General features: G+C 69.5%; 43 protein-coding genes (1 of these 43 running past the window's edge). 26 read left to right on the top strand and 17 right to left on the bottom strand.

The features are described 5' to 3' along the window. Window positions 1–428 precede the first annotated feature (428 nt). The 4 genes from NK1_RS04655 (at window position 429) to NK1_RS04670 (ending at window position 3244) form a co-directional block, all read left to right on the top strand. The gene (locus NK1_RS04655) at window positions 429–1058 is read left to right on the top strand and encodes a TetR/AcrR family transcriptional regulator (protein ID WP_063007341.1); all 630 of its coding nucleotides are present in this window, start codon (window positions 429–431) and stop codon (window positions 1056–1058) included. Next, window positions 1055–1924, top strand: a complete 870-nt coding sequence (locus NK1_RS04660; protein WP_245660347.1) for a fructosamine kinase family protein — start codon at window positions 1055–1057, stop codon at window positions 1922–1924. The genes NK1_RS04655 and NK1_RS04660 overlap by 4 nt, the downstream gene beginning before the upstream one ends. A 195-nt stretch (window positions 1925–2119) precedes the next feature. Next, the gene (gene gloA2, locus NK1_RS04665; RefSeq protein WP_063007342.1) at window positions 2120–2506 is read left to right on the top strand and encodes an SMU1112c/YaeR family gloxylase I-like metalloprotein; all 387 of its coding nucleotides are present in this window, start codon (window positions 2120–2122) and stop codon (window positions 2504–2506) included. Window positions 2507–2752: 246 nt separating this feature from the next. Then, entirely contained in the window at window positions 2753–3244 is a 492-nt protein-coding gene (locus NK1_RS04670) for a peptidylprolyl isomerase (RefSeq protein ID WP_063007343.1), read from the top strand. 103 nt (window positions 3245–3347) lie between these two features. On the opposite strand, the gene NK1_RS04675 is transcribed toward NK1_RS04670, so the two are convergent. Then, complete coding sequence (locus NK1_RS04675; RefSeq protein ID WP_063007344.1) at window positions 3348–4067, bottom strand: SDR family oxidoreductase; 720 nt, start codon at window positions 4065–4067, stop codon at window positions 3348–3350. Window positions 4068–4168: 101 nt separating this feature from the next. On the opposite strand from NK1_RS04675, the gene NK1_RS35990 reads away from it, so the two are divergent. Next, window positions 4169–5041 carry a helix-turn-helix domain-containing protein gene (locus NK1_RS35990; RefSeq protein WP_063007345.1) on the top strand — a complete coding sequence of 291 codons (873 nt, stop codon included), beginning with the start codon at window positions 4169–4171 and terminating at the stop codon, window positions 5039–5041. On the opposite strand, the gene NK1_RS04685 is transcribed toward NK1_RS35990, so the two are convergent. Both NK1_RS04685 and NK1_RS04690 read right to left on the bottom strand, forming a co-directional pair. Continuing rightward, window positions 4979–5689 carry a metal-dependent hydrolase gene (locus NK1_RS04685; protein ID WP_063007346.1) on the bottom strand — a complete coding sequence of 237 codons (711 nt, stop codon included), beginning with the start codon at window positions 5687–5689 and terminating at the stop codon, window positions 4979–4981. The genes NK1_RS35990 and NK1_RS04685 overlap by 63 nt on opposite strands. Before the next feature lie 42 nt (window positions 5690–5731). Beyond that, the gene (locus NK1_RS04690) at window positions 5732–8002 is read right to left on the bottom strand and encodes a serine/threonine-protein kinase (RefSeq protein WP_063007347.1); all 2271 of its coding nucleotides are present in this window, start codon (window positions 8000–8002) and stop codon (window positions 5732–5734) included. 374 nt (window positions 8003–8376) lie between these two features. Between NK1_RS04690 and NK1_RS04695 the strand changes: the two genes are divergently transcribed. From NK1_RS04695 to NK1_RS04710, 4 genes are read left to right on the top strand one after another with little or no spacing between them, the layout of a single operon-like run. Further along, window positions 8377–9123: an SCO6745 family protein gene (locus NK1_RS04695; RefSeq protein WP_063007348.1), complete on the top strand. Its 747-nt coding sequence runs from the start codon at window positions 8377–8379 to the stop codon at window positions 9121–9123. A 40-nt stretch (window positions 9124–9163) separates the two neighbouring features. Further along, a complete protein-coding gene (locus tag NK1_RS04700; RefSeq protein WP_030516981.1) occupies window positions 9164–9436 on the top strand; it encodes a hypothetical protein in 273 nt (90 codons plus the stop codon). After that, window positions 9433–9840, top strand: coding sequence for a hypothetical protein (locus NK1_RS04705; RefSeq protein WP_036508401.1), 408 nt, complete (start codon window positions 9433–9435; stop codon window positions 9838–9840). Before NK1_RS04700 ends, NK1_RS04705 begins: the two co-directional genes overlap by 4 nt. A 49-nt stretch (window positions 9841–9889) precedes the next feature. Then, window positions 9890–10432, top strand: coding sequence for a hypothetical protein (locus tag NK1_RS04710; protein ID WP_036508398.1), 543 nt, complete (start codon window positions 9890–9892; stop codon window positions 10430–10432). A 4-nt stretch (window positions 10433–10436) separates the two neighbouring features. Here the strand turns inward: NK1_RS04710 and NK1_RS04715 are convergent, their stop codons facing one another. Continuing rightward, window positions 10437–11378: a LysR family transcriptional regulator gene (locus tag NK1_RS04715; protein WP_063007349.1), complete on the bottom strand. Its 942-nt coding sequence runs from the start codon at window positions 11376–11378 to the stop codon at window positions 10437–10439. A 102-nt stretch (window positions 11379–11480) separates the two neighbouring features. On the opposite strand from NK1_RS04715, the gene NK1_RS04720 reads away from it, so the two are divergent. The 3 genes from NK1_RS04720 to NK1_RS04730 are packed head-to-tail and all read left to right on the top strand — an operon-like array spanning window position 11481 to window position 13225. Continuing rightward, on the top strand, window positions 11481–12584 hold the full coding sequence (locus NK1_RS04720; protein WP_063007350.1) for a quinone oxidoreductase family protein: 1104 nt from the start codon (window positions 11481–11483) through the stop codon (window positions 12582–12584). A 27-nt stretch (window positions 12585–12611) separates the two neighbouring features. Continuing rightward, window positions 12612–12905: a hypothetical protein gene (locus NK1_RS04725; protein WP_051025322.1), complete on the top strand. Its 294-nt coding sequence runs from the start codon at window positions 12612–12614 to the stop codon at window positions 12903–12905. Beyond that, window positions 12902–13225: a ribbon-helix-helix domain-containing protein gene (locus tag NK1_RS04730; protein WP_143860283.1), complete on the top strand. Its 324-nt coding sequence runs from the start codon at window positions 12902–12904 to the stop codon at window positions 13223–13225. Before NK1_RS04725 ends, NK1_RS04730 begins: the two co-directional genes overlap by 4 nt. Window positions 13226–13242: 17 nt before the next feature. Here the strand turns inward: NK1_RS04730 and NK1_RS04735 are convergent, their stop codons facing one another. Both NK1_RS04735 and NK1_RS04740 read right to left on the bottom strand, forming a co-directional pair. Next, window positions 13243–14721 (bottom strand): MutS-related protein, encoded by a 1479-nt coding sequence (locus NK1_RS04735; RefSeq protein ID WP_063007351.1) that lies wholly within the window; start codon window positions 14719–14721, stop codon window positions 13243–13245. Then, window positions 14718–16238, bottom strand: a complete 1521-nt coding sequence (locus tag NK1_RS04740) for a MutS-related protein (protein WP_063007352.1) — start codon at window positions 16236–16238, stop codon at window positions 14718–14720. The genes NK1_RS04735 and NK1_RS04740 overlap by 4 nt, the downstream gene beginning before the upstream one ends. 175 nt (window positions 16239–16413) lie before the next feature. On the opposite strand from NK1_RS04740, the gene NK1_RS04745 reads away from it, so the two are divergent. The 3 genes from NK1_RS04745 (at window position 16414) to NK1_RS04755 (ending at window position 18590) form a co-directional block, all read left to right on the top strand. Further along, complete coding sequence (locus NK1_RS04745) at window positions 16414–16857, top strand: MarR family winged helix-turn-helix transcriptional regulator (protein WP_063007353.1); 444 nt, start codon at window positions 16414–16416, stop codon at window positions 16855–16857. 105 nt (window positions 16858–16962) lie between these two features. Continuing rightward, window positions 16963–17190, top strand: coding sequence for an isochorismatase family protein (locus tag NK1_RS04750; protein WP_063007354.1), 228 nt, complete (start codon window positions 16963–16965; stop codon window positions 17188–17190). Further along, window positions 17187–18590: an MFS transporter gene (locus NK1_RS04755; RefSeq protein WP_063007355.1), complete on the top strand. Its 1404-nt coding sequence runs from the start codon at window positions 17187–17189 to the stop codon at window positions 18588–18590. Before NK1_RS04750 ends, NK1_RS04755 begins: the two co-directional genes overlap by 4 nt. A gap of 1 nt (window position 18591) precedes the next feature. Here NK1_RS04755 and NK1_RS04760 read toward each other — a convergent pair whose 3' ends face one another. From NK1_RS04760 to NK1_RS04775, 5 genes are all read right to left on the bottom strand, one after another. Continuing rightward, window positions 18592–19548, bottom strand: coding sequence for an SRPBCC family protein (locus NK1_RS04760; protein ID WP_063007356.1), 957 nt, complete (start codon window positions 19546–19548; stop codon window positions 18592–18594). Beyond that, window positions 19541–19675, bottom strand: coding sequence for a hypothetical protein (locus tag NK1_RS35995; RefSeq protein ID WP_281189070.1), 135 nt, complete (start codon window positions 19673–19675; stop codon window positions 19541–19543). Before NK1_RS35995 ends, NK1_RS04760 begins: the two co-directional genes overlap by 8 nt. Before the next feature lie 24 nt (window positions 19676–19699). Then, the gene (locus NK1_RS04765; RefSeq protein ID WP_063007523.1) at window positions 19700–20911 is read right to left on the bottom strand and encodes a TerC/Alx family metal homeostasis membrane protein; all 1212 of its coding nucleotides are present in this window, start codon (window positions 20909–20911) and stop codon (window positions 19700–19702) included. Window positions 20912–21050: 139 nt separating this feature from the next. Then, entirely contained in the window at window positions 21051–23276 is a 2226-nt protein-coding gene (gene katG / locus NK1_RS04770) for a catalase/peroxidase HPI (protein ID WP_063007357.1), read from the bottom strand. A gap of 36 nt (window positions 23277–23312) precedes the next feature. After that, window positions 23313–23726: a Fur family transcriptional regulator gene (locus NK1_RS04775; protein WP_063007358.1), complete on the bottom strand. Its 414-nt coding sequence runs from the start codon at window positions 23724–23726 to the stop codon at window positions 23313–23315. An 870-nt stretch (window positions 23727–24596) separates the two neighbouring features. Between NK1_RS04775 and NK1_RS04780 the strand changes: the two genes are divergently transcribed. From NK1_RS04780 to NK1_RS04795, 4 genes are all read left to right on the top strand, one after another. Further along, entirely contained in the window at window positions 24597–42830 is an 18234-nt protein-coding gene (locus NK1_RS04780) for a non-ribosomal peptide synthetase (protein ID WP_063007359.1), read from the top strand. 520 nt (window positions 42831–43350) lie between these two features. Next, window positions 43351–45081, top strand: a complete 1731-nt coding sequence (locus NK1_RS04785; protein ID WP_063007360.1) for an FAD-dependent oxidoreductase — start codon at window positions 43351–43353, stop codon at window positions 45079–45081. 151 nt (window positions 45082–45232) lie between these two features. Next, window positions 45233–45934 carry a type 1 glutamine amidotransferase domain-containing protein gene (locus NK1_RS04790; RefSeq protein WP_218023051.1) on the top strand — a complete coding sequence of 234 codons (702 nt, stop codon included), beginning with the start codon at window positions 45233–45235 and terminating at the stop codon, window positions 45932–45934. After that, the gene (locus NK1_RS04795) at window positions 45931–46281 is read left to right on the top strand and encodes a UBP-type zinc finger domain-containing protein (protein WP_036505631.1); all 351 of its coding nucleotides are present in this window, start codon (window positions 45931–45933) and stop codon (window positions 46279–46281) included. Before NK1_RS04790 ends, NK1_RS04795 begins: the two co-directional genes overlap by 4 nt. A 41-nt stretch (window positions 46282–46322) precedes the next feature. Here the strand turns inward: NK1_RS04795 and NK1_RS04800 are convergent, their stop codons facing one another. Further along, a complete protein-coding gene (locus NK1_RS04800; RefSeq protein ID WP_245660348.1) occupies window positions 46323–46724 on the bottom strand; it encodes a cupin domain-containing protein in 402 nt (133 codons plus the stop codon). A 136-nt stretch (window positions 46725–46860) separates the two neighbouring features. Between NK1_RS04800 and NK1_RS04805 the strand changes: the two genes are divergently transcribed. Next, window positions 46861–47433, top strand: a complete 573-nt coding sequence (locus tag NK1_RS04805) for a TetR/AcrR family transcriptional regulator (protein WP_245660349.1) — start codon at window positions 46861–46863, stop codon at window positions 47431–47433. 10 nt (window positions 47434–47443) lie between these two features. Here the strand turns inward: NK1_RS04805 and NK1_RS04810 are convergent, their stop codons facing one another. Then, complete coding sequence (locus NK1_RS04810; protein WP_063007363.1) at window positions 47444–48346, bottom strand: LysR family transcriptional regulator; 903 nt, start codon at window positions 48344–48346, stop codon at window positions 47444–47446. 79 nt (window positions 48347–48425) lie between these two features. Between NK1_RS04810 and NK1_RS04815 the strand changes: the two genes are divergently transcribed. From NK1_RS04815 to NK1_RS04830, 4 genes are all read left to right on the top strand, one after another. Further along, window positions 48426–49082 (top strand): SDR family oxidoreductase, encoded by a 657-nt coding sequence (locus NK1_RS04815; protein ID WP_063007364.1) that lies wholly within the window; start codon window positions 48426–48428, stop codon window positions 49080–49082. Next, on the top strand, window positions 49079–49636 hold the full coding sequence (locus NK1_RS04820; protein ID WP_063007365.1) for an ester cyclase: 558 nt from the start codon (window positions 49079–49081) through the stop codon (window positions 49634–49636). Before NK1_RS04815 ends, NK1_RS04820 begins: the two co-directional genes overlap by 4 nt. 171 nt (window positions 49637–49807) lie before the next feature. Further along, the gene (locus tag NK1_RS04825; protein WP_063007366.1) at window positions 49808–51034 is read left to right on the top strand and encodes a cytochrome P450; all 1227 of its coding nucleotides are present in this window, start codon (window positions 49808–49810) and stop codon (window positions 51032–51034) included. 48 nt (window positions 51035–51082) lie between these two features. After that, window positions 51083–52246 (top strand): phosphotransferase family protein, encoded by a 1164-nt coding sequence (locus NK1_RS04830; RefSeq protein WP_063007367.1) that lies wholly within the window; start codon window positions 51083–51085, stop codon window positions 52244–52246. On the opposite strand, the gene NK1_RS04835 is transcribed toward NK1_RS04830, so the two are convergent. Further along, on the bottom strand, window positions 52225–53127 hold the full coding sequence (locus tag NK1_RS04835; protein WP_063007368.1) for an alpha/beta fold hydrolase: 903 nt from the start codon (window positions 53125–53127) through the stop codon (window positions 52225–52227). The two genes, NK1_RS04830 and NK1_RS04835, sit on opposite strands and share 22 nt — an antisense overlap. A gap of 81 nt (window positions 53128–53208) precedes the next feature. Here NK1_RS04835 and NK1_RS04840 point away from each other — a divergent pair, with 81 nt between their 5' ends. Next, the gene (locus tag NK1_RS04840; protein WP_063007369.1) at window positions 53209–53796 is read left to right on the top strand and encodes a TetR/AcrR family transcriptional regulator; all 588 of its coding nucleotides are present in this window, start codon (window positions 53209–53211) and stop codon (window positions 53794–53796) included. A 159-nt stretch (window positions 53797–53955) separates the two neighbouring features. After that, complete coding sequence (locus tag NK1_RS04845; protein ID WP_063007370.1) at window positions 53956–55056, top strand: GGDEF domain-containing protein; 1101 nt, start codon at window positions 53956–53958, stop codon at window positions 55054–55056. Between the two features lie 112 nt (window positions 55057–55168). Here NK1_RS04845 and NK1_RS04850 read toward each other — a convergent pair whose 3' ends face one another. The 3 genes from NK1_RS04850 to NK1_RS04860 all read right to left on the bottom strand — a co-directional run. Then, window positions 55169–55903, bottom strand: a complete 735-nt coding sequence (locus tag NK1_RS04850; RefSeq protein ID WP_245660350.1) for a DUF2071 domain-containing protein — start codon at window positions 55901–55903, stop codon at window positions 55169–55171. Window positions 55904–55931: 28 nt separating this feature from the next. Then, complete coding sequence (locus tag NK1_RS04855; RefSeq protein WP_063007372.1) at window positions 55932–56252, bottom strand: metalloregulator ArsR/SmtB family transcription factor; 321 nt, start codon at window positions 56250–56252, stop codon at window positions 55932–55934. Window positions 56253–56428: 176 nt separating this feature from the next. Further along, a protein-coding gene (locus tag NK1_RS04860) for a PucR family transcriptional regulator (RefSeq protein ID WP_063007373.1) crosses the window boundary here: on the bottom strand, window positions 56429–57671 show its 3' portion. It continues 287 nt past the right edge of the window; the window shows 1243 of its 1530 coding nt (coding positions 288–1530); the start codon falls outside the window, past its right edge; the stop codon is at window positions 56429–56431.

Here is a 57671-nt window from a genome sequence, read left to right on the forward strand (position 1 = left end):
GACGGAGTGGTTCAGGGACGAGAGAATCACAGACGAGGTCAGCTAACAGACAGTGAACGCTCGGAGTTCATTTATTCAGATCGCGTTCACCGTGCGTGGACCGCCGTGCGGATGGCGGCTGAAACCCTCAGTGCGAGTGCTGGTTTCTCGCGAGTCGCATCGTGGAACGAATCGCGGCCCACCTGCTGTTTGTGGCTGTTATCACAAATTATCAGTGCTTGAAGGCGAATTCGAACCGCGAAATTTCGTGCCAGTAATCAGAAACCGTCGCCGGTGCGTAGTCCGCACGTCGCACCCGGTGCGATCGCGATCGGACCGGGCAGGGGCAAATCCAGGCGTTGCCGGACCGTTGTTACGGCCGGGTGGCCTGCGCTGTCTGGTGACTCGAGCGACAATGTGCCCATGGCCGTCCTCGACGAAACCACGACATGGCGTCGCTGACCCGCCCCGGCTCGCGGTCTCGTGAGCGCGACGAACGGCGTGACGCGGTGGAGCGGCGGGTGCTCGCGGCCGTGGATCGGCTGCTGGATACGGGCGTCACCTACACCGAACTGCCGGTGGCCCGGATCGCCGCCGAGGCCGATATCGCCCGCTCCACCTTCTACCGCTACTTTCCCGACAAGAGCCAACTGCTGATCCGGATGGCCGAGCTCGCGACCGACGATCAATTTCGCACGGCCGAACTGTGGTGGGCCGCGGATCACCTCGACGGAGAGGCCGGGGTGGTCACCGCGATGCGGCTGATGATCGCCGGAAGCCGGGCACACCACCGCGTGTTGCGTGCCCTCACCGAGGTGGCGGGCTACGACCGCGATGTGGGTCGCTATTGGCAGGAGCGGGTCCAGCGCTTCACCGAACTCGTCCGCCTGCGGCTGGATCGCGAACGCGCGGCCGGCCGGATTCCCGCCGATTTGGAGGTCGAGGCTACTGCCATCGCCCTGACCTGCATGGTCGAGCGTGCCATCGACTTCACTTTCGGTGCCGGACATCCGGTGGACGACGAGCAGCTGGCCCGAGCGCTGGGACGCGCGATCTGGCAGACGGTCTACGCCTCGTGAGCGACCTCGCGGCGCATCTGGAGCCGTTGCTGGGCATGCCGGTGGTGGCCGAGCACATCGTCGGCCACGGGCACGCCTGGACCCTGTATCGGGTGCGGCTCGCGGACGGCCGGGATGCCTTCGTGAAAAGCGCTGTGGGCGAAACGGGTTCGACCGCGGACCACGCCTTGACTGCCGAGGCCGCGGGTCTGCGCTGGTTGCGCGAGGCCGACGCCGCCGATCTGATCCCACAGGTCCTGGGCGCCGACGACCGCACTCTGGTCTTGCCGTGGTTGAACTCGGTAGCGCCCAGCTGCGAGGCCGCGGAACGGTTCGGCGCAGCGCTTGCCGACCTGCACGCCCACACCGTCGACCGGTACGGCGCCCCGTGGGAGGGTTGTATCGCCACCGTGCCGCAGGACAACGCGATGGTCGCGGGGGAGTGGGGGCCCTGGTATGCCCGGTATCGACTGCAGCCCCTGCTGCCCGCCGCCGCATCCGTGCTGGGCCGCAACGGTATTCGGCTCATCGAGCGGGTGATCGACGAGATCGGCGAGCTGGCCGGCCCGCCGGAACCGCCGAGCCGCATTCACGGCGACCTGTGGTCGGGCAACGTGCTGTGGACCGAGCGCGGGGTCATGCTCATCGATCCGGCCGCCCACGGTGGGCATCGCGAGACCGACCTGGCCATGTTGCGACTGTTCGGCGCTCCGCATCTCGGCCATGTTCTGGGGGCATACCGGGAGCGCTTCCCCCTCGCGCCCGGCGCGGAACAGCGGATCGCACTGCATCAGCTGTATCCATTGCTGGTGCATGTCGTGCTGTTCGGCGGGGGATACCGGGAGCAGACCGTCGCTGCCGCGAAAGAGGCTCTGTCCGGAAGGTGAAAGTGTCTGGGCGACAGACTGTTTCCTGATGGGAGCCGATGTGGTCGGCCAGGTGCCGAGCGGAGGGCGAAAGCAGCGAACATACCGATATGGAAGTATGCGAATCTGTGCATGTGTGGCCACCATGTCGCCGCAGAGCCACCGACCAACTCGCCGGGGCAAAAACAGCCATGACGGAGTGACTACGGTCGAGCAATGGAGTTGCGGAGGATTCACCACGCGGCGATCATCGCGTCGGACTATCAGCGATCGAAAACGTTCTATTCCGAGGTGCTCGGCCTGCGGGTGGTGGCGGAGCACTACCGAGCCGAACGTCGTTCGTGGAAGCTGGATCTCGCACTGCCGGACGGCGCCCAACTGGAGCTCTTCTCGTTCCCGGATCCGCCGCCCCGGCCGTCGCGGCCCGAGGCGTGCGGCCTGCGTCATCTCGCCTTCGCCGTCGAAGACGTCGCCGCGGCCCTGGCGGAGCTGCGGGGGAGGGGAGTGGTCGTGGAAGAGGTCCGCGTCGACGAATTCACCGGTCGCCGTTTCGCTTTCTTCTTCGACCCGGACGACTTGCCGCTGGAGTTGTACGAGGCCTGAATCCATTCCGGCCGTTCTCGCGGCCGGAGGCGCCGGCTCTCGGGGCCATATCGGGCGGTATGGGCAACAAAACCCAATATGCGATGGAGATATGCGCATCTAACTATGTGAGTCCGATCCCGCGCGCCGCAAACTTCCAGCTCGAACAGCGAAAACCAAAAGATGCAGACGACGAAGAAGGTCTCTTCATACGTCCGAGATGAGGGGTTGTCCGCCGGGTGAGGGCGGCTGCCATACGATGACCGGATGACCACAGTGTTGCTCAACACATCAGCCGGGGACATCACCCTCGAATTGGACGAGACGAAGGCGCCGCAAACGGTCGCGAACTTCGTGGACTACGTCAAGTCCGGCCACTACGACGGGACGATCTTCCACCGTGTGATTCCGGGTTTCATGGTGCAGGGCGGCGGTCTGACCGCCGATATGCAGCAGAAGCCGACGCCCAATCGGGTGCAGAATGAGGCCAAGAACGGGCTGCGCAACGACAAGTACACCGTCGCGATGGCGCGTACGGCGGATCCGCATTCGGCCAGTGCCCAGTTCTTCATCAACACGGCGAACAACGACTTCCTGAACTATCCGGGTCAGGACGGCTGGGGTTATGCGGTCTTCGGGCGGGTCGTCGACGGTAATGCCGTCGTGGATTCGATCGAGGGTGTCCGCACGGGCTCCAAGGCCGGCCACCAGGATGTGCCGGTCGAGCCGATCACGATCGTCTCGGCTCAGCTGGCCTGACCGGCAGGGCGCGCGCCCCGCATATCCGTCGATTCAGCGCCGCATTGGTAGCGGTGCCGATGGCGGGTGGTGCGGGGCCGCCGCCATTTGTGGGGTGGTCTCGTCAGACCAGGCGGTGGCCGCCTTCGACGTGGAGCACTTCGCCGGTGAGGAAGTCGTTGTCGAGGACGGCGTGGAAGGCGGCCGCGATATCGGCGGGACGGCCGATGCGGCCGGCGGGCAGTCGGGCGGCCATCGCGGTGAGGCGGGCGTGTTTGTCGGGGCCGGCGAAATCGTCCCAGATCGGGGTGTCGACCCAGCCGGGTGAGACGGCGTTGACCCGGATCGGCGCAAGTTCCAGCGCCAGCGCACGGACCATCCCTTCGAGGGCGGCGTTGGCGGTGGCGACGACCGAGCCGCCGGGAGCGGGACGGTAGGCCGCGATGCCGGAGGTGACGGTGATGGAGTTGGTCACCCGGCCCGCCGCGTATTTGGCCACCAGCCACGGCCCGAGCACCTTGATATCGAGGACCGTCCGCGCGTCGTGTGCGGGGAGTTCGGTGAGCGGGCCGTATCCGTGGCGCATGTCGGCGGCGGTGACGACGACGTGATCGACCGTGCCGAGAGTGTCGAAAAGTGCTGCGATGGAGGCTTCGTCGGCGATGTCGACGCGCTGTGAGCGGACCTGATCGGGATATCCGAGCTGTGCTGTCGCGGCGGTGAGGCGCTCGGTGTCGCGGGCGGCGATGGTGATTCGATGGCCGGCGGGCAGGAGCCGTTGGGCCAGGGCGAGTCCCATGCCGGAGCTGCCGCCGATGACGAGGGTGTGGGTGGTGTCGGTCATGGATCCACCGTGCGGCGCGGCGGGGGCGGTGGGGAGACCGGCTGTGGCCTGGTCCTGGCGGGGCTACCCCGGCGTGGCTGGGAAGCGGGCACACTGGATGAGTGAATGATCGTCGGGCCCTGGGAGAGTTCCTGCGTGCGCGCCGCGCGCGGGTGCAGCCGTCGCAGGTGGGTCTGCCGCCGGGGACGCGGCGGCGGCAGACGGCGGGTCTGCGCCGCGAGGAGGTGGCGGCGCTGGCGGGTCTGAGCGTGGACTATTACATCCGGCTGGAACAGGGCCGCGACCGCAATCCGAGCCCGGAGGTGTTGGCGGCGTTGGCGTCGGCGTTGCTGCTCGATGCCGACGAGGCGGCGCATCTGCACCGGGTGGCGCGACTGGCGGCGGCGCGGTCGGCCGCGGCGGCGGCGCCGGTGGAGCCGGCAGGCCGGGGGATGGTGTCACTGCTCGAATCGGTGCGGCCCACACCGGCTTTCGTGCTCGATCAGGTGAGCAATCTGCTGGCGGCCAATCCGGAGGGGTTGCGGTTGCTGTGGGGTATCGAGGAGTGGGAGCCGCTGCGGCGGAATCTGATTCGGTATGTGTTCACGCATCCGGCGGCGCGGACGGTGTTCGAGGATTGGACCGGGATGGCGCGCGATTGTGTGGCGCATCTGCGGGTGGTGCAGGGGGCGGGTTCGCATCCGGTGGAGCTGGCCGCGCTGACCGATGAATTGTGCGCCGCGACCGCGGATTTCGAGGCGCTGTGGGCGCATTACGATGTGCGGGCCAAGCGCGGTACGCGGCGGATGTTCCGGCATCCGGCGGTGGGCCGGATGGAGTTGACGTCGGAGATTCTGACCGCGGCGGACGGGCAGCGGTTCGTCGCGTTCCAGGCCGAGCCGGGCAGCCCGGACCGCGACGCGGTGACGCTGTTAGGGCTGGTGGGTGATGACGTACCAGAGCGCGGCGAGGGTGCCGAGCACGAACAGTGGTGAGATCAGCCAGGTTTCGACCTTGTTGCCGGTGCGGTCGATGATCGGGATCCTCGTGCGGATGTCCAGTGGCCAGAACAGCCGGCAGCCGCGGTCGGTGAGGCAGTCGCCGATGAGGTGGGCGAGGGCGCCGAGGCCGACGGAGAACGGCAGCCAGGCTGGTTTGTCGGAGATCCACTGGTCCATGGCGAAGGTGCCGGCGACGGCGAGTACGGCGATGGTGGCGTAGGAGCGCAGTCCTTCGCCGGGCGGGCAGAGATTCAGGGCGCGCACGGCGAGGGCGAGCAGGAAGAAGACCAGGCCGAGGGTGAACCAGCGGCCGATCCAGTGTTCGCCGGCCCAGGTGCCGTAGGCGACGGCCGCGACGAAGGCCAGGGAGTGGGTGGCGTGGCGGTGGCCGCCGGAGACGGTGGAGATGATCTTGCAGGCGGTGTGCGTGATCGGTCCGAGCGCATGCGAGATGGTGCCGCTGGGGTGGTCGGCGTCGGGCAGCAGGGCGGCGCCGGCGGTGAGGAAGGTTCCCATGAGCAGGTCGACGGTGCCGAGATGGCCGATCTGCGCGGCGGGGAAGGTGAGAGTCGAAAGTGGTAGCGCGGCAGCGGCTCCCGCCCACGCGAGCGCACCACTGGTCGCATGTGAATGTCCTAGCACCGCCTCGAGATTAGCCGATCTTGATCGGTGGTCTCGAGCCGGTCAGGAGTGGGGGTAGGGGTCGAGGATGCGGTCGAGGGCGTTGAGGTCGGATTCGAGTGCGTAGAAGGTGCGCAGGGTGATGAGGAAGGCGAAAAGTCCTCCGACGCAGAGGCCGACGATGGGGCCGATGACGGTCTGTTGTTGGTCGGGGGTGAGGAAGACCAGTCCGGCGGGGACGCCGATGAGTGGTACGCAGGCGGCGACGCCGAGGTAGATGCGGCTGCGGTGGACCATGCGTCGCAGCATGGCGGCGTCGGCGGGGGTGGTGGCGCCGGCGGCGACCAGACCCGGGTAGTACCAGCGCAGGACGAAGTAGGTGACGGGGAAGTAGGTGTAGACGACGGCGACGCAGGCGGCGACGAGGTTGCAGGCGATGAGGCTGGTGGTGATGCCGGCGGAGGCGTCGCCGAGGGTGTGCAGTTTGACGAGGAAGACGCCCAGTGCGGCAAGCCATCCCGCGAAGGTGGCCACGGCGATGCGGTCGCCGCAGGCGAGGGTGTCGGCGCGGGCGCGGGCGAGGGTGTCGGCGTCGAATTGTCTGCCGCGGCGTAATCCGTTGGGTATCACGAACACCGAGCGGCACCAGTACATGAGGGCGGCGATGGCGATCGGGTAGGCGATGGCGATCATGACGATGCCCAGGCGCACCATCTGGTGGGCGGCGTCGGGGCCGAGGGCGTCGCGGATGAGGCGCAGGTTGTGGGAGCCGAGGTAGAGCCCGGCGAGCAGGTGGCCGAGCAGGCTGGAGAGGGTGACCACGGGCATGGGACGCATGCGCAGGCGGGCGCGCAGGCTGTGGGTGGGCGGGTCGACGAGGTCGCGGGCGGCGCGGTCCTGGCTGAGGTCGAGTTGCTGGGCGAGGTCGGCGCCGGTGGCGTAGCGGTCGGCGGGGTCGGGCGACAGGCAGGTGAGCAGGGCGTGGCGCAGCAGGGCGGGGGTGTCGGGCGGGAGGTCGGCTTCGAAGCGGGCGGCGATGGGTGTGCGGCGCCGGTCGATCATGGCTTGCAGGGATTCTTCGGTGTCGCCGGTGTCGTGGCCGTCGTCGAAGGGGAGGCGGCCGGTGAGCAGTTCCCACAGCACGACGGCGAGGGCGTAGAGGTCGGTGCGGGTATCCAGATCCGCAGCGGTCGTGGCCAATTCGGGGTGGCAGGCCTCGAGTTGTTCGGGGGCCATGTAGGGCAGGGAGCCGCCGAAGTAGGCGACGGGGTTGGCGCCGGGCAGGTGGCGGCTGAAGCTGATGTTGAAGTCGGCGAGTTTGGGTTGGCCGTCGGCGGTGAGCAGTACGTTGGCGGGTTTGAGGTCGCGGTGCAGGATGCCGCGGCGGTTGGCGTAGTCGAGGGCGGCGGCGAGGCGGCTGCCGAGCCAGGCGACGGTTTCGGGCCAGCTGAGCCGGGCGAGTTCGGTGCGGGTGGGGGAGGGCTGGGGTTCGAGGACGCCGCCGGTGGTGGTGGCGGCGTCGATGGCTTCGAGCAGGAGTTTCCCGTTGCGCTCGGTGGGTGGGGTGCGGCGCAGCATGCGCAGGACGCCGAGCAGGGTGCCGCCGGGCACGTACTGCATGTACATGAGTTTGAGGTGCTGGTCGGTGATCTGGCGTTGGTCGAAGACGCGCACGATGTGGTCGTGGTCGAGTTGGGCCAGTGTTTGTGGTTCGCTGCCGCGGTCGTGGGAGATCTTGACGGCGACGAGGCGTCCCATGGAGCGTTGGCGGGCGAGGAAGACGCGGGCGAATGCGCCTTGGCCGAGGGGCAGCAGCAGGTCGAAGTCGTCGACGGTGGCGCCGGGGTTGATGGTGTCGAGTGCGTCGAGGGCGGTGGGGTCGGCGAGCACGGTGGTGCGCAGTCCGGGTGCCGAGGGGGGGAGATCCTCGAATCCTTCGGTGATGCGGGCCATCTGGATGGGGTAGTCCTGTTCGTATTCGTCGAGGTCGACGGCGTGGTGGTCGCGGCGGCTGCGGGCGTTGATCTCTTCGTAGACGAGGTCGGGTGGCAGGGGTGCGGCGGCGAGTTCGGGGAATTGTGCGCGGTAGTCGGCCAGGCGTGGTGCGTCGGTGTCACGTTGCCAGCGTTGGTGCAGGTCGACCTTGATGAGTTCGATGAGCGCGGAGCGGCGCAGCGCGGGTTCGGCGGGCAGGTGGGCCGACAGATCGGGTGGTTCGCCGGAGGTTTGCCATTGTTGGGCGAAGCGGGCGACGAGCGACGTCAGCGCGGTCTGCGTGGCGGTGGCGCGGTCGGCACCGGGGTCGGGTGCGGTTGCGCCGAGGTTGTCGGTCATCCCTCGCTCGCTTCGAAATCGGTGGTACCCGGGCCCGGACCCGAGAATAGGTGAATCCTCCCATGAATTCCGGGGAACGTTCCGATGCCGTTACGTTATACGGGATTTCGCGCGTACCGTGCGGTGCTGGGAAGCCGGTCGCCGGCGGCGGCGGAATATCGCGAGCGTCGGGCCGGCGGGTTCGGTGGCCGGGGCGGTGGCGAGGCCGTCTCGCGGGCGGGCCGGATGGCGCTGGGTTAGCTCGGGGGTTGTTCGCGGGTGCGGCGGATTGCGGTCGGGTGCTGGCATTAGCGGATTGAAGCGAGATAGGCTCCGGGGGATTGTCGAAGGAGCCGAGCGGCCGGATCGGTCGCTCTCGTCGAAAGGGGTCCGCCGTGTCGGTGCCGGCCGCGGTGAAATCCGAGATCCAGACCATCGGAGGCGCGTTCATGTTCTCCCGCGAGGCCAAGGCCTTCGGTGCCACCACCGGCGTGGACGGTTTCATCGGACCGTATACCCGCGGCCGCGGCGGCGTGCTCGGCGAGGTGGATGCCGATGTGGTGACCGCGGCGTTCGGGTTCTTCGAGCCGGAAACCGTTCGGGCGGCGTGGAATTCGGTGGCGATGGCGCCCGCGGAGGCAGCGGCCGGTTATCTGGCGGCGTGTCAGGGTTTCGGCCGCCGCAAACTTGCCGGTTTCGACGGCTGCGACCGGCTGGCCGAAATGCTTCGGGTGGTCGCCGATTCCGCCGATGTCGCAGGGGTGAGCCTGTTCGCGGGCTGGCGCGCGTTGCCGCTCGCCGACGATGCGGCGGGCCGGGTGCTGCAGTTGATCCACTGTCTGCGTGAGCTGCGCGGTGGCCTGCATCTGATCGCGGTGCGGGCGAGTGGGCTGTCGCCGTTCGAAGCGGTGCTGATCGGCGGTTCGCCGCGGGCCGACGGGCCCACGCAGGCGCGGCTGTTCGGGTGGGGTGAGCGGGTCGACGCCACCGAGGTGAGCGCCGAGATGCGGGAACGCTGGGATGCGGCCGAGGCTTTGACCGACGAGCTGATCGCCCCGGCCTTCGCGGGGCTGGACGACACTGCGGGCAAGGAGCTGGTCGAGTTGCTGCGGCAGGCCCAGGCCACGGTTTTCGCGCGGTAGTCGCTGTCATCGGTCCGCCATACTGACGTACCCTGTTGGTATGGCGGAGACGAAGAAGGTGACGATCTCGGTCCCCAAGGATGATGTGTCGACCTTGGAGCGCTGGAAGGCGTCGGGGCGGATCGACAATCTGTCCGCCTATGTATCGGCCGCGCTGCGGGACCGGATGGATCGCGATATCTCGCTGGATGCCATCGAGTCCAGTTTCGGTGGCGTGCCGCCGCTCGAGTTGGTGAATCAGGCCCGGCGTGTGCAGGGCCTGCCGCCGCTGTCGGCGGAGGATCTGGATCGGCGAAGCGCCGGCGCCGCGTGAGCCCGGCCGCACTGGGCGGCGTGGTGTTCGACACCGCCGCCGTGGTGGGCTGGACGCGGCGGCTGCCGTACGTGCACGCGGTGGCGTGGGCCACGGCCGAGGCCGGTCATACCATCGTGGTGCCCGCGGCGGTGGCGGCGGCGGGACAGGCGCTGATCCGGCCGGATCGGCTCGATATTCTCGCGGTGTTGCTGGAGCTGCCGCACACCGTGGTGACCGGACTGGACACCGGCGCGGCGTCCCGGGTCGCGGCGCTGCTGGCCGGGCGCTCGGATGCCGATGGTCTGGTGGCCGCCGGACACGCCGCCAGTGAGGCGGTCTCCCGCAATTGGCCGTGTTTGACCGCTCGGCCCGATATGTTGCGACGCATCGACCATCAGGTGCTGGTCGATCCGCTGCCCTGACCGACCGCGGCCGCGGCTGCCGTGCGACGACGAGGAGAGGACCGCGACCATGTCAACGGCCCTGAGCCCCCGGATTTCCCGGCTGCGCCAGCTGATCGACCATCCCGCCACCGGCGCTGCCGAGCGCGATGCCGCTCAGCGCATGCTCGACCGCATCCTGGCCAAGCATCCGCAGGCGGCGGGGCCGCGTGGTGATCGTGACTACGGTCCCCGCTATCACCGGGTGGGCCGGCATGCCACGTTGGCGAGTATCGCCGAGATGATCAGTCAGGACATCGCTTTCGCGAAGATCTTCAGCATGCCGCAGCATCGTGCGGAGCTCGCCGAACGGTCGCCGATCCGCGATGCTCCCATCGAGATCTCCTATTCGGTCGCGACGCCGTATGTCGGCAAGATCATCGTCACCATCGAGGGCGTGCCGCGGGAGTGGGGCTGGGTCAGTGACTGCGGTATCGACAACCCGAGTCCGGCGTTGCAGGAGCTGGCCGATGAGCTGGCCGAGATCATGAACGCCTACAACCACGACGGCAGCGATATCGGCAAACGCTTCTTCGCCTGTGTTCGGGTGCCCGAGCGGACCCTGATCTGGTGACCCGCTAGCCCGGTGCCCTGCCGGTGCCGGCTGCGAAAGGTGTTGCGGCGCTGCGCAATGCGTCGATGACAGCGGCGGCCGCGGGGGTGAGCGCGGCGGGCGGGCGGATCAGCGACAGGCGGCGCAGTTCGGTGGCGGCGCGGTCGTGGGTGCCGGTGAGCACGCGCAGCGTGATCACCTCCGGCGGCAGTACCGGGAACAGCCCGGAGGGGACGGTGGTGACGCCGCAGCCGGCGGCGACGAGGGCGAGTTTGGCGAGCCAGTCGCGGGCGCGGTGGGCGATGTGGGGGCGGCCGGGCAGGCCGGGCCACACTCCCAGCAGGGGTTCGGTGGTGGCGGCGGGGCTCGCGATCCAGGGGGCGTCGAGGAGTTCGTCGACGGTGACGGTGGCGCGGCCGGCGAAGCGGCCGGTGGCGGGGGCGGCGACGAGCAGTTCGACGTCGGTGAGTTGTTCGACGATCAGCCGCGGCAGGTCGGTGTCGGGTGGACGGTGCGGCGGGCGGGAGGTGATCACGGCGAGATCCAGGCTGCCGGCGCGGATCGCGCGGACCAGCGCCGGAGTGGTCCCCTCGCGGGTGGACACCTCCAGGCCGGGATGGGTACGTCGCAGCGCGGCCAGTGCGGTGGGCACCAGCACCACGCCCGCGCTGATGAGGCTGCCCAGCCGCACTCGCTGGGTGACGTCGTCGCCGTCGAGGTCGCGTCGTGCCGCATCCAGGGCGTCGAGGACGACGCGTGCGTGGCGCAGCAGGGTGAGTCCGGCGGGAGTGAGGTGGACGCCGGTGCGGTGGCGTTCGAACAGGGGTTTGCCGGCCTCGCGTTCGAGGGCGGCGGCTTGGCGGGAGATCCCGGATTGGGTGTAGCCGAGGGCGGTGGCCGCGGCGGTGAACGAGCCTCGTTCGGCGACCTCGGCCAGCACCCGCAGCCCGGCCGGTGACAGGTCCATGACAGTACGGCATACCAGATATGCCGGACTCTCGCTGGTGGCATGGCCGGATCGCGACCTACGTTGGCGGGGAAGTGAATTCGAAATCAGGAGGAGTGGGCGATGCGTGCGGCGATGTTGGAGCAGTTCGGGCGGCCGTTGACGGTGACGACCGTGCCCGATCCGGTGGCCGGCCCGGGTGAGGTGCTGGTGGATGTGCTGGCCACCTGTGTATTGCCTTATGCGGCAGAGGTTTTCGGTGGTGTGCGCAAGTACCCGCTGGAGCCGCCGGTGATTCCCGGGATGGGCGGGGTGGGCCGGGTGGTGTCCGCCGGTCCGGATGCGACCCGGCTGCGGCCGGGTGATCTGGTGTGGTGTGATCCGACGGTGCGTTCCCGCGACGACGCGCGCACGCCCGACATCACCCTGCAGGGCTGGAGTTCGCGCGGGGCGGGCGGGCTGCGGTTGTCGCGGTATTTCCATCACGGTTCGTTCGCGGAGCGGATGGTCGTGCCGACCGAGAACGCGGTGCCGCTCGGTGACGTCGATGCCGGGGAGGTGGCCCGGTGGGCGGCGCTGGCGGTGCCGCTGGTGCCGTACGGGGGTCTGCTGGCGGCGGATCTGCGCGCGGGGGAGACGTTGCTGGTGAGCGGGGCGACCGGCAATTTCGGGGGTGCGGCGGTGGCGGTGGGGCTGGCGATGGGTGCGAGCCGGGTGGTGGCTCCCGGTCGCAACCGCACGGCTCTTGCCCGGTTGCGGGACCTGTTCGGTGAGCGGGTTCGCCCGGTCGAGCTGACCGGTGACGAGGAGGTGGATCGGCAGGCGATGCAGGCGGCGGGCGGGGGCCCGGTGGATGTCGTGCTCGATATTCTGCCGCCTGCGGCGGATTCGCGGGTGGCGCGGACCGCGGCGATGACGGTGCGGGAGTTCGGTCGCGTGGTGCTCATGGGCGGGGTGGGGATGCTGGGCGGTCCCGATCTGGCGCTGCCGTATCCGTGGCTGATGCGCAACGGTGTCACGGTGCGCGGGCAGTGGATGTGCCCGCGCACCGCGGTCGGCGGGCTGATCGAATTGGTGCGGTGCGGGTTGCTGGATCTGTCGGGTGAGACGGTCACGACCTTCGGGCTGGCGGAGATCGCGGCGGCGGTCGAGCATGCCGCGGCCCATCCCGCGGCGTTCGATCGCACGGTGGTGTTGCCGCAGCGGCGGTCACCACTGCCGGAGTAGGTAATACGCGGGTATTATGGTGGCTGCGTGGAGTACGCATGGTGGATCGGAATCCACTCGTTCCTGGATCGTGCCGAGGTGGCGCCCTGGGAGGTGATGGAGGTGCTGTATTCGTCGCGGCGCTGGCCGCGCCCGGCCCGCACCCCGGAAGGGCTGCCCGTCACCACCGTATGGGGCCGCACCGATGCGGGCCGTCCGCTGGTGGTGATGCTGCGGATGCGGCCGTCGCCGGAGTCGGCCGGCACCTGGGAGATCGTGATGGCCGCGCAGATGCGCCCGCAGCAGCTCGAGGAATACACCGCATGGGAGGCGAACCGATGACCGACAAGCACATCTTCGAACCGAAGCCCGGCGCCGACCCGCAGGCGGTGGTGGACGCGCTGGTGTTCGACGACACCGCCGCCGCACCCGCGCTGCCGCCCACGGGCGAAGAGATCGAACGCGGCATGGTCACCACCTCCCTGAAACTGCCGAAGGATCTGCGCGACCGGATCCGGGAGGCGGCCGCCGAGCACTGCATCACCCCCTCGATGCTGATTCGCCAATACATCGAGATGGGGTTGCTCGCCGAACAACCCGGCCGCATGATCCCGCTCTCGGATGCGATCCGGGTGCTGAGCAGTCTGCGTCCCTCGGCCTGAGGCGCGGGCGGCGCCCGTCAGTGTTCGTGGGCGTCGAATTCGGTGGCGGCCCACAGGTCGTAGCCGTGACCGCCGGGCTCGGGCGGGCCGGGCACGATGCGGTGGGTGCGGGTGCCGTCGGGGCGGCGTTCGGCGCGCAGGAACAGATCGCCCGGGTGTGCCTCGGCGTGGCGGGTGCGGGCGTAGTCGTGGAGGTGGGTGACGAACACGACCTTCACCCCGGCCTCGGTGAGCGCGCGCAGCAGCGGTCCGGCGAGACGGCCGGCGTCGCGTTCGCCGGTGGAGGCGAACGCCTCGTTGCACAGCAGCATCCCGTGTGGCCCGATCCGGTCGATCACGGCGTTCATCCGGACCAGTTCGTCGGCGAGTTTTCCGTAGGATAGGGTGTGGTCCTCGTCGCCGACGAAGTGGGTGAACACCCCGTCGCGGACGTCGGCGGCGAATTCCTCGGCGAGGACGAACATCCCGGCCTGCATCATCAGCTGCGCGGCGCCGAGGCTGCGCAGGAACGTGGATTTGCCGCCGTTGTTGGCGCCGGTGACGATCAGCAGCGATCGCCCGTCGGCAGCGAGGTCGCTGCCCGCGACGGGCGCGGGGGTAGCGCCCAGGGCCAGGGTGATGTCGCGCAGCCCACGGCAGTGCAGCCGCGTCGTGCCGGGTGGGTGGGGATGCGGCAGGCAGTAGGGGATGGCGGCGCGGTCGAGGCGGTCTCGCAGGATCAGGCAGCCCAGGTAGAAGGCGGTCTCGTCACGTAAGCGCAGGAAGAAGGCATGCAACTCGTCGGCGGCTCCGGCGACCACGTCCGCGAGTTCGGCCAGCGCGTGATCCTCGAGCTGCATCACCGGATCGGACGTGAGATCACCGTCGGCGATCGCGTCGAAAACGTGTGCGCCGCGCGACAATCCGAATCGTGGCCGGCGCGGCGGCGGTGGCCGGTGGACCACCACATCGGTGATCTTGTTGCCGGCGCCCAGGCCTGCTTCGAATTCGACTCCGTGGTCGAAGCGCAGCACGCTCAGCTCGTCGTGCACCGCCTGCAGGTAGGTGTCGTCGAACTGTTTCGTGGTCGCGATCAGGTCGGTCCAGCCCGCGGCGGTGACGCGGTCGCCGTCGCGTTCGAGCAGGACGCGCAGTCGGCGCAGCAGTTCGAGCTGTTCGGTGAACGGTGGCAGCGCGAGCACCAGGGTGCCGTTGGCTCGCCGCCCGGTGGCGGATGTCCAGCGCCGCACCGCGGTCGCGGTGGCGGCGATGTCGTGGACGGCGCGCACGAGGTGCGGATTCGCGCAGCAGTCGGTGAGCACGGCGTGGCGGTGGGAGATCACCGCCGGATCGGCCGGGGCGGCGGCGATCACGGCCCGGACCGCGTCGGCTGTCGCCGGATCGCTGTCGGCGATCGCGTCGAACAGCGCGGACAGGCCCAGATCCTCGACGGCGGTCTCGCCGAGCGCGGTGGGTGCGGGTGTGGTGTCGCCGGGGTAGAGCAGCCGGACCCTCATCGCGCCAGCCTCGCGGTCACCGCGTCGTAGCCGAGTCCGTAGCGGTCGGCGAGTTCGGTGGCGTAGGCGTGGCCGTCGGCGCGGCGGCGCACGATGCGGTAGCTGCGGTGTGCGCGGTCGTCCGGGTCGGTCAGTGCCACCATCGACACCACCTCGGGTCCGGCTTCGGCGAGGTCGTCGAAGAAGCTCACCCACACGCCCCAGGCGCCGCGCCGCACGATGTGGGCCAGGACCTCGCCGGCGATGCGCACGCCGTCGTGGGTGGTGGTCGTGGAGAAACTCTCGTTGAGCACGATCAGGGTGTCCGCGCTCGCGGTCCGCAGAATCTCGCGCATCGACCGCAGCTCCGTCAGCAGCCTTCCGTCCGGGTCGCCGGCGTGTTCGGCGCGTTCGAAGTGGGTGTGGATGCGATCGGGCAACGGCAGCCGCGCCGTGTGCGCGGGGACCGGGCCGCCGAGCGCGGCGAAGTACACCAGTTGCCCGATCGTGCGCGCGAAGGTCGTTTTGCCGCCCTGGTTGGGGCCGGTCACCACCGCCAGCCGTTGCGGGCCGTCGAGCCGGAAGTCGTTGCACACCACAGTGTTCGGTGAGCGCATGGCGAGGGCGAGGTCGTAGGCGCGGTCGGCGTGGATCGGTCCGCCCGGTGCGGCGATCTCGGGCAGGCACACACTGCGCCCGGTTCCGGCGGCGCGGTGGGCGAAGCGGCGGTAGCGCAGATAGAACTGCATGCCTCGGTCGAAGTCGGCCACCTCGGGGGCGATGACATCACGATGGCGGGTGACGAAGTCGGCCAGTCGCGCGAACGGCGCCGGGTACCGGGCGGCGACCCGGTCGAGGATCTGTTCCTCGGTCTGGTTCATATCCGGCCACTCCGGTCGCGGGCGCGGGTCGTGGCGGTGGGGTGCGCCGAAGCGGGCGAGTAGTTCTGTCACGGCGGCGGTGTAGTCGGGGGCGGGGCGGGCGGCGCTCACCTCGAGGGTGCGGTCGACGATCCGCAGCCGGTACCGCACCTGGGCCAGCGCGGCCTGCACGGCGTCGACGTCGCCTGCCAGTGCGCGCAGATCCGGACTCGCGCAATAGGTGTCGAGGTAGGTGCGCCACCGCAGCAGGGCTCGCGATCGCAGTGGCAGTCGTGCGATCGTGGTGTGCAGCGCGGTCACCGCCGTCACGTAGTCGGCGGCGGCGTCGAGGTGCAGGCGGTGGCGCTGATGGGGGTGATGCAGCTCGCCCGCGACGCGCAGCCGGCGTCGCACCCGCCACATGGCGATCACGAAATCCTCTGCGGCGGAATAGGTTTCCTCGTCGTCGAGGTCGGTGAACACTTCCTGGCGGAATCGTATGGTGTCGGGGTCGCGGACCGGGCGGTGCAGCAGGGCGGCGAGGTCGTGGTCATCGGTCTCGCCGATGATGGCGGCGATCAGCGGTGCGATCTCCAGATCGGTCAGCGCGTCCGCGCCGACCTCGACGGACGCGACTTGCTCGGCCGGTACCGGCCACAACACGCTGACGATCTGCATTCCCCACCCACTTCCCACACCGCCCGGATCGGATGAACGACCCGGTAGGGGGCTTTTCGGTCAGGCTAGCCACATTACTTACCGGCCGTCAAGTAATCGCGACCGAACGAGGCGGGAGCGGGCCAATTTGTACAGCCAACTACACAGTTAGCTTAGTAAATGATACGGTGGAGTCATGTCCGGAAAGCCTGCGCCCACGGCTGCGGCGGTGGCGAGCGATCTGCGTGTCGCCGTCAGCCGGCTGCTGCGGCAGCTGCGTGCTCAGGCCGAGGGCAGCGACCTCACCAAATCCCAGAGCTCGGTCCTCATCCGCCTCGAACAGGGCGGGCCCGCCACGGCCACCCAGCTGGCCCACGCGGCGGGAATGCGCCCGCAATCGATGGCGAAAATCGTTCGCGCACTGGAAGATGCGGGTCTCATCGCGGGCACACCCGATCCGGCCGACGGCCGCAAAACCGTCCTGGACCTGACCGACGCCGCCCGCGACGAATTCCGCACCGGCCGCCGCGCGAAAGAGGACTGGCTCACCCGCGTCATCGAGGCCGAATTCACCGACGCCGAAGTTCGGCAACTCGCCGACGCGATCGATTTGCTCGACCGCATCGGCCGCGCCGGCTGACCGAGCGCCCACAACCGAAATCCGCGACCCGGCCACCGGGCCCGCGCGTCCCCGCGCGCGCCGCATCCGGTGTTTCGAAACTCGCACGCCACAAAGGAATTCGTCATGCCCGTCACCACCTTGGACCCGGCCACCGCTCTCATCGTGATCGATTTGCAGCAGGGCATCGTCGGGCGCCCGCTGGCACATCCGGTGGAACCGGTCATCGCGCGCGCGGCCACTCTCGCGCGAGCCTTCCGCGACCGTGACCTGCCGGTGGTGCTGGTCAACGTCGCCGGTACCCCGCCGGGGCGCACCGACGACGTGCTACACACATTGGCGGCGCGCTCGTGACAGCCGCCCCCGCCGATACCGCGCCCGCCCGCAGCGACCCGTTCACCGCCCGCTTCGTGGGGCCGCTGTTACTGGGTTCGACCCTCAACCCGATCAACACCTCCACCATCGCCACCGCCCTCGTGGGCATCGGCGTCGACTTCCACCGGGGCCCCGGCACCACCGCCGTGCTCATCTCGGTGCTGTACCTGTGCAGCGCCGTCGCCCAGCCCACCATGGGCAAACTCGCCACTCTGTTCGGGCCGCGGCGCGTATTCACCGGCGGGCTGATCATTCTGATCGCCGCCGGCGTGATCGGCGCCGCCGCGCCGGCTTTCGGATTCCTGGTGGTGTCGCGGGCGCTCATCGGAATCGGCACCTCGGCGGCGTTTCCCACCGCGATGGCGCTGGTGCGGCGGCGCGCCGACGACGCCGGGACGGGGGTGCCGGCGCGGGTGCTGGGTAATTTCTCGATCGCCGCGCAGGTGACCTCCGTGGTGGGGCTGCCGCTGGGTGGACTGCTGGCGGGGGTGTTCGGTTGGCGCGCAATCTTTTTCGTCAACATTCCGCTCGCTCTGGTCGCGCTGGTGGCGACGCTGACCGGTGTGCCGAAGGATGAGCCGCGCCGCCGCGATCAGGGGTCGCTGCCGGCCGCGATCGACATCGTCGGCATCGGCCTGTTCGGCGGTGCGGTGATCGGCATGCTGAGGTTTCTGTCGGATCTGCGCTCACCGCTGTGGTGGCTGTTGCCGGTGACGCTGGGGCTGGCCGCCGCGCTGGTGGCGTGGGAGTGGCGGGCCCGCAGCCCGCTCATCGATGTGCGGATGCTGACCCGCAACGGCGGGCTGCTGCGCACCTATCTGCGGCAGGCGGTGGTGTCGCTGGGCACCTACACCGCCCTCTACGGGACCAGCCAATGGATGGAACAGGCCGCGCACTACAGCGCCTCCCAGGTGGGGTTGATCCTGCTGCCGCTCTCGGCGATCAGCATCGTCATCGCGCGCCTGGTGTCCGATCGCGGCTGGGTGCGTGTGCCGCTGGCCGCCAGCGGTGCGGCGTTGATCGCGACCGGTCTGGTGATGGTCGTGATCACCCACGACTCGCCGGTGATCGTGCTGATCGCGATGTCGCTGCTGTTCGGAGTGGCCAGCGGCGCCAGCGGGTTCGCCAACCAGGCCGCGCTGTACGTGCAGGCGCCGGCGCGGCAGGTCGCGGTGGCGTCGGGGCTGTATCGCACCTTCGCCTATATGGGGGCGATCTTCTCCTCCAGCCTGATCGCGCTGAGCTTCGGTTCGGCCACCACCGACGCGGGATTGCACGCCATCGCGTGGGTGATCGTCGGCCTCGGTGTCGCCGTCGCGCTGATGACGTTGCTGGACACCACGATTCCGGTCCGCACCGGCCGAGGGGCGGCGCGGTGACTCAGCTGTAGGTGGCGGTCAGTTCGGTGACCCGCTGCTGGGGCCACGGGCATCGGATCTCGCCCTGGGTGGCGGCGAAGAACAGTTCGAACTGCACCTGCCAGGCGGCCAGCAATGCGGCGCGGTGCGCGGCGAGGCGGTGGGGCAGGGTGTGGGTGAAGTCGACGCGGGTGCCCAGTCGTGGATCGGCGACGATCTCCCACCGCGCCCGTCCCGCCGGCTGCCCGGCCACCGACACCTCGTATTCCAGCAGCCGCGGCGCATCGCATGCGGTGACCGGTCCCGGTTCGATCTGCGGGTTGGTCGCGCGCGCCGGTGGCATCGCACCGACGCGCGGCGACTGGTCCTCGGCCAGGATCGCCCAGATCGTGTCCGCGGGCCGCCACACCAGATCACGCGAAAACCGCAGCACCACATCGGATTCGGGATCCGCGCCCGGTTCGGCGCTGCCGCGGGCCAGCCCGAACTTCTCGATGTAGGCTTCGGCTCGCGCCAGCCATCCGGTCGCCGGGTCCTCGCTCACCGCGGTCTCGTCGAGGGCGGCGTCCAGGTTCGTCAGGCAGCCGTCCCATCCGGCGGCGGTGCGGGCGGCGCCCAGGCGGCCGGTCGGGCCGTCGCCGAGCGCGTGGGTGAACACCAGCCGGCAGCCGTCGCCGTCGGCGATCAGTTCGAATCGCAGCACGTCGCGGTTCCAGCGGAACATGAACACCTTCGGCGGATCGACCTCGAGGACTTCTCCGTCCCAGGTGCCGTCGACGGGCGCTTCGTCGTCGAAGACGAACCGCATCGGCGCGCCGGGGCGCAGTTCGGTCTGCACGGCGGCGGGAAACCACGCCGTCATCTGCTGCGGATCGCTGATGGCCCGCCACACGCGTTCGCGGGGGTGGGCGAAGCGGCGCTCGAATCGCAATGTCGGGGTGCCGTCGATCGTGGTCAGTTCGGCGGACGGGTCACTCATTGTCATCACTCCTCGCGGTCTCGGCATCGGTGGGTGTGGTGTTGTCGTCGGCGGCGGCCAGGACGTCGAGGTGGCGGGTGAGCGCGTCGAGGCTGGTGTCCCACAGCTGCCGGTAGGGGCCAGCCACAGGTCGATCTCGGTGAGCGGCTGTTCACATGCGCAGCGGCAGGCCGGCGCGGATGCGCTCCATGCGGTCCTCGTGCACGACGTGCGCGCGGGCGAGCAGGGTGGTCAGGTCGTCGGCGCGGAAGCGGTGCACATATTTGCCCGGCAGGGCGGCCATCGCTCGTTCCGAGTCCAGCATGCGCGCATAGGTGCGTTCGCGGACGGCCTGGTCGGCCTCATAACCCAAATCGAGGTAGCGGGTGGCGTAGCGGCGCGCTCCGGCGACGGCGGTCTGCGCGCGCCCGGCCGGGCTCCACAGCGAAACCATGACCGTCACAACGAGAATCGCGACGATCACCACCAGCGACCACCCGGTGGGGATCTCGGCCACCGGCACCGGGTCGCCGTCGTTGACGAACGGCACACTGTTGTGATGCAGGGCGTGCAGGATCAGCTTCACGCCGATGAAGCCGAGCACGGCGGCCAGCCCGAAACCGAGGTAGATCAGCCGGTCCAGCAGCCCCTCGAGCAGGAAGAACAGCTGCCGCAAACCCAGCAGCGAGAACGCCGTGGCGGTGAACACCAGGAACACGTTCTGGGTCAGGCCGAAGATCGCGGGAATCGAGTCGAGGGCGAACAGCACGTCGGTGCCGCCGATCGCGATCATCGCCGACATCATCGGGGTCAACCGGCGTCGCCCGTCGACGATCGTGGTCATCGCGTCACCGTCGTAGAAGTCGGTGGTGCGCAACAGTTTCCGGGTCGCGCGCACCACGAGCCCGTCACCGGAGTGGGTGTCCTCGCTCTCGGGACGCAGCATGTTTCCCGCGGTCACCAGAAGCACTCCGCCGAACAGATAGAACACCCACGCGAAACGGTTGATCAGCGTCGCCCCGAGGAAGATGAACCCGGTGCGCGCCACCAGCGAGATCACGATCCCCACCAGCAGCACCTTCTGCTGGGCGGCCGCGGGCACCCGGAAGGCGGTGAAGATCACCAGGAAGACGAACAGGTTGTCCACCGACAACGCCTTCTCGGTGATGTAACCGGCGAAGTATTCGACCCCCATCTCCGATCCGCCCAGCCCCCACACCACGAACCCGAACGCCACCGCCACCCCGATGTAGGCCGCCGACCACACCGCCGACTCGCGCAGGGTCGGCGAATGCGCGCCGCGCACGTGGAAGACGAAGTCGAACACCAGCAGCACGACGATCAGCGCCAGCGCACCGGCCCATGCCAGCAGCGGAACGGTCACGGTGGCCTCCTGTGCCCGAGGGGTCTCGGGTGACTGTAGCGTCCGCGCCGGCGCACTCGCGGCGATCGACATGCTCCCCCGCACGTGCGGATGCCCCGCGCACCGGCGGTGGTGTGCGGGGCATCCGGGCGTTACGGGATCAGGCCAGGTCGAACCGGTCGGCGTTCATCACCTTGTTCCAGGCGGCGATGAAGTCGTCGACGAACGTGGCTTTGGCGTCGTCGGCGGCATACACCTCGGCCAGCGCCCGCAGTTGCGAGTTCGAGCCGAACACCAGATCGACGCGGCTGCCGGTCCAGCGCTGTTCGCCGGTGGCGCGGTCGGTGCCGATGTAGGTGCCGTCGTCGGCGGGCGACGGCTTCCACTCGGTGCTCATGTCGAGCAGGTTGACGAAGAAGTCGTTGCTCAGCACACCGGGATTGTCGGTGAGCACACCCAGCGGCGACTGTTTGTGGTTGGCGCCGAGTACGCGCAGACCGCCCACGAGCACGGTCATCTCCGGCGCGGTCAGCCGCAGCAGGTTCGCCTTGTCGACCAGCAGATACTCCGCCGGCAGGCGGGTGCCCTTGCCGAGGTAGTTGCGGAAACCGTCGGCCTTGGGCTCGAGTGCGGAGAACGACTCCACGTCGGTCTGTTCCTGAGTGGCGTCGCTGCGGCCGGGGGTGAACGGGACGGTCGCCCCGAAACCGGCGTCGCGGGCGGCCTTCTCGATCGCCGCGACACCGCCGAGCACCACCACGTCGGCGAACGAGACGCGCACGCTGCCGGTCTGTTCGGTGTTGAACGCCTCCTGGATCGCTTCCAGGGTGCGGATCACCTGGGCCAGTTCGTCGGGATCGTTGACCTCCCAGCCGTTCTGCGGTTGCAGCCGCAACCGGCCGCCGTTGGCGCCGCCGCGTTTGTCGCTGCCGCGGAACGAGGCCGCCGCCGCCCACGCCGTGGACACCAGCTGCGCCACCGTCAGGCCCGATTCCAGGATGCGCGCCTTGAGGGTGGTGATCTCGGCGTCACCGATCAGGTCGTGATCGACGGCCGGGATCGGGTCCTGCCACAGCAGGGTCTCCTCGGGCACCAGCGGACCCAGATACCGGGCTTTGGGTCCCATGTCGCGGTGGATCAGCTTGTACCAGGCCTTGGCGAACTCCTGCGCCAGTTCCTCGGGATGGTCGAGCCAGCGCCGCGTGATCGGCCCGTAGATGGGGTCCAGGCGCAGCGACAGGTCGGTGGTCAGCATCGCGGGGGCCTGCGTCTTGGACGGGTCGTGGGCGTCGGGCACCGTGCCCGCGCCGGCGCCGTCCTTGGGCACCCACTGCCACGCCCCGGCGGGGCTCTTTGTCTGCTCCCATTCGTAGCCGTAGAGGGTTTCGAGGAAGCTGTTGTCCCACTGGGTCGGGGTCGGGGTCCACGTCACCTCGATACCGCTGGTGATCGCGTCCTTGCCGACACCGGTGCCGAACGAGCTCTTCCAGCCCAGGCCCAGTTGTTCCAGCGGCGCGGCCTCGGGTTCGGGGCCGACGAGGTCGGCGGGACCGGCGCCGTGGGTCTTGCCGAAGGTGTGCCCGCCGACGATCAGCGCCGCGGTCTCCACGTCGTTCATCGCCATCCGGTGGAATGTCTCGCGGATGTCGATCGCGGCGGCCAGCGGATCCGGATTGCCGTTGGGCCCTTCGGGATTGACGTAGATCAGGCCCATCTGCACGGCCGCGAGCGGGTTCTCCAGATCGCGCTGCCCGGAGTAGCGGTCGTCGCCGAGCCATTCCAGCTCCGGACCCCAGTACACCTCCTCGGGCTCCCACTCGTCGACGCGGCCGCCGCCGAAGCCGAAGGTCTGGAAACCCATGTGCTCGAGGGCGACGTTGCCGGTGTAGACGATCAGGTCGGCCCACGACAGTTTGCGGCCGTACTTCTGTTTCACCGGCCACAGCAGCCGCCGCGCCTTGTCGAGGCTGGCGTTGTCGGGCCAGCTGTTGAGCGGGGCGAAGCGCTGCATACCGGATCCGGCGCCGCCGCGGCCGTCCTCGATGCGGTAGGTGCCGGCCGCATGCCAGGCCATGCGGATGAACAGGGGACCGTAGTGGCCGAAGTCGGCCGGCCACCAGTCCTGCGAGGTCGTCATCACCTCGATGATGTCGGCCTTGACCGCCGCCAGATCCAGGGTGGCGAATTCGGCGGCATAGTCGTAGTCCGCGCCGAACGGGTGAATTTCGGCCGGATTGTGTTGCAGCACTTTGAGGTTGAGTTGTTCCGGCCACCAGTCGCGGTTGCCGCCACCTTCGACCGGTCGCTTCATGCGGCCGACGACGGGGCATCCGCTCTCGGGCGGTTCGGTATTGGCCTCGGCGATAGGTGGATGTTCCTCAGGCACGGTAATTCCTTTCCGAGAGAGTGAAACGGGCTGTGATCACGGGTTCGATCGAGACGTCGGCAGGGAACAGGAGGGGCACAGCCCCCAGTAGATGACCTCGGCCTCGTCGAGGACGAAGCCGTTGTCGTCGGCGGCGGTCAGGCACGGTGCGTCGCCGACCGCGCAGTCGACGTCGGCGATGACGCCGCAGGAGCGGCACACCAGATGGTGGTGGTTGTCGCCGACGCGGGTCTCGTAGCGCGCGACCGATCCCATCGGCTGGATCCGGCGCAGCAGACCGGCCTCGGTCAGCGCCCGCAGCACGTCGTAGACGGCCTGATGCGAGACCGTGCCGAGGGTGCCGCGGACCAGGCCGAGGATGGTGTCGGTGTCGGAGTGCGGGTGGTCGGCCACAGCGGTCAGCACCGCGATCCGCGGGGCTGTCACCCGCAGCGCGGCCCGGCGCAGCATGCGCTCGAAATCCGCCGTAGTGGACACGGTCCGAAGTATGACTCATTCAAGTAACCGGTGGTGCGGATTCGAGAACCCAGTTTCCGGCCATCTGCCCTGCGGCCGGAACCGGCGGGTCGCACCCGCGCACTCGGCGGGCGGGACCGGGCCCCGAGCGAGCCGGACGGGCGGGCGACGGTGCGGCGATCTGTGTCCGTCACCCCCGAATCTGTGATTGTTGTGATTTCTGTGGTTACTGATGCCGGTGACCACACCGAAATTCGAACCTCGTCGGGGCTCGATTTCATAACGACCGTCACGGAAACCGCGGACCGCGACCCGGAGCGTCCCGTACTTCCTGCATCCGACCGGGTGAAAGTCCGACTATCTGGTACCGGGGAAACGTCGCAGTTATCAAAAAATTACTTTTTATCCGGGCGTGTCCCGCCACCGAATCTACCTACGACACATGCCGTGAGGTGCTTCACGTGCCAGAAGGTGATCCGGTGAACGCGATGAATACCAACGATGTGGGTAACCCGCCCGCTCCGCCCGGCCCGGACACGGGCCACACCGCCGCGCACGAGATATGCGGCAGGCACGGCGGCGGTGACGGCTCCGAACCCCGGTGTGGCGTCGAACACAAACGCGGCCACTGACCTGGCCCGACGGTCCACGGAGGCGGTCGGCGCGGCGTGCCGGGGCGCCGTGACCACCGCCTTGCGGCCCGGACGAATATTCGCCTGCAGTTTCGAAGGCGTTGTTCGTCGCGCCTGAAGAAATTCGGGGCGCACATTTCGACCTGCTTCACGCATTACGGCGAACGTCGTTTCGGAGAACGGTCCGGCGTCTTATCACTGCGTCGAAGTAAAGAGATCCGATGGAGGACCGGTGACCCAATTCAAAAGCAACTTCGGCGGCGATCGACAGGCACCGAAGTCACCGCGGATCGGCGCAACGCCACTCGGCGGTCACCAGGCATCCGGTACCGGAACACACGCACACGGCTCGGGACACGGATTCCCGCGCCCGGCCCCGGACGGCGTATTCAAGCTGACCGCGGCGCAGCGCGGAATATGGTTCGCCCAGCACCTCGCGGGGGAGTCCCCGATTTCCGTGGCGCAATACGTCGAAATCGTCGGCGAATTGGATACCGACCTGCTCCTGGAAGCCTGCCGCACCGCGAGCATCGAATTCGGATCCGGGCATCTGCACATCATCGAGGTCGACGGCGAACCCTGCCAGTACGTCGACCACTTCCGCGGCGCCCCGGTCTCGGTGGTGGATCTGCGCCGCCACGCCGACCCGGTGGCCACCGCCCACCGGCTGATGACCGAGGACTACGCCGCCCCCCTGGATCTGCTGCACGACCACCTCATGGCCTGCGTCGTCTACCGGGTCGGCGACGACCACTACCTGTGGTACCAGCGCGCCCACCACATCGCCCTCGACGGCTTCGCCGCGGTGACCATGCTGCAGCGCATCACCGAGCTGTACAACGCGTGGCTGCGCGGGGAGGAGCCCAGCGCGTCCGCGGCGAAGGATCTGACCGAGATCACCGAACAGGACCTGGCCTACCGCGGGTCGACGCGATTCGACAACGACCGCAACTACTGGACCGAACATCTGGCCGGCGCCCCGCCGGTGGTCAGCCTCGCCGGACGCGTCGGCAAACCGACCATCCATCCGGCGCTGGTCAGCGCCGCGCTCGCACCCGAGACCGCAGCACTGCTGGATGCCGTGGTCGCCGAACGCAGCACCAGCGTGACACCGATCGTGGTCGCCGCCTTCGCCGCCTACCTGGCGCGGATGACCGGCAGCACGGAGGTGCTGCTGAGCCTGCCGGTGTCGGGCCGGCATTCGGCGATGCTGCGCCGATCCGGCGGCATGGTCGCCAATGTGGTGCCGCTGCGCGTGCGGGTCGGTTCCCGCAGCGTCGGCGAACTGATCGACGCGGTGCAGGGCGAGCTGACCAGCGCGCTGCGCCGCCAGCGCTACCGGCAGGAGGACATCTTCCGCGATATGGGCATCGCCCGCGACGAGACCGCCTCCTTCGGTCCCGCCGTGAACCTGATGATGATCGACAACGACGTCGTCCTCGGCGACACCACCGGGCACCTGCATGTGCTCACCTCCGGGCCCACCGCCGATCTGTTCGTCAACATCTATCCCGGCGCCGGCCGCGACAGCACCCACATCGACTTCCAGGGCAACCCGAACATCTACCGCCCCGACGAACTCGCCGGCCACCACGGCCGTTTCCTGATGTTCCTGCACGAATTCCTCACCCGCGGAACCGATCACCGCATCGACCGGCTGCCGCTGCTCGCGCCGGCCGAACAGCAGCGGCTGCTGCCCGTGCGCGGCGACGACGCGGTCGAGCCCCGGCTGCTGCCCGACATCCTCGCCGACAGCGCCTGCCGCCACCCCGCCTCCGACGCGATCGCCACACCCGAGACCACACTGACCTACGGGGAGCTCGACACCCGATCCTCCCAGCTGGCCCGGCAACTGATCGCGCACGGCTGCGGACCCGGCACCACCGTCGCGATCATGCTGCGCCGCTCGATCGACTCGATCGTCGCCGCCTGGGCCGTCGCCAAATCTGGCGCCGCCATCGTGCAGGTGGACCCCGAATATCCGGCCAAACGCATCGAGCACATGATCGCCGACAGCGGCGCCGCTGTCGGCATCACCGCCGACGCCTACCGCGGCCGGCTGCCGCAGACGGTGACCCCGGTGGTGCTCGACGATCGCGGCACCGCCGCCGCCTGCCACAACACCACCGGCGCCCCGATCGGCGAGAGCGAACGCCTGCGCCCGCTGCGCCCCGACGACCTCGCCTACATCACCTATACCTCCGGATCCACCGGCATCCCGAAAGGGGTGCAGGTCACCCACGCGGGGCTGGCGAACCTCATCGCCGACCGCAGCGACGTATGCCGTGTGGACGCGAGCGCGCGGGTGTCGTATGCGCTGGCGCCGAGTTTCGACGCCTCGCTGGAACAGTTCCTGGTCTGCTTCGCCAACGGCGCGACCCTGCTGGTCGTCCCGCCCGAGGTGATCGGCGGCGACGAGTTGACCGAACTGCTGGCCGCCCAGCACGTCACCCACCTCACCCTCACCCCGGCGATGCTGGCGACCGTGGATCCGCGGCAGCTGAGCGAACTGCGGGTGGTCGTGGTCGGCGGTGACGCCTGCCCGCCGCACGTGATCGAACGGTGGACCCACACCGCGGTGATGTTCAACGAGTACGGGCCCACCGAAACCACCGTCACCGCCGCCAGTGCCGCCATCACACCGGGCGCTGATCTGACCGTCGGCGGCCCCATCCGCGGCGTGTCGGCGATGGTGCTCGACCGCTGCCTGCAAGCGGTGCCGGCCGGGACCGCGGGCGAGCTGTATCTGGCCGGGCCCGGGCTGGCGCGCGGCTACAGCCACCGCTTCGCCGAAACCGCGGCCCGTTTCGTCGCCGACCCGCACGGCGGGCCCGGGGCACGCATGTACCGCACCGGCGATATGGCGCGCTGGGTCGGCGACGGACCCGTACCCGAGCTGGAGTTGCTGGGGCGCACCGACTTTCAGGTCAAGATCCGCGGCTACCGCATCGAGCCCGGCGAAATCGACGCCGCGCTCGCCGCCCACGCCGACGTCGACATCTCCGTCACCGTGCCGGTGCGCAACAACGCCGACGCCACCGTGCTGGCCTCCTATGTGGTGCCGGTGCGCGGCCGCCACATCGACCCGCTGGAACTGCAACGCTTCGCCCGCGACACGCTGCCGCCGCATCTGGTGCCCGCGGTGATCATGGCGTTGGACGCGCTGCCGGTCAACGCGTTCGGCAAACTCGACCGCGCCGCCCTGCCCGCACCGGCCTTCGGCGCCGCACCGGCCGGTCGGGCACCGGCCGGCCCGCGCGAACAGCGCGTGGCGGATCTGTTCGCCGACATCCTGGACGTGGCGACCGTCGGCGCCGAGGACAGTTTCTTCGCCCTCGGCGGCGACAGCATCCTGTCCATCCAGCTGGTGGCCCGCGCCAAGGCCGAGGGGCTGAGCTTCTCCACCCAGGACGTGTTCGAACACAAGACGGTGGCCGGTCTGGCCGCGGTCGCCACCGACGCCGGCGGCGGCCCGCAACTGGCCGAACTGCCCGGCGGCGCGGTCGGATCCATGCCGCTGACCCCGATCATGTACGCGATGCTCGACCGCGGCCGATTCGACCGATTCGCGCAGGCCACCCTCATCGAACTGCCCGACCACGTCGACGACGCCGACCTGGTCGCGGCGCTGGCCGCGGTGCTGGATCGCCACGACATGCTGCGCGCGGCCCTGCGCGGTACCGGCTCGGACCGGTCGGTCGAGGTGGCCGCGCCCGGCACGGTCGACGCCGCCGCACTGTTCGAGTCGGTGCGGTTGCCGCGCCGCGACGCCACCGAGATCGACGCCCGCTTGCAGGCGGCCGCCGACCGGCTCGATCCCGCCCACGGGGTGCTGGTGCACCTGGTGCGGATGAGCGACGACACCACCGGCCCCGACCTGATGTGGGTGGTGATCCACCACCTCGCGGTCGACGCGGTGTCGTGGCGGATCGTGCTCGCCGATCTGGCCGGTGCGTGGCAGCAGATCAGCGCCGGCGCCGAACCCGCGTTCGGTCCGGCCACCACGTCGGTGCGGCGCTGGAGCCACGGACTCACCGAACAGGCCGCGAGCCGCCGCGCCGGCGAACTCGAGCTGTGGAAGAGCGTGCTCGCGCCGGGGGAGACGCTGCTCGGCACGAGACGTCTGGACCCGGCACGCGACACCGCGGCCACCGCGGGCCGCGTCGAGGTGCACGTGCCCGCCGACGTGTCCGAAGCGGTGCTCACCACCGTCCCGGCCCGCTTCCACGGCACACCCAACGATCCGCTGCTGGCGGCGCTGGCGCTGGCGCTGCGACAGTGGCGTCGCCGCCGCGGCGTCGACACCGACACCGAACTGATCTCACTCGAAGGACACGGCCGCGAGGAAAACGCCGTGCCCGGCGCCGACCTCAGCTCCACCGTCGGCTGGTTCACCACCCGCTTCCCGGTGCGCCTGGACCTGCGCGGCGTCGACGCCGACGACGCGTTCGCCGGCGGCGCCGCCGCGGGAACGGCGATCGTGCGAGCCAAGGAACAGTTGCGCGCGATCCCCGGCAACGGCATCGGCTACGGCATGCTGCGCTGCCTCGACCCCGACGCCGGGGCCGAACTGGCTGCCGCGCCCGAACCGCAGATCGCGTTCAACTACCTCGGCCGCGTCGGCGTGCACGAACAGTCCGGGCCGTGGACACCGACCACCGAATTCACCTCCCTCACCGCGACCGGCGACCCGGCGATGGCGCTGCCGGCCGTCCTGGATGTCAACGCGATCGCCGAACCCGGCCCCGACGGCCTCGAACTCGACGCCACCTGGGAATTCGCCACCGACGTGCTCGACAGCGCGGACGTGGAGGAACTGGCCGGCCTGTGGGTGCGGGCGCTGCGCGGGCTCGCCACCCACGCCCGCAGCGACACCGCCGGCGGATTCACCCCCTCGGATTTCCCGCTCGTGGACCTCACCCAGGACGATATCGACCGCTGGCAGCTGGAATATCCGACCATGACCGACGTGTGGCCGCTGACCGCACTGCAGGCCGGGCTGCTGTTCCACGCCGTCTACGACACCGACCGCGCCGACGGCTACACCGTGCAGGCCACACTCACCCTCGACGGGCAGGTCGACACCGCCCGCATGCGGGCCGCGGCCCAAACCTTGATCGACCGCCACGACAGCCTGCGCACCGCCTTCGTCGAATCCGCGGCCGGGCCTCGCCAGATCGTGATGAGCGGTGTGCGCGCCGACTGGCACGACAGCGACCTCACCGACATCGCCGACGCCGGGGAACGCGCCCGCGAACGCCGCCGCATCACCGACGCCGCGTCCGCCCCGTTCGACCCCGCCCGCCCGCCGCTGCTGCGTTTCCACCTGATCCGCACCGGCACGAGCCGCTTCGAACTGCTGCTCACCAACCATCACATCGTGCTCGACGGCTGGTCGATGCCGCTGCTGATCCACGAACTGCTCACCGTCTACGCCGCGGACGGCGATCCGGCCACCCTGCCACCGGCCGGCACCTACCGCGACTACCTGCACTGGCTGCACAACCAGGACCGCGATGCCGCGATCACCGCCTGGCGCACCGTGCTCGCCGGTATCGAGAGCCCGACCCTGGTCACCGGACGCCCGGACCGGACCGTGCCCGCCGACAACGCCGACGTCAGCCGCAACCTGTCCGCCGAGACCACCGCCGCGATCACCGACCTGGCGCGCGCCTACGGTGTCACCGCCAACACCACCGTGCAGGTGGCGTGGGCGCTGCTGCTCACCACCCTGACCGGCCGCGCCGACATCGTGTTCGGCAACACCGTCTCCGACCGCCCACCCCAGCTGCCGGGAGTCGAGCGGATGGTGGGGCTGTTCATCAACACCGTGCCCGTGCGGATCCGGCTCGAACCCGCCGAAACCGTCGCCGGCCTGCTGACCCGGGTGCAGTCCGAACAGGCCGCCACCCTCGATCACCGCCATCTCGGGCTGGCCGAACTGCAACGCGCCACCGGTTTCGGCGACATGTTCGACACGGTGACCGTCCTCGAGTCCTATCCGCTCGACCGCGAACAACTGACCCACAATCTGCGCGCGGCCGGGTTGCGGCTCGTCGACGTCGACGCCCACGACGCCACCCCGTACCCGCTGAGCCTGCAGGTGACCCCGCCGCGACCCGGCCGCGACAGCGACCCCGACGCGGCCACCGCCGCCACCCACACCGTGATGCTGCGCTTCTCCTGCGACCGGCTCGACACCGACACCGCCCGCACCCTGCTCGACCGCTACGAACAGATCCTCGACCAGATCACCGCCGACCCCACCGCGACCGTCGCCACGATCAGCGCTGGCTCGAATGCCGAAGCGGCCGAACCGATTCCGGCGACACACAGGGAACCGGCCGGGCGCACCCTGCGCGACATCCTCGCCGGCACCGCCCGCGCGCACCCGGACGCGGTGGCCGTGCGCGCCGGGACCACCACCCTCACCTATCGGGAACTCGCCGCGCGGGCCCACCGGCTCGCGCAGCGGCTGCTCGCCCGCGGCGCACGACCGGAAACCGTTGTCGCCGTAGTCGTTCCGCGTTCGATCGAACTGCCGGTCGCGATCTGGGCGGTCGCCGAAACCGGGGCGGCGTTCCTGCCGCTGGATCCGGGCAACCCCGGCGAACGCATCGCCGAACTGCTCGCCGACTCCGGCACCGCCCTCGGCGTCACGACCAGCGCCCTCGCGCACCGGCTCCCCGGCACCGTCGACTGGATCCACGCCGACACCGACCTGACCGCCGAACCCGACACCACCACCGTGCACGAGGTGCGGCTCGACCACGCCGCCTACCTGATCTACACCTCCGGATCGACCGGCACCCCCAAAGCCGTGCACCTGACCCACCGCGGACTCGCCGGACTGGCCGCCGCACACGCCGACGCCTTCGGTGTCGACACCACCTCGACCGTCTTGCAGGTCGCCTCACCCGGATTCGACGCCAGCCTGTCGGAACTGCTGCTCGCCCACGGCCACGGCGCCTGCCTCGTGATCGCACCGCCCGACGTCTACGGCGGCGCCGGACTCGAAGACCTGCTGCACACCCACGGGGTGACCCATGCCATCATCACCCCGACAGTGCTCGACACGATGAATCCCGCGCACGTGCCGGCACTGACGACCATCGCGGTCGTGGGGGAGGCCACCGGCAGCGACCTCATCGGCCGCTGGGCGCCCGGGCGGCGGCTGATGAACCACTACGGTCCCACCGAAACCACCGTGTGGGCCACCGGATCCGACGCACTCACCCCCGGCGAACCCGTCACCATCGGCACCCCGATCCACGGACTGTCGGTCACCGTGCGCGACATGTGGCTGCGGCCCGTCCCCGCCGGGGTGGCCGGCGAACTGTACGTGCGCGGCCCCGCCCTGGCCCGCGGCTACCTCGACCGCCCCGCCACCACCGCCGCCCGCTTCGTCGCCGACCCGGAATCGTCTCGCGGACAACGCCTCTACCGCACCGGCGACAGCGTGCGCTGGCTGCACACCCCGCACGGACCGCAACTGGAATACCTCGGCCGCAGCGACCAGCAGGTCAAGATCCACGGCCTGCGCATCGAACCGGGGGAGATCGACGCCCGGCTGGCCCGCCACGACACCGTGGCCGCCGCCGCCACCGTCGACCGCCCCGGACCTGCCGGCGAACCCGTGCTGGTGTCCTACGTCGTCGCCGCACCCGGCGCCACCCTCGACGCGGCCGCCCTGCACGCCGACCTGGAACGCGAACTGGCCCACTACATGAACCCGGCCGCCATCGTCGAACTGCCCGAGATGCCCCGCACCCCGGTCGGCAAGATCGACCGGAAAGCGTTGCGCGCACTCGACGTGCGGACCGGCGAGACCGGTGGACGGGCCCCGGCCACCGCCGACGAACAACTCATGGCGAAACTGTTCGCCGAAGTCCTGCACCGCGACACCGTCTACGCCGACAGCAACTTCTTCACCCTCGGCGGCGACAGCATCGTGTCCATGCGCCTGGTGGCGTTGGCGCGCGAGGCCGGGCTCACCCTCACCCCACGCGACGTCTTCGAAGCCAAAACCGTTGCCGCCCTTGCCGAACTCGTTCACGGCACCGTCCCCGCCGACCCGTCGCTGTCGCGCGAACCGGCCCACCGCGCCGAAAACCGGCCCCCGCGCCCCGCGGACTTCCCGCTCGTCGAACTGACCGCCGCCGACGTCGAACGCCTCGACCACCGCTACCCGGAGCTGGCCGACGTGTGGCCGCTGTCGCCGATGCAAGCCGGAATCCGCTTCCACTCCACCTACAACCCCGGCGCCGGCGACAACTACACCGTCCAGACCGCGATCGGCTTCACCGGCGCCGTCGACGCCGAACGGCTGCGCCGCGCCGCCCAAGCCCTCGTCGACCGCCACGACATCCTGCGCGCCGCCTTCACCGACACCAGCGCCGGACCCTGCCAGATCGTGCTCGCCCACGCACCCGTCCGCTTCCGCCACATCGATCTCACCGACACCGACCTCACCGACACCGACGACACCGGCCTCGACCGGGTGGCCGCCGACGACGCCGCCGAAGGGTTCGACCTGTCGGCGCCGCCGCTGATCCGGTTCACCCTGATCACCGTGCGCCCCGACACCTTCCGGCTGCTCGTCACCAACCACCACGTCATCCTCGACGGCTGGTCCATGCCGCTGCTGATGAGCGAACTACTCGCGTACTACGCCACCCCCGCCCACATCGACACCGCCGGACCCGCCCCCAGCTACCGCGACTACCTGAGCTGGCTGCACCGCCAAGACCTCGCCGCCTCCACCGCCGCCTGGGCCCACGAATACGCCGACGTCGAATCACCCACCCGCGTCGCCCGCGCCGACGCCGCCCACCGCGACACCTCCGCCGGCGAAATCGACACCGTGCTGCCCGCGCAGCGCGTCGCCGACCTGCGCCGTGTCGCCGCCGACGCGACCGTCACCGTCAACACCGCCGTCGCCGCCGCCTGGGCGCTGACCCTGCGCGAACTCACCGGCGACACCGACGTCGTCTTCGGATCCGCCGTCTCCGGCCGGCCCCCCGAACTCCCGCAGGTCGACCGCACACTCGGCATGTTCCTCAACACCATCCCCGTGCGCGTCCCCCTGGACCCCACCCTGACCGTCGAGCAACTGCTGACCCGCATCCAGCAACACCAGACCCGCATGCTCGACCACCACCACATCGGACTGCCCGACATCCACCGCGCCGCCGGAATGACCGCACTGTTCGACACCGCCGTCGCCTTCCAGTCCTTCCCCGTCGACCGGCCCGCCCTGCAGCACCTCGTCGACGCCGCCGGGCTGCGTATCGACGACATCACCGGCGTCGACGCCACCCCGTACCCGCTCAGCCTCGTCGTCGCCCCCGAACCCACCGCCACCCACACCGACCCGACCGCCGAGGCCGGGCTGCGCATCACCCTGCGCTACCTCGACGACGAAATCGACACCCACCGCGCCCACTGGATCCTCGACCGATTCGTCGCACTCCTGCACCGCATCGCCGACCACCCGGCCACCCACCTGGCCCGCCTCACCGCGCCCGGCGACACCGAACCCGCCCACCCGGACCACACCCACCACCGGCCACGCACCTTCGGCGACATCCTCACCGCCACCGCCGCCGCCCACCCCGACGCCGTCGCCGCCCTCTGCGGCACCGACACCGTCACCTACCGCGACCTCGACCAGCGATCCAACCGGCTCGCGCGGCTGCTGCTGCGCCGCGGCCTCACCCCGCACACCGTGCTCGCCAGCGCGCTGCCACGCTCCCTGGACGCCGTCGTCACCATCTGGGCCGCCGCGAAGACCGGCGCCGCGTTCGTGCCGATCGACCCCCGCCTGCCCGCCGACCGCATCACCTTCCTGCTCGACGACTCCGGCGCCACCCTCGGCATCACCCACACCGACAGCACCCACCCCGACACCGCCCACCCGGCCCAGCACATCGACTGGCTCACCCTCGACGACCCCGACACCGTCCACGCCCTCGACACCGAATCCGCCGCACCGATCACCGACACCGAACGCGGAACCACACTCACCCCCGACCACACCGCCTACCTCATCTACACCTCCGGATCCACCGGAACACCCAAAGGTGTCCTGGTCACCCACCGCGGCCTCACCGACCTCGTCACCGCGCAGCAGCGCCTGCTCGCCGTCACCGCCGACTCCGCCGTCCTGCAGGTCGCCTCACCCAGCTTCGACGCCTCCATCTTCGAACTGCTCATGGCCCACGGCGCGGGCGGCCGCCTGGTCGTGTCCCCACCCGACGTCTACGGCGGCCCCGACCTGGCGAAACTCATTCAGTACGAACACATCTCACACGTCGTGCTGACACCGTCGGCGCTGGCCACCATCCCCGGCGACCGCTTCGACACCCTGCGCGTGCTGGCCACCGCCGGCGAACCCGTCGGCCCCGAACTCGTCGACCGGTGGGCACCCGGACGCACCATGATCAACCTCTACGGACCCACCGAATCCACCATCTGGGCCACCGCCAGCGCACCACTGACCCCCGGCGCGCCGATCACCATCGGCACCCCCGCCGGCCCCGTCACCACCACCGTCCTCGACACCTGGCTGCGGCCCGTCCCGCACGGCGTCGCGGGGGAGCTGTACCTGCTCGGCCCCGGACTCGCCGACGGCTACAAAGACCGCACCGCACTGACCGCGACCCGCTTCGTCGCCTGCCCCTTCGGCGCACCCGGCACCCGCATGTACCGCACCGGCGACATCGTGCGCCGCACCGGCAGCGGCGACCTGGAATTCGTCGGACGCAACGACTTCCAGGTCAAAGTCCGCGGCAACCGCATCGAACTCGCCGAAATCGACGCCGCCCTGGCCACCCACCCCGACGTCGCCTTCGCCGTCACCATCCCACGCACCGACGACGGCCGCCCCACCACCCTCGTCTCCTACGTCACCCCCGCCGCCGGCACCACCCTGTCCGACACCGACCTGAAAACCACACTCGCCCGAGCACTTCCGCCCTACATGGTGCCCGCCGCCGTCATGATCCTCGACGAGGTGCCGCTCACCCCGACCGGCAAACTCGACCGCGACCGACTACCCCGGCCACCCGAAACCGCCCGCACCTTCCGCGCACCCACCACCTGGGCCGAAGACATCGTCGCCCGCGCCTACGAACAAGTCCTCGACGCCGAACACGTCGGCGCCGACGACGACTTCTTCGCCCTCGGCGGCGACTCGCTCAGCGCCGCCCTCGTCGCCGCCCGCATCGGCGCCGCCCTCGACGTGCGCATCCCCGTCCGCACCATCTTCGAAGAACCCACCGTCGCCGCCCTCGCCCGAGCCGCCCGCACCCTGCACGGCACCGCCCGCATCCCACTCACCGCCGGCCACCGCCCCGACCCCATCCCACTGTCGCTGGCCCAGCAACGCATGTGGTTCCTCAACCGCTTCGAACCCGACTCCGCCGCCTACAACATCCCCGTCATGCTGCAGCTGTCCGGACGCCTCGACACCGACGCACTCAGCGCCGCACTCGACGACGTCCTCGCCCGCCACGAAGTGCTGCGCACCATCTACCCCGAAACCGACGGCGAACCCCGCCAGCTCATCCTCGACCGGGCACCGATCACCCTCGAAACCGGCCACCCCGCCCACGACACCCTCCCGCAACGTCTCACCGAATTCGTGCGCCGCGGCTTCGACGTCTCCACCCAGGTACCGCTGCGCGTCGCCCTGTTCGACATCACCACCGACACCGACACCACCAGCCGATACATGCTGATCCTCGTCGTGCACCACATCGCCGGCGACGGACAATCCATGGCCCCGCTGGCCCGCGACGTCATGACCGCCTACGCCGCCCGCCACACCGGACAACCCCCACACTGGCAGCCACTGCCCGTGCAATACGCCGACTTCGCGCTGTGGCAACGCCGAGTCCTCGGCGCCGCCGACGACCCCACCTCACTGATGTCGACCCAGCTCGACTACTGGCGCACCACCCTCGACCGCGCACCCGACCTACTCGACCTGCCCACCGACCGGCCCCGGCCCACCGTCGCCACCCTCACCGGCGGCCGCGTCCCCCTCGACATCCCCGCACCCCTGCACCAGCACCTGCAGACACTGGCCCGCGACCACGGCACCTCCCTGTTCATGGTCGTCCACGCCGCCCTCGCCGTCCTGCTCGGACGACTCGCCGACACCGACGACATCGTCATCGGCACCCCCGTCGCCGGACGCGGCGAACCCGGCCTCGACGACCTCGTCGGCATGTTCGTCAACACCCTCGCCCTGCGCACACCCCTCGACCCCGCCGAACCGTTCACCGAACTGCTGGCCCGCACCCGCGACACCGACCTGCACGCCCTCGACCACGCCGACGTCCCCTTCGAACGCATCGTCGAAGAACTCAACCCACACCGCACCACCGCCGCGCACCCCCTGTTCCAAGTGGTGCTGGCCTTCCAGAACACCGGCGCCATCGACATCGCCCTCCCCGACGTCGCCGTCTCCCGCGCCGACGTCGACACCGGCACCAGCCAATTCGACCTCCAACTCGTCATCTCCGACACCTCCACCGAAACCGGTGCGGCCCAAGGCCTGTCCGGCATGCTGATGTACGCCCGCGACCTGTTCGACCCCGACACCGTCACCGGATTCGTACAACGACTGCTGCGGATCCTCGACACCGTCGCCACCACCCCCGACACCCCCGTCGGCGACATCGACTGGCTGGACCCCCGCGAACGCCACACCCTGCTCTCCAGCATCGGCCCCCGCACCGCACCCACACCCGAATCACCGCTGCTGCCCGCCATATTCGCCGACGCCGTCCGCCGCAACCCCGACGGCCTCGCCCTCACCACCGGCGACGACGGCCTCACCTACACCGAACTCGACCAGCGCTCCAACCGCCTGGCCCGGCTACTCATCGACCACGGCGCCGGACCCGAAATCCCCGTCCTGGCCGCCGCGCCCCGCTCCACCGAATCCGTACTCATCTGGTGGGCCGTCGTGAAAACCGGCGCCACCTACGTACCCGTCGACCCCGCCTACCCGGCCCACCGCATCGACCACATGATCACCGATTCGGCTGCCGCACTGGGCATCACCGTCACCACCGCCCGCCACCGACTACCCGACACCGCCCACTGGATCACCCTCGACGCCCCCGAAACCATCGCACAACTCGACACCCACCCCGACAACCCCATCGACGACCACGACCGGCTACAGCCCCTGCGCCCCACCACCACCGCCTACGTCGTCTTCACCTCCGGATCCACCGGCCGCCCCAAAGGCGTCGCCGTCACCCACACCGGCATCGCCGACCTCGTCGCCACCCAACGCGCCGACTACCACATCCGACCCGGCGCCCGATTCCTGCACTTCGCCTCACCGTCCTTCGACGCCTCGCTGATGGAAATCCTGTTCGCCACCGCAGGCGCCGCCACCCTCGTCATCGCACCCCCCGCCACCTACGGCGGCGACGACCTCGCCGACCTGCTACGCACCCGGCACGTCACCCACGCCTTCGTCACCCCCGCCGCCCTCGCCTCGGTCGACCCCACCGGACTCGACGACCTGCAACTGGTGCTCTCCGGCGGCGAAGAAGTCCCCGCCGAACTGATCAACCGGTGGGCAGGCACCGACCGCCACGGCACCCGCGAATTCCGCATCCTCTACGGCCCCACCGAAACCACCATCCTCGCCACCGCCACCCGGCCACTGCACCCGGGGGACCGGCCCACCATCGGCACCCCACTACCCGGCATGCACGCACTGATCCTCGACACCCGCCTGCATCCCGTCCCCGCCGGCGTGGTCGGCGAACTCTACCTGGCCGGGCACGCACCGGCCCGCGGCTACCTCAACCGCACCGCCACCACCGCCACCCGATTCGTGCCCTGCCCGGCAGGCGAACCAGGCACCCGCATGTACCGCACCGGCGACCTCGTGCGCTGGAACACCCACGGCGACATCGAATTCGTCGGACGCAACGACTTCCAGGTCAAAGTCCGCGGCTACCGCATCGAACTCGGCGAGATCGACGCCGTCCTCGACGCCCGCGCCGACATCGCCTTCGCCGCCACCATCGCCCACCGCCACGGCAACGCCCCCGCCATGCTGGTCACCTACGTCGTCCCCGCACCCGGCGCCACACCCACCGCCACCGAACTGACCACCGCGATCGCCGACGCGCTCCCGCCCTACATGGTGCCCGCCGCCGTCATGATCCTCGACGCGATCCCCCTGTCGCCCAACGGAAAACTCGACCGCAGCGCACTACCCGAACCCGTCCTGCACACCGAGACATTCCGCGCACCCGCCTCACCGGTCGAGGAAATCGTCGCCGGCATCTTCGCCGACCTCCTCGGCCTCGACACCGCCATCGGAGCCGACGACAACTTCTTCGACCTCGGCGGCAACAGCCTCGTCGCCACCCGCGCCGCCGCCCGCATCGGCGCCGCCCTCGACACCCGCGTCCCCGTCTCGATGATCTTCGACGCACCCACCGTCGCCAAACTCGCCGCCCGCGCCGAATCCCACGCCGACACCCGCCGCATCGCCCTCACCGAACAACCACGCCCACACCACCTTCCGCTGTCCTACGCACAACAGCGCATGTGGTTCCTCAACCGCTTCGAACCCGACACCCCCGCCTACAGCATCCCCATCGTCATCCGGCTCACCGGCCGCCTCGACACCGACGCCCTGCACGCCGCCATCGGCGACGTCATCACCCGACACGAAGTACTGCGCACCATCTACCCGGCCGTCGACGGCGAACCCACCCAGAAAATCCTCCCACCCGCCGACGCCGTCCCACCCCTGACCATCACCCGCATCCCCGAAACCGAACTCCCACACACCCTCTCATCGCTACTGGCCACCGTCTTCGACGTCACCACCACCGTGCCGCTGCGCATCCGGCTCTACGACATCGGCGACGACACCTGGATCCTCGCCCTCGTCGTCCACCACATCGCCGGCGACGGATCCTCCCTGGCACCACTGGCCCGCGACCTCACCATCGCCTACACCGCCCGACTCGACGGCGACGCCCCCGCCTGGCCACCCCTGCCCGTCCAATACGCCGACTACGCCCTCTGGCAACGCACCGTCCTCGGCGACGACAGCGACCCCGACTCGCTCCTGCACGCCCAGATCGACTACTGGACAACACAACTCGCCGACGTGCCCGCACTGCTCGCCCTGCCCACCGACCGGCCGCGACCGCCCGTGCAAACCTACGCCGGCGCCGCCGTGCCCCTCACCGTCGACCCCCAACTCCACGCCGGGCTCCAGCACATCGCCCGCGCCCACAACACCACCCTGTTCATGGTCTTCCACGCCGCCCTCGCCGCCGTCCTCGCCCGCCTCGCCGGCACCGACGACATCACCATCGGCACCCCCTACGCCGGACGCGGCGAACCCGAACTCGACGACCTCGTCGGCATGTTCGTCAACACCCTCGTCCTGCGCACCCACGTCGGCACCGACCTGACGTTCACCGACCTGCTCGAACAGGTCCGCGACACCGACCTCGCCGCCTTCGGCCACGCCGACGTCCCGTTCGAACGACTCGTCCAGGAACTCAACCCCGCCCGCTCCCACGCCCACCACCCCCTGTTCCAGGTGATGCTCGCCTTCCAGAACCTCACCGGCACCGAATTCGAACTCCCCGAACTCACCCTCTCCGCCGTCGAAGCCGACCTCGACACCTCCCTGTTCGACCTGCAGATCACCGTCTCCGACAGCTACGACGACCACGGCGCCCCCGCCGGCATCACCGGCGGCATCACCTACGCCCGCGACCTGTTCGACCCCGACACCGTCACCGCCATCGCCGCCCGCCTCGACCGCCTGCTCCGCGCCCTCGTCGCCGACCCCACCCAACTCGTCCACGACGTCGACCTGCTCGACGCCGACGAACGCCACGACGTCGTGGTCCGCTGGAACTCCACCCAGTACGCGCTGGCCACCGCCGAGACACTGACCTCCATGTTCGCCGACGCCGTCCCCGTATACCGCGACCGCACCGCCATCACCTACGAGGACCGGTCCCTGACCTACGGGCAGTTCTCCGCCCGCGTCAACCGGCTCGCTCGCTGGCTCATCACCCGCGGCGTCGGCCCGGAAAAGCTGGTCGCCGTGCGGATGCGCCGCTCACTCGACCAGGTCACCGCCCTCTACGCCGTCCTCGCCGCCGGCGGGGGATACGTGCCCGTCGACCCCGACCTGCCCGCCGACCGCATCGACTACATGCTGGCCACCGCCACCCCCGTCGTCGTCCTGTCCACCCTCGACGGCATCGACCTGTCCGCCTTCGACGACACACCCGTCACCGACCGGGAACGCCACGCCGCACTGCGACCGGACAACACCGCCTACGTCCTGTTCACCTCCGGATCCACCGGCCGCCCCAAAGGCGTCGCCGTCCCGCACGGCGCGGCCGCCAACCAGATCCGCTGGCTCAGCGACGAATACGAACTCACCGCCGACGATGTGGTCCTGCAGAAGACACCGGCCACCTTCGACGTCTCGGTCTGGGAACTGTTCGCCACCCTCGGCGTCGGCGCCCGCCTCGTCATCGCCCGCGCCGACGGCCACACCGACCCCGCCTACCTCGCCGAAATCATTGCCGCACAACAGATCACGATCACCTCGTTCGTGCCGTCCATGCTCGCCGTGTTCGCCGAAGCCGCACCCGCCCGCACCCTGACCTCGCTGCGCGCGCTGCTCATCGGGGGAGAGGCATTCGGTTCCGACACCGTGGCCGCCGTCCGGCGCGTACTGCCCGACGTCGAACTCGACAACCTCTACGGACCCACCGAATTCACCGTGCACGTCACCTCCCACCGCGTCACCGCCGCCGACCAGGGCAGCGTGCCGATGGGCCGGCCCGTCTGGAACGCCCGCGCCTACGTCCTCGACGCCCGGCTCAACCCCGTGCCCCCCGGAGTGGCGGGGGACCTGTACCTCGCCGGCACCCAGATCGCCCGCGGCTACCACGCCCGCCCCGGCCTCACCGCCGAACGGTTCGTGCCCGACCCCTACAACGACGGCGGGCGCATGTACCGCACCGGCGACCTCGTGCGGCGCCGCCGCCGCGACGGCGAACTGGAATACCTGGGCCGCACCGACTTCCAGGTCAAACTGCGCGGCCTGCGCATCGAACTCGGCGAAATCGAAACCGTGCTCGCCGAATATCCCGGGGTCGCCCGCGCCATCGCCGTCGTCCACTCCAGTGAGATCGCCGCCCAGCTCGTCGGCTATCTCGTACCCGCCGCCGGCGCCACCGTCGACACCGACGCCGTCCTCGCGCACGCCGCCGCCGAACTACCCAACTACATGGTGCCCACCACGCTCATGGTGCTCGACACCGTGCCGCTCACCGCATCCGGCAAACTCGACCGTGCCCGGCTGCCCGAACCGGTGGCCGCGGTAGGGGAGTTCCGCGAACCGTCGTCCTGGCTGGAAGGCGAGATCGCCCGCGCGTTCGAGCACGTTCTCGGCGTCACCCATGTCGGAGCCGACGACGACTTCTACGCCCTCGGCGGCAACTCGCTGCGCTCGGTGCAGGTCGCCAGCGAACTCACCAAGGAACTGCACTTCGAGATCCCGCTCGGATGGATGTTGTCGGATCCGAATCCCGCCGACCTCGCCAAGCGCATCGAAACCGGAATGAGCAACGGGCACCACGAATCCGGTCCCGCCGCCTTCGGATTGGACGTCGTGCTGCCGATCCGGACCGGCGGCAGCCGGCCACCGCTGTTCTGCATCCATCCCGCCTCGGGCCTGTCGTGGTGCTATTACACCTTCGGTGACCACCTCGCCGGCGACCGCCCGATCTACGGCCTGCAGGCGCCGCAGATCGGTGGGGAAGTGCCCGGCCCGCAGACGTTCGAGGAGATCGCGCGCCGCTACTTCCAGGAGATCCGCGCCATCCAGCCGCACGGGCCCTACCATCTGCTCGGCTGGTCGCTGGGCGGGCAGATCGCGCACGCCGTCGCCGCCGAAATGCGGGCGGCCGGTGAGGAAGTCGCGTTGCTGGCGCTGCTGGACGCCGAAGCCGAAGGAATCGACGCCACCGAGGTCTCCGAGGCCACGCCAGGGGAGCTGATCAGCAATCTCGGCCCGGTCATGGGCATCGATGTCGTCGGCGCCGACGCGACCGCCGAAGAGGCCGCCGACCTGATCCGCCGGCAGCTGGGCGACAGCTTCGCCATCGACGCCGCGACCATCGAACGCATGACCGACGCCTACAACCTGTCGATCCGCGCCGCGAGCGCCTGGCAGCCGCCGGTGCTCGATGCCGACATGCTGTATTTCACCGCCACGAAGGACCGGCGCGCCGACGCCACGGGCCACGAGGGATGGGCCCGGTTCGTCAGTGGTCAGATTTCGAACGTCGATATCGCCGCCGAGCACTTGGCGATGACCGAACCGGCTGTGGTCGCCGAGATCGCGAAGATCCTCAACCGCCGGCTGGATCGGTGAGGGATGGGTCTTCGGGCCGGACTGCCATTACTTGACATAATGTAGATTATCGGCGCAACGGAACAGACGCTGGAGGCTGCGTTTACGCCTGTGTATCAGTATGTTTCGGCGCTCGAGCTCCGACGCCTCGGCTCGTCGCTGGACCCTCTCGTCTGCTGCCGACGGTGCTCGACGTCGGCGACGTCTCGCACAAATCAGCCGTAATCCGCCGGATGAACTTTTTCGCCTCCGGTCCGATTTGCCGGAATATTTTCTGTCGCTCGTCTCGGGTCGAGACTTTGCCCTTCTCGGCCACTTCCCCGGCTTCCCGACCTCCTGCCTTAAAACGTCACTGTGACGTAATTAAGGTGGCTGGCGGGGGCTCGTCGCAACGAGTCGAGATCCGGATCCGCTGAAAGTCACCGCGCGACGCGCCGGCGCATTGTGACTCAGGGGCAGTGCACACCGCGCGGTTTGGTACCCGCCACGAGAACCTCGCGGGCCCGCTGGTGAGTTGTTAGCGTCCTCGGCAGGAGGTGTCATGGAGGCAGCGCGGCCTTTCGATGTCGATGTGGTGATCGTCGGATCCGGATTCGGCGGCAGCGTGACGGCATTGCGATTGGTGGAAAAGGGATATTCGGTCGCGGTGCTCGAGGCCGGGCGACGCTACGCCGACGCCGACTTCGCCACCACCAGCTGGGATCTGCGGCGCTATCTGTGGGCGCCGGCACTGGGCTGCTACGGCATCCAGCGGATCCACCGGCTGCGCGACTGCTTCATTCTGGCCGGCGCCGGAGTCGGCGGCGGGTCACTCAACTACGCCAACACCCTCTACAAGCCGGGCCGCGCGTTCTTCGAGGACCGCCAGTGGGCCGAGATCACCGACTGGGACGCCGAACTCACCCCGCACTACGACCAGGCCCGGCGCATGCTCGGTGTCGTGGAGAATCCGCACACCACCCCGGCCGACGAGATCATCCGCTCGGTGGCCGAGGAGATGGGTGTCGCCGACACCTACGTCCCGACCCCGGTCGGCGTGTATTTCGGCGAACCCGGAGTGGTGAGCCCGGACCCCTATTTCGGTGGTGTCGGACCGGAGCGCACGGGCTGTATCGAATGTGGTGAGTGCATGACCGGTTGCCGGCACGGTGCGAAGAACACGCTGGTCAAGAACTATCTGGGTCTGGCCGAACATGCTGGGGCGCAGGTGCATTCGATGACCACGGTGACCGCGCTGCGACCGCAGGACGACGGCAGCTGGCGCGTCGAGACGCGCCGCACGGGCCGATTCCGAGGTGGGCGGCGCAGCTTCTCGGCGCGGTACGTGGTGCTGGCGGCGGGGACCTGGGGTACACAGCGGTTGCTGTTCCGGATGCGCGACACCGGGGTGTTGCCCGCGCTGTCGCCGCAGCTGGGCGTGCTGACACGCACGAATTCCGAGGCGATTCTGGGTGCGGGCCGCACCCGGGTCGATACCGGCCTGGATCTGACGGCGGGTGTGGCGATCACGTCGTCGTTCCATCCGACCGCCGACACCCATATCGAGCCGGTGCGCTACGGCAAGGGTTCGAACACGATGGGGCTGTTGCAGACCTATCTGGTCGACGGCGGGAAGGCGGTGCCGCGGTGGGTGCGGGTGCTGGCGATCGCGGCCACCCACCCCGTGCGGACGGTGCGGTTGTTGCGCACTCGGCGATGGAGTGAGCGGACGCTGATCCTGCTGGTGATGCAGAGCCTGGACAATTCGATCACCACGTTCACCCGGCGTGGTCTGTTCGGTCGCCGCTACACCAGCAGGCAGGGCTACGGTGAGCCCAATCCGTCCTGGATTCCGGCCGGCCACGAGGTGACGCGGCGCGTGGCGGACAAACTCGGCGCCACCGCGGGCAGCACCTGGCCCGATATCTTCGGTGTGCCGATGACGGCGCATTTCATCGGCGGGTGTGTGATCGGTGGCGACCGTGAGCACGGTGTCATCGATCCGTATCACCGCGTGCACGGATATCCGACGTTGAGCATCGTGGACGGGTCGGCGATCTCGGCGAATCTCGGGGTGAATCCGTCGTTGACGATCGCCGCGCAGGCCGAGCGGGCGGCCTCGATGTGGCCGAACAAGGACGAGCGCGATCCGCGGCCGCCGATGGATCTGCCCTACCGGCGCATCGATCCGATCGCGCCGGTAGCCCCCGTCGTTCCGGCCTCCTCCCCTGCCGCGTTGCGGCTGCCGATCGTGGAGGTCCGGCACATGTCCTCGGGTGGCCGCCCGGCCTGAGCCGGTGTGGCTCCGTGTTCCCGGGGCGGCTGAGCGATCGGCGCCTGTGTTAGGTTGTGATCGACGTCACGCGGCCGGCGGTCTTCCCGGATCGGACGACAGTGATCTCGGACGGCCGGTCGCCCATCGCATCGACCGGAAGGAGATCGCCGTGGCCACCGACCGGATTCTGGTCATCGTCACCAATGCCGGTGAATACGAGAAGGCCGGCTATCGCACCGGGCTGTGGCTCGGCGAGCTGACCCACTTCTACGACTACGTCACCGAACACGGTTTTGCCGTCGACATCGCCAGTCCCGCAGGCGGATTCGTGCCCATCGATCCGGAGAGCCTGGCTCACGACGTGCTCGCCGATCTCGGGACCGATCGCCGCTACCGCGACCGAAAATTCATGGACCTGCTCGACCGCACGCGCAGTATCGGTGAGATCGAGGTCGAGGATTACGACGCGATCTACTTCACCGGCGGGCACGGGGTGATGTTCGACTTCCGTGGCGACGATCTGGGTGCGCTCACCGCGGCCTTCCACGACAGCGGCCGCGTGGTGTCGGCGGTGTGTCACGGTCCGGTCGGATTGCTGAACGTCCCGCTGGAGAGCGGGGCGGCGCTGATCGCCGGGCGGCGGGTGACCGGGTTCTCGTGGCCGGAGGAGGAAGCCGCTCAGCGCGCCGACGCGGTACCGTTCAGTCTTCAGGACGAACTCGTGAAATTGGGCGCCGACTACAGCATGGCCGACGAGCCGTTCGGACCTTACGTCGTCACCGACGGGCGGCTGATCACCGGTCAGAACCCCGCCAGTGCGCGCGGAGTGGCCGAAGCGGTGGTCGCGACCCTGAAAGGAGATCAGCGGTGAGCGATTCCGGCAGCGATATCGACGTCGAGGTGCCCGCCAGCGGAACCGGTTGCGCGGAGTGCGTCGCCGCCGGCGGCTGGTGGGTGCATCTGCGTCGGTGCGCGCGTTGCGGGCATGTGGGGTGCTGCGACACCTCCCCCGCCCAGCACGCCACCGCCCATTTCCGCAGTACCGGCCACCCGATCATCCAGAGCTTCGAACCGGGTGAGGACTGGTTCTACGACTACCGCGACGGCGCGGTCGGCGAGGGGCCGGAACTGGCGCCACCGACCAGTCACCCGGAGACGCAGCCGGTGCCGGGGCCCGCGGGGCACGTCCCCGCGGACTGGCAGGACCACATCCACTGACGGCGCGCCGCCGGGCCGCCGATCCCCCGCCGGCCCGGCGTTCAGTGTTCGTCGTAGCGGATGCTGTGTGCCGCGGCGATCGGGTTGATCTTGCGCGGATCGAGCGCGCCGTCGGTGAGTACGGTGGGGCCCGCTTCGAACAGATCTTCCAGATAGCATTCCCATCCGCCCGGCGACGATATCTGGAGCACTGTGGGCGGCGGGTCCGAGACCGCGCGCAGGGCGTGCGGAATCCCGTGTGGCAGTAGGACGAACGTGCCCGCCGGTGCGACGAGCGACCGGTCGTCGAAGTCGACTCCGAGCTCACCGCTGAGCACGTAGATGCTTTCGTCGGCTACCTCGTGCGTGTGTCGCGGGATGTCTCGGGCCAGGGTCACCTCGAGCAGTGAGAACCGGCCCTCGGTGTCGGCGGTGGTGGCCTTGACCGCGAAGGCGGGTGGCATCGGAACCCGCCCCGGGCGCACCTTTCCCGGAGTCAAGTGGAGAAATCTGTTGTGCGACATCGTGCTACCCTTCCCGCGAGGTAAAACGGAATCGGAATCCGTTTCCGTCTTGATGGTAGCCGGAAAGGACGGACAGGTGTCAACACCCGCGACGCCACGAAAGGCCCGCGCCGACGCGGCCCGCAACCGCGACCGCCTCCTGCGTGCGGCTCGAGAGTTGTTCGCCGAGAAGGGCTCTCAGGTGCAGTTGCCCGACGTGGCACGTGCCGCGGGTGTCGGGGTCGGCACGGTCTATCGCCACTTCCCCACCCTCGCCGAGCTCGTCGACGCGGCGGCCGAGCAGCGCTTCGCGGAGATCGAGAACTATGCTCGCGCAGAGTGTCTCGCTCACGCCGGCGAGGGGCTGCGACGCTATCTGACGCACGTCGGCGAGCTGCTCAGCGCCGATCAGGGCCTGTCCGCGGCCGTCGAGGCCGCCCGCCGGTCGCCCGGCAGCGAGCCGCGCGGATCCTCTCGCGCCCGGCTGGAAACCGTTGTCGGCGAGATCATCACCCGCGATCGAGAGGCCGGTGCGCTGCGGGAGGATTGCACGGCCGCGGACGCCTACATGCTCGTCGGTGCGATCTCGGCGACGATCCGCACCGGCAGCGGAGACTGGCGGCGCCTGCTCGACCTGATGCTCGACGGTCTGCGGCCGCGTACGTCGTAGCCGTCGCGGATCAGCCGAGTTGGCGTGCGGCCGAGGGGTTCACGGGGACACCGCGGTCGACGAGGTCGGAGGCGAAGCGGCGCAGCAGTGGATCGGCGGGGGTGGCGAGCAGACAGACGAGATCGCGGGACACGCTGGAGTGCAAGCGTTTCAGGGTCGCGGGCAGGCCGGGGCCCAGGGCGGTGACGGGGACCAGGGCGATGCCGAGTCCGGCCGCGGCCAGTTGTGCTGCGGTGGCAGCCTGCCGGGTGCGCATGACCGGGCTGAGGATGACGCCGTGGGCGGCGGCTCGGGCGTCGAGCCAGCCGGCGAGACCGTTGTCGGGATGATAGTGCACCACCGGTTGGTCGTGGAGGTCGTCGAATCCGAGCCGATCCTGCCGGACCAGGGCGTGATCGGCGGGGAGGACCGCCACGATCTCCTCGCTGCCGACGAGTTCGGATGCGCCGGTCCAGCGAGTCGGCCGCGGCCCCAAAGCCAGGTCGGCCGTTCCGGATTCGAGGTGGCGGACGAGGTCGTCGGCGCTCGTGGCCTCGGTGAGCGTCACGTGTACCGCGGGGTGGCGGCGCAACCAGGTACGCAGTACGGGGGCGAGCAGGCTCGCGGTCAGGCTCTCCGCGCAGGCCAGTCGCAACAGGCCGCCTTCGCCCCGGGCCGCGGCCCGCCCGCCGTCGACGACGCGAGCGGCCGCGGTCAACGCCGCACGGGCGTCGGCCTCGATAGCGCGGCCGATGGCGGTGGCGCGCACCCCGCGCGGCAGCCGTTGCAGCACCGGTGCCCCGATCTCGCGTTCGAGCGCCGCCAACTGGTGCGACAGCGCGGGCTGTGACATGTGCAGTGCGGTGGCGGCGTCGGTGATCGAGCCGGCGTCGAGCACGGCGATGAGGCATTCCAGTGCCCGCAGCGTTGGCATTCGCATATCCTATGGCAGCGATCGAAAACATTCATTCGGCGAAGGGACTATCCGGCGCTGTCGCGCTGCTGTACCGGGCATGACAACGCTGCAAGACAAGAAGATGGTCATCGTCGGCGCCGGATCGGGCATCGGCCGTCATCTGGCCGCCGAAGCGGAAGCTCGAGGAGCGCAGGTGATTTCGGTGGGCAGGCCCGAACTGGACCTGGCCGACGAGGCAACCGTGCGCGCCGTGGCCGAACGTATCGGCGAGGTGGACTACCTGGTGTCGCCGGCCGCCGACCACGCCAACGGTCCGGTCACCACACTCGACCACAATGCGGTGCGCCGCGCCTTCGACGTCAAGGTGATCGGGCCGATCCTGCTCGCCAAACACTTCGCTCCGCGATTCCGCGCCGGAGGTGCGATGCTGCTGTTCTCCGGTGTCGCGGCCTGGCGGCCGTCCCCGGGACGATCGGTGATGGCCACCACCAACGCCGCGGCCGCCGCTCTGGCCGAGGCGCTGGCGGTCGAGCTGGCGCCGGTGCGCGTCACCGCGATCTCCCCCGGCATCGTCGACTCGGGCGTGTGGGACGGCCCCGGCAAGAAGGAGTTCTTCCGGACCGTCGCCGATCGCAATCCGGCTCGCCGGGTCGGGACACCGGCCGACATCTCCGCCGCGGCACTGCTGGCGCTGACCAACCCCTTCCTCACCGGCACCACCCTGCATGTCGACGGCGGCGGGAGACTGGCATGAAAATCGCGTTGATCGCCTGCGCCGCACTGCTTCTCGGTGCCTGCTCGGCGCAGCCGCCGCACCGTGCCGACCCCGTCGACCGTTCCGGCGACCTGGTCGTACCGCGAGCCGTGCACATCGACGGCGGACTGGGCGCCGACCGCGCCGCACGCGAAGTTCGTGCGGCACAACGGCTCTACACCTTCTGGAACACCGGCAACGTCGATTACCTGCGGCAGGCTGTCACACCGTCGTTCCGGGACAACACCCTGCCACCGGGCCGGCCGCAGGGACCGGCCGGACCCGCCGCGGCGTCGAAGGCATTCCGCGCCGCGGTCCCCGACCTCACCTGTGAGCTGTCGGTTCTGTATGTCACCGGGGACACCCTCACGGCACGACTGGTCTTCCGCGGCCATTTCACCGGCAGCTACGACGGGGCCGGTGGTTCCGGGCAGGCCGTCGAATTCGGCGCCATCGACATCCAGCACCTCGGCGACGACCATGCTCGGATCATCGAGGATTGGCATATCGAGGACAACCTGAGCTTCCTGCGCCAGATCGGGCGGACACCGTGACCGCCGTCCCGATCGGCGGGGTGGGAGCGAGCGCTCCCAATATCGCCTTACGGCCGGATTGACACCTGTAAGGTGGCAGGCTGCCGGGGGTCGTTCGACAGCGCCCGGCAGTCGCCGACAGGCGATCTCGGGATGTGGGTAAGCGTGATGTGGGCAAGGAGGTGACACGTCGTGGACGAGGACGTCGACCTGACCGACCTGGACCGGTTCACCAGCGGATTTCCCCATCCGATCTTCGATCGGCTGCGACGCGAGGCGCCGGTCTGGTTTCATCCGCCCACCGCGCACAGCCCCGGCGGCGACGGTTTCTGGGTGCTCAGCCGCTACGGCGACATCGTCGCCGCGGCCACCGACACCACGGTCTTCTCCTCCGAATCCGGCGGCGGACGCGACGGCGGCGGCACGACGCTCGAGGATATGCCGCTGGGCGTGCCGGTCGGTGCGCTGCTGAACATGATGGACGATCCCCGCCACGCGAAGATCCGTCGCCTGCTCGCACCCAGCACCACCCCGCGAGCGCTGCGGCGGATCGAGGACGACCTGCGCCGGCGCGCGGCCGGCATCGTGGATGCGGCGGTGGCGAAGGGCGAGTGCGACTTCCTCACCGATGTGGCCGCGGAACTGCCGCTGCAGGCCGTCGCCGAGCTGGCCGGTGTGCCGCAAGCCGATCGCCACGAACTGATGAACTGGGCCAACGTCACCCTGGACTACGACGGCCGCGAAGTCGGCGAGGTCGACGACCGTCTCGCCCGGGCACAGGCCCGCATGTTCGCCTACGCTGCGGACCTGCTGCAGCGCAAACGCGGCGCACCGGGTGCGGATCTGCTGTCGGTGATCACCCACGCCCTCGTCGACGGCGAGCCGCTGACCGACGCCGAACAGCACCTGTTTCTGAGCCTGATCGTCGCCGCGGGCAGCGAAACCACACGCAACTCCATCGCCCTCGGGGCGGCCGCGCTCAGCGAATCGCCGCAGCTGTGGAAACAGTTGCAGCAGGACAGAACTCGCCTCCCGGCCGCGGTCGAGGAGATGTTGCGCTGGGCATCCTCGACCCCCTACAACCGGCGCACCGCCACCGAGGATGTGTGGATCGGCGGCCACCGCATCGCCGCCGGTGACAAGGTCACATTGTGGTGGGCCTCGGCCAATCGCGACGACAGTGTGTTCACCGACCCCCACCGGTTCGACATCACCCGAAACCCCAACCCGCACCTGGCCTTCGGGCGCGGCGTGCACTTCTGCCTGGGCGCCTCGCTCGCACGGATGGAGATGCGGGTCATGTTCGACGCGCTGCTCGACCGTGTCGAAACCCTCACTCCGCGTGGGCCCGTCGAGTACGTCCGCAGCAACAAACACACCGGTATCCGGCACATGCCGGTCACGATCGGCGCCCGATGAGAGCCGAACGGCCCGTGGATGACCCGACCGAGTGAAAGGAGCCGGCCTGTGGCCAGCGAACCGACCGTGGAGAACGTCAGCAGGCTGCAAAGCTCGAGCCGCGACGTCACCGGGTTACCCGCGCTGCTCGCCGACTGGCTGGCCACGGTCATGCCGGGCGGACACAAGCCCGAGATCTCGGTCCTCGGCGGGATCGACGCCAACGGCATGTCCTCGGAGACGATCGTGCTCGACGCCCGATGGGACGCCGACGGCGCGCCCGTGCATCGGAAATGGGTGATGCGGGTGGCGCCCACCGGCTCCGACGTCCCCGTCTTTCCGGTCTACCGGCTCGACCATCAAGCCGCCGTCATCGAGGCCGCCGGTCGGGCCGGTATTCCGGTTCCGCGGGTGCGGTTTCTGGAGAATACGGCGACGGTGCTGGGTGCCCCCTTCTTCATCATGGACTACGTCGAGGGGATCGTCCCGCCCGATGTGATGCCGTATACGTTCGGCGGCAACTGGTTCTTCGACGCGGCACCCGAACAGCAGCGCCTCCTGCAGGACACCACGATCGAGGTGCTCGCCACCCTGCACTCGATCCCCGAGGCGGGCACCACATTCGACTTCCTCGTCGCCGACCGGACCGGTGACACCGCCCTGCGCAAGAACCTCACCTGGCTGCGGGCGTGGTACGAGTTCGCGGTGGCCGATATCGGGCGTTCACCGTTGGTCGAGCGCGCCTTCGACTGGCTCGAAACCTATTGGCCCGAACAGATCGCGACCGATGAGACCGTGCTGCTGTGGGGCGACGCGCGCATCGGCAACGTGCTCTACCGCGACTTCCGTCCCGCCGCCGTCCTCGATTGGGAGATGACGACGGTCGGGCCCCGCGAACTCGATGTGGCGTGGTGTGTGTTCGCGCACCTGGTGTTTCAGGAGTTGAGCGGGCTCGCCGGACTGCCGGGATTGCCGGACGTCCTGCGCGAGAACGATGTTCGGGACACGTATCGGCGCCTCACCGGTGTCGAACTCGGCGATCTGCGCTGGTTCTACGTCTACTCGGCGGTGGTGTGGGCGTGTGTGTTCATGCGCACCGGCTCGCGCCGGGTGCATTTCGGGGAGATGGATCGGCCCGAGGATGTCGAGTCGCTGTTCTACCACGCGGCCCTGCTGCGCACGCTGATCGGGGAAAACGACGCAGTGAACCGCTACTGCCCGCCTGCGAGGTAGTCGAGGATGATCTCGTTGACCGCCTCCGGCTTCTCCAAATGCAGGAAATGCCCGGCGTCGTCGATGCGGACGACGCGGCTGCCCGCGGGCAGGTGCCGGTCCAGATCCTGGAAGAAGCCGGGCCGCAGGCAGCCGTCGGTGCCGCCGTAGAGCTGCAGGATCGGGTGGATCGGTGGCGACATCAGCAGCCGGTCGAGGTCGCGGGGCCGCGTCGGCCGCGGGCGGACCAGTTGCCGGTAGTAGCCGATGATCGCGGAGCGGTGCTGCGGCGGTGCGGCCGCGGCGAGGTGGGCGAGGTCGTCGGTGGCGTCGTATCCGGGCGACCACCGGCGCCACAGGAACGCGGTCATCGGGGTGAAGAAGCGTTCGGGAACGACCGGGAATTGGTTGGCGAGGATGTACCAGCTGTTCACCGACTGCGCGAGCGTCCGCGCCACGTGGCGGGCGAGATCGTCGCGGGTGATCCGGACGCTCGCCAGCGGTGGAACCGCCGCCGCGACGAAGGCCCGGAACGGCGATTCCGGCAGGGCGGCAAGGGCATTCGCGGTGAAGGCGCCCCAGTCGTGGCCGATGACGACGGCCCGCTCGGCGCCCAGGCGCTCGGCGATGCCGAGTGCGTCGGCGACGCGCGAACCGGTCGACACGTCACCGTCGGCCGGCACCGTCGACGGGGCATATCCGCGGCTGAACGGCGCCACGGCGTAGTACCCGTGATCGGCCAGCGCGGGCCCGAGATGGCGCCACGTCCAGGCGGTGTCGGGGTAGCCGTGCAGGCACAGCGCGAGCGTCGCCGCGGGATCGCCCCAGGTCAAGGCGTGCAAGCTGACCTGGCCCAGATCGAATTCGGCGCGATCCGGCGCGGGAGTGAGTGTGGATGCCATCGTGCCTCGTCGGTAGTTCCGCACCCGCTGGGGCCGGCGTCGGCTTTGCTGTTTACAGGCGTACATCCTAGTGTCTGATTCATGGTGGAGGCCGCGATACAACCCCGCCCGCCCCGGCGCTCGCTGGCCGGACGCTCCGCCGAGACCGCGGACCGCCTGCTCGACGCCGGTCTCGAGGTGTTGCGGGAGCAGGGCTACGACCAGCTGTCCATGCGGGAGGTGTGCCGGCGCGCCGGGCTCACGCACGCGACCGCCTACGGCTATTTCTCGGCGAAGCAGCATCTGGTGGCCGAAGCGTACTGGCGCCGGATCCGCACCTGGTGTGCTCGACCGGTCACCGGCACGACCCCGTCGCAGCGGCTGGCGAGCGTATTCACCGAGATGGGCGAGCTGATGTCCGAAGAGCCGGAACTGAGCCTGGCCGCCTCGGCCGCGATCCTCAGCCACGACCCCGACGTGTCGGCGCTGCGCACCCGCATCGGTGCCGCCATGAGCGACCGCGTCCGCACCGCCCTGGACGGCACCTGCACCGACCACCTTCTCGATGCTCTGAACATCGCGGTCAGCGGGGCGATGATCCAGGCCGGGATGGGCTACTACAGCTACCGGGAGATGGCGGTCCGGCTCACCTCGGTGGCCCGCCTGCTCCTGGCGGCCGGCGATCGCTGAGCAGATCCGCGCGGGTACCACATTTTCGCCCGGAGAGTCCGGGTTGCCGGTCTAGACTGCTGCGGATCAGCCGATGAGATTCCCGAGATCCTCGCCCCGGGATTCTCGCACCGGACACGAGCGACGGCCGGGCAACCGGCCGGGTGCGAGGGTGAGTCGATGAATGGCGGCAAGACACTGCGGGCCTGGTGGAACGATCCGGTCGACTACTGCTGGCTGGTACGCAGCCTGACGGCCCGATCGGCGCTGGGTCCGTTGAAAGTGCTGGTCGGTGTCGCCGGGGCGATGATCGCGGCGATGGGCGCGGTGATCACCGGATCGCCGGTGGGCCCGCCCGGCCATCCCGGAATCGCGTCCACGGTCGGGGTGTCGTGCGGGGCGCTGTGGGCACTGCGCTGGTGGTTTCTGCGCTGGCCCGGCAGAACCGAATCGCTGCTGCTGATCGGCGGCGCCGACGTGCTGTTCATCCTGGAATTCCTGCAGGTGCCGGATCGGGTGTTCGCGGCGATGGGCACGGTACTGCTCGTGGTCACCGGCAGCTACCTCGGCTTCTTCCACAACGCGCGGGTGTTGGCGGCCCATTCGGCGTGGTCTCTGATGGCGGTGAGCGTGATGTCGGTGCGCATCGCCACCGGCGGCGGGCAACTGCGCCTGGCGCTCGCGGTCGGATTGCTGCTGTTCGTGTCGGTGGTCAGCGCGGTACCCGCACTGCAGATCCTCTACTGGCTGCTGCGCACCGAATCGATGTCGGATCCTTTGACCGAACTGCTGAACCGCCGCGGCCTCGAGATCCGGCTCCCGCTATTGGTCGACCAGCACCCCGCGATCAGCGTCATGACCTTCGACCTCGACAAGTTCAAGAACGTCAACGACACCTGGGGACACCGCGTCGGCGACACCGTGCTCGTGCGGACCGCCCGGCGCCTGCACGAGGCCGCCGGACGAACCGCGGTGGTGGCCCGCACGGGCGGCGAGGAATTCGTGGTCGCCACGCCGATCGCCGGCGGCGCCGCGCACGCCGAGGCCGAACGCCTGCGCCGCTCCGTCGCCGAACCGTCCGACACCACGGTCGAGGTCACCGCCAGCGTCGGTGTCGCGGTCTACGACACGACGAGCTGCCCGCGATGCCCGCGACCGACCCCCGACCGGCTGCTGCAATCCGCCGACGCCGCCATGTACCGGGCGAAGCAGGCCGGGGGAAATCTGGTCGTCGTCGAAGACCTCACCCCGCCACCGGACCACCACCGGGCCACCGGATAACCCGTCGGCGCCCCGCACTCGACGACATGGGTGCTGCGCCGAATTCCTCGTCGGCGCCGACTGGGCGTGGCCGACCTCGCGGCCGCCGCAGACCGGTTATTCCGGATGTGCGCTATCTGCCCGCAGGCACGGAGTCGGCATCGACCCGCAGGGGCGCAAGGGGGCGCCAGGACACCGGCACCTGGCGCATGAGTAAGGCGCAGTCGAGCACTGCGGTGCCGGGCGGGAACCGGTCCCGGTCGTCGAAGACCGTGGACCGAGCCGATTGAACCTCGACCGGCTCGACGTGCCACGAGTTCGTCCGGAGTTCGAGCCCGTCGAGGCGTCGACCGCCACGTGTGGCCGAGAATCCGGCCGAGCCATGCCGGAAGAAGTCCGATGCCTGCGCCAGATCGGCGAACAGTTCGCTTCCCCGGAACCGCTCAGCGGTCCGGACATCCACGCTCACGGAGAGGGTCCTGTCATGACTGGCGAAGGCCACATGCAGGTCCTGCGTCGTCTCCCGCACGTCGAACCGCGCCAGACTGTGCTCACCCGGAAACAGCCGGCCACCGGCAAGGACATTGATCACCGAGTTGCTGTCGCGACGGGAGATGTACACACCGGTCGAGCGTCCCCGCGGACCATCCCACTCGACCGCGATGCGATGTGCCGCGTTCTCGCTGCGCAGCCCGACCCAGCCGGGTAGCCGACTGGGTCGGAACTGCCCGAGGCGGACCAGGCAGATCCCGGCGACCGCCCAACCGCCAACCAATTGAGGTCGCATCGGCGGCGGCACCAAGCGTGCGGCAGCCTCAGGGGCGACGCGGTAGTTCACAAGAAGGCGTCGCTCGACGACGCTGGACATCCGCGGAGGTCTCATCAGGTTCCTCGCTCTAGGTGGTTCGCGGTCTGCGCTGTCTGACGATGACCTGCTCCGGGCAGATCGCGCTCAGGAACCTGCCGACACACAGTGCCAGTCGTTCCTCGACAAGGGAGTAGAAGATTCGATTGCCGGCTCGTCGCTCTCGGACGAGCCCGGCTGCCTTGAGTACGCCCAGATGCCGGGAGATCGACGGGCCGCTGATCGGAAACTTGGCGGCGATATCCCCTGCGGTCAACTCGCCGGAGCGCAGATCCTCCAGGATCTGCCGGCGCGTGGGGTCGGCCAGCGCGCGGAACACTCCGGCTTCCTCTTCAGGCCCGAACTCGGTCATGCCTACAATTTAGCACCATAGCTAAATAGCGAATAACGAAACTATTCACAGCCGCCGGATCACCCCCGAGCCCGGCAGCGGCCGGCGCGGTGACGATCTCGCCGAGGCCGTGCTGCCACCACACGGTCACATTCGCGGCCCGGCCATCGTCACCATCGGTTTTCGCCGATCGGCGATCAGCCGGTGTGGATCGACAAAGCGATGAGCATCGCGGTGCGTTTGGCCGGATCATCCGGATCGAGGAAGTCCAGTTCACGCATCCGCCGCATCCGGTGACGCACGGTGTTGGGATGGACGTCGAGACTGCGGGCCGCGGTGTTCGGATCGCCGTGGGCTTCCAGCCAGGCCTTCAACGTGGGCAGATAGTGGGTGCCGGCTCGCTCGTCGATCTCCGCGAGCTGGGCGACGGGATCTCGGGACGGCAGCCGGCCGGTGGAGGCCATCGACCGCAGGCGCTGAATCAGGACCCGATCCCAGGCGGTGTCATAACAGGGCGGAGCCGGGGAGGTGGCCGCCGGCAGCGCCATGCACTCGTCGGCCTCCTGACGGCTCGCGGGCAACTCCCGTGCGTCGGCGGAGCCGCCGATGCCGGCCACCACGCTCATATGCGCGGGCAGGCTCGCGGCGATATCGGCGATCCACCGATACGCCGGTGCCGGATCGTCCCCGGCGGGCAGCACGGTGTAGACGGTATTGCCGAACAGGGTGCTGCGGCCCAGGCGCGACCAGCCGAAACCGGTCGTGGCGCGTTCGAACGCGAGCAGGATGCCGGCGTTGCGTTCCTGCTCGGCATGCGCCTGTAAGGCGATGACACGCAGATCGCGGGCCGGGATGCCGAGCTTGCCGATCGCGGCCTCCGCGTCGGGGCTGCCCTCGATCAACTCGATGACCAGTTCGGACTCCACCTGCCGTTCCAAATCGGCACTGACCCGCGACCGCAGCAGATGCAGCGCGACCGTGTGCGCGCCCTCCTGCAGGATCCGTGCCCGATCCGCCGACAGCGGCTCGCGACCGGACACCCACACCGAACCCAGCAGCTCCCGGCCCGCGCGCACCGCGGCCACCGTGCGCCCGTGCAGTCCGTGTTCGGGTGCCGGCGGGATGTAACGCGGCGCATCGGAGCGGGCCAGATGCGCGAAAATGCCCTGCTCCTCGAAGAATCGGCGCACCCGATCGGGCATGCGCCGCCCCAGAATGGTGTCCGAGCGGACCGGGTCGGTGTCGTGGTGCGCGGTGGAGTAGGCCATCACGCGCGAGAGCTGATCCTCGATGGTCACCGGCCCGTCGAGGGAGGCGGAGATGGTGTCGGCGAGAGCGAACAGGTCGCTGGGACCGCGCCCGGATTCGGTTTCGCGGCCCTCGAGGACCAGCCCGTAGACGACCGAGGCGATCTGGCTCCACGACACGCTCGGATCGACC

Origin of the sequence: Nocardia kruczakiae NBRC 101016, from assembly GCF_001612965.1 — a bacterium.
Lineage (GTDB): Bacteria > Actinomycetota > Actinomycetes > Mycobacteriales > Mycobacteriaceae > Nocardia > Nocardia kruczakiae.

Bases quoted from the DNA above. Each gene is read 5' to 3' on its own strand.
- NK1_RS04655 (WP_063007341.1), top strand. From the start codon at position 429: ATGGCGTCGCTGACCCGCCCCGGCTCGCGGTCTCGTGAGCGCGACGAA.
- gloA2 (WP_063007342.1), top strand. From the start codon at position 2,120: ATGGAGTTGCGGAGGATTCACCACGCGGCGATCATCGCGTCGGACTAT.
- NK1_RS04670 (WP_063007343.1), top strand. From the start codon at position 2,753: ATGACCACAGTGTTGCTCAACACATCAGCCGGGGACATCACCCTCGAA.
- NK1_RS04675 (WP_063007344.1), bottom strand. From the start codon at position 4,067: ATGACCGACACCACCCACACCCTCGTCATCGGCGGCAGCTCCGGCATG.
- NK1_RS04690 (WP_063007347.1), bottom strand. From the start codon at position 8,002: ATGACCGACAACCTCGGCGCAACCGCACCCGACCCCGGTGCCGACCGC.
- NK1_RS04700 (WP_030516981.1), top strand. From the start codon at position 9,164: ATGGCGGAGACGAAGAAGGTGACGATCTCGGTCCCCAAGGATGATGTG.
- NK1_RS04710 (WP_036508398.1), top strand. From the start codon at position 9,890: ATGTCAACGGCCCTGAGCCCCCGGATTTCCCGGCTGCGCCAGCTGATC.
- NK1_RS04715 (WP_063007349.1), bottom strand. From the start codon at position 11,378: ATGGACCTGTCACCGGCCGGGCTGCGGGTGCTGGCCGAGGTCGCCGAA.
- NK1_RS04720 (WP_063007350.1), top strand. From the start codon at position 11,481: ATGCGTGCGGCGATGTTGGAGCAGTTCGGGCGGCCGTTGACGGTGACG.
- NK1_RS04730 (WP_143860283.1), top strand. From the start codon at position 12,902: ATGACCGACAAGCACATCTTCGAACCGAAGCCCGGCGCCGACCCGCAG.
- NK1_RS04735 (WP_063007351.1), bottom strand. From the start codon at position 14,721: ATGAGGGTCCGGCTGCTCTACCCCGGCGACACCACACCCGCACCCACC.
- NK1_RS04740 (WP_063007352.1), bottom strand. From the start codon at position 16,238: ATGCAGATCGTCAGCGTGTTGTGGCCGGTACCGGCCGAGCAAGTCGCG.
- NK1_RS04745 (WP_063007353.1), top strand. From the start codon at position 16,414: ATGTCCGGAAAGCCTGCGCCCACGGCTGCGGCGGTGGCGAGCGATCTG.
- NK1_RS04750 (WP_063007354.1), top strand. From the start codon at position 16,963: ATGCCCGTCACCACCTTGGACCCGGCCACCGCTCTCATCGTGATCGAT.
- NK1_RS04760 (WP_063007356.1), bottom strand. From the start codon at position 19,548: ATGAGTGACCCGTCCGCCGAACTGACCACGATCGACGGCACCCCGACA.
- NK1_RS04775 (WP_063007358.1), bottom strand. From the start codon at position 23,726: ATGCTGCGCCGGGCCGCGCTGCGGGTGACAGCCCCGCGGATCGCGGTG.
- NK1_RS04785 (WP_063007360.1), top strand. From the start codon at position 43,351: ATGGAGGCAGCGCGGCCTTTCGATGTCGATGTGGTGATCGTCGGATCC.
- NK1_RS04800 (WP_245660348.1), bottom strand. From the start codon at position 46,724: ATGCCACCCGCCTTCGCGGTCAAGGCCACCACCGCCGACACCGAGGGC.
- NK1_RS04810 (WP_063007363.1), bottom strand. From the start codon at position 48,346: ATGCCAACGCTGCGGGCACTGGAATGCCTCATCGCCGTGCTCGACGCC.
- NK1_RS04815 (WP_063007364.1), top strand. From the start codon at position 48,426: ATGACAACGCTGCAAGACAAGAAGATGGTCATCGTCGGCGCCGGATCG.
- NK1_RS04820 (WP_063007365.1), top strand. From the start codon at position 49,079: ATGAAAATCGCGTTGATCGCCTGCGCCGCACTGCTTCTCGGTGCCTGC.
- NK1_RS04835 (WP_063007368.1), bottom strand. From the start codon at position 53,127: ATGGCATCCACACTCACTCCCGCGCCGGATCGCGCCGAATTCGATCTG.
- NK1_RS04840 (WP_063007369.1), top strand. From the start codon at position 53,209: ATGGTGGAGGCCGCGATACAACCCCGCCCGCCCCGGCGCTCGCTGGCC.
- NK1_RS04845 (WP_063007370.1), top strand. From the start codon at position 53,956: ATGAATGGCGGCAAGACACTGCGGGCCTGGTGGAACGATCCGGTCGAC.
- NK1_RS04850 (WP_245660350.1), bottom strand. From the start codon at position 55,903: ATGTCCAGCGTCGTCGAGCGACGCCTTCTTGTGAACTACCGCGTCGCC.
- NK1_RS04855 (WP_063007372.1), bottom strand. From the start codon at position 56,252: ATGACCGAGTTCGGGCCTGAAGAGGAAGCCGGAGTGTTCCGCGCGCTG.